This is a genomic window from Fodinibius roseus (assembly GCF_900129315.1).
Taxonomy (GTDB): Bacteria; Bacteroidota; Rhodothermia; order Balneolales; family Balneolaceae; genus Fodinibius; species Fodinibius roseus.
Map to the genome: position 1 here is coordinate 57,672 of NZ_FQUS01000009.1, position 57,671 is coordinate 115,342.

Genomic DNA, 57,671 nt, shown 5'->3' on the forward strand with positions numbered 1-57,671 from the left:
TAATGGAGCACATTGTTCTCATCGACGGATGTATCCACGTGTTTACCTATGTCAAGCTGCTCAAGAAAGCTGCGGACGGAAGCCTTCAGATCAAAGGCATCGTAGTGTTCAGGCTCTGTCTTCCAGTGTTCAACGGTCTTAAAGCCGGCTAATCCCAGAAGGATATTCGTCTCTTCCAGGATCCCCCGGTGGTAGGTGCCCTTCTCTGCCTGTTCAAAAACATTGCCGACTTCAAAAAAACGAACTTGTCGGGCCTTTCTGTTGAAATTATAGGCCGTCGCTTTCAAAAAACCGTAGAGCAGGGACGGTCGGAGGGTGGTCATATCGCTGGAGATGGGGTTTAGCGTATGAATCATATCGTCGAGCTTCCCCAGCCACCCGGCCTCCTCTTCAGGCATCAGCGAATTGGAGTATATTTCCCGGAAGCGCAACCCTTTTGCCGTTTCCTTTGATTTGGAGAGCATTTTCTCCCATTCTGTAATGGGTTCGGGGGAAATAAATTTGCCATGCCCGGGGGACGGAATGTTATTGTAATCGTACAGCCGTCCCACTTCTTCAATGAGATCGACTTCGCGCTCCAGGTCGGGACGGAAGGTCGGTATGCGGTAGCGGAGCACAGATTCATTTTTTTCCAGAAGCCCGAACTCCAGTCCATCCAGAAGGCCGGCAATCTCATCGGTCGAAAAGTCGGTCCCCAGCAGTCGATTGACGTAGGATTTGCGAAGGGACAATGAGTGGGCTTCCGTTCTGACCGGGTGGACATCCGTACAGCCGTCAACTACGGTTCCGCCGGCGACCTCTGCAATAAGCCGGGCGGTACGCTCCGCGGCTATACGCTGCAATTGTGGGTCCACACCCCGCTCAAAACGGTAGGAGGCATCGGTCTGGAGTACTTGCTCCTTGGCCGTCTTGCGAATAGAGGCGGGATCAAAGTAAGCGCTCTCAATCAGGATGTTCCGGGTTTGGTCGCTGACTTCCGAATCGACGCCGCCCATAACGCCTGCAATGGCCACCGGCCCCTCGCCGTCACAAATGAAGAGTGTGCCCGCCGGGCAGTTTCGTTGTACATGATCGAGTGTTTCGAATGTAATTTCTTCTTCAAAATCCTTCACAACAATTTTGTCTCCCTTAAGAGTGTCGGCATCGAAAGCGTGCAGCGGCTGACCCAGTTCAAACATGACATAGTTGGTGATATCCACGATATTGTTGACGGGACGAACGCCCAGGGCTTTAAGGCGATGTTGCAGCCAGGAGGGGGAGTCATCGATGGATATATTCCGGACCATCTTGCCGGCGTAGCGGTGACATTTTTCCGGCGCTTCAATTTCGATGTCAATCTCTTTGAGCGGCTCTGTCTCCGCAAAAGTGGTCTCGAAGGGCCGGGATAGCTCAAGGGAAAGGGCCGCCGCCAGGTCACGTGCAACCCCGAGGTGACAGGTGGCGTCGGGACGATTGGGGGTGAGTTCGATATCGATAATGGTATCCCGGTAGAGGTCGAGGGCTTCATGCAGGGGAGTACCGGGCGCCAGCCGCTGATCCAGTACCATAATGCCGCTGTGATCGTCACCAAGGCCCAGTTCATCTTCGGCGCAGATCATGCCCCTGGATTCTTTACCCCTCAGCTTCACTTCCCGGATCGTAAAGGGTTCACCATCGTCGGTTTCAACCGGCAGTGAGGTGCCCACCGTCGCAACCGGCACTTTTTGTCCACCGGTCACATTATCCGCACCACAGATGATCTGCACGGTTTCATTACCGGTATCGACCTTACAAATGCGGAGACGGTCGGCATTGGGATGGTCATTCACTTCCAGTACTTCACCCACGAGAACGCCTTCCAGTCTGTTGCCGTAAGCGGCGACTTCCTCCACTTCGAGACCGATCAGCGTAAGCTTTTCAGCTGTTTCCTGCGGTGATAGATCCAGGTCTATAAATTCAGTGAGCCAGTTGTATGAAATTTTCATGTAGCTACAGGTCAGTTTAAGCGGTCATTTGGGACGAGGGCGAGGTTTCTTCGTGCAAGTTTTCCTCGTTAAAAGGTCTCGCCCTGGTCGGAATGACAGTTAAAATAGCATTGGGTTAATGAAATTGTTCTAAAAAACGGACGTCGTTGTCGTAAAAGATGCGAATATCATCAATCTGATGGCGGAGCAGAGCAATACGCTCCACCCCCATCCCCCAGGCAAAACCGGTGTATTTTTCAGGATCGATATCAACCGCCTTCAACACATTGGGGTCGACCATGCCCGAGCCCAGGATTTCAAGCCAGCGGCCGCTCCCGTTGGTTTCCCACCAGATATCCATCTCAAGGCTCGGTTCGGTAAAAGGGAAGAACCCGGGACGCAAGCGGTATTTGACATCGCTTCCGAACATGAGCTGTGCAAAACTGATGAGTGTTTCTTTAAGTTCGGCAACACTCACATCCGTATCAATGTACAAAGCCTCGACCTGGTGGAAGAGGAAATATGATTTGGGAGAAACCGCCTCATTTCGATAGACTCGTCCGGGCATGATCGTTCGAATAGGCGGTTCCTTATCCTGCATAAGGCGGATTTGAACCGGGGAGGTGTGCGTGCGAAGGACCAGGTCCTCGGTTTCCGGATCGTCGCTTTTCCGGATGAAAAAAGTATCCTGTTCATCGCGTGCCGGGTGGTTGGGAGGGAAGTTGAGCGCGGTGAAGTTATGAAAATCATCTTCCACCTCCGGTCCGTCTGCGATAGAAAAGCCGAGCCGATAAAATATCTCTTTCATCTCCTCGAGCGTCTGTGTCAGCGGATGATAGGAGCCGGCAGCATAGGGAGGGGCAGGCAGTGAAAGGTCATCTTTGGCGCTTAGCGCAGCCGTCTCCTTACGCTGCAGGCGCTTTTTGTGTTCTTCGTATGTTTTTTCCGCAAGATTTTTAACTGCATTCATCGCCTTGCCCACTTTTGCTTTCTCTTCGTTGGGCACTTCGCGCATCCGGGAAAACATAGCCGGTACTTTGCCTTTGCGGGATAAAAATTCCAGACGGAAGGTCTCCAGCTCTTCTTCGTTGGTTATTGTAACATGGGCAATTTCTTCTTTCAGTGCTTCTATGTCATCCAGCATGAGAACTAAAAATGTATGATCGATCCTAAATTGTACGTTATATAAAACAGGTCCCGTAATTACATCGGCAGAGTACTATCGCCGGTCAGGCGGCGTATAAAGCAGGTAATGGAATCTATTTAATTCAGTAAAACCGTTCAATAAAAATAAAAAAGCCGATCCATCCTGTATACATAACTATAAAGGAGGACCGGCTTTAAATGGTACGGATGCCGTTAGTTGACCGCTTCTTCAACAATAGCGCTGAAAGCATCCGGATCAGTGACGGCAAGATCCGCCAGGACCTTCCGGTTGATCTCAATATTTTTCTTGTTAAGGGCCCCCATCAATCGTGAATAGGTCGTATCGTTCTGACGGGCAGCCGCATTAATGCGTGTGATCCAGAGCTTTCGGAATTCACGTTTACGAACTTTGCGGTCGCGATACTGGTACAGCATCCCTTTTTCTACCGCATTTTTCGCAAATTTATAAACATTACTGCGCTTGCCCCAGTAACCTTTCGCCTGGTCTAAAATTTTCCGGCGACGGCGACGGGAAGCCACCTTATTTCTTGAACGTGGCATTTGATCTAATGTTTAAGGATTAATGTAATTGTTAGAGAGCTTTGCAAAAACCGTTCTTTTGGCCAACAATTTGCATTTTTGCACATTCAACATCCCCTCACATATGCTATAATATATGGAAGGTGAATCTGCTCAGGCTTTGATATTGGTCAAAATTCCTTGTTTTTCGAAACCCTTTATGAATGAATATTCGTTGCTTATTTATAAGGAAGCATCTGCTCGACATCCTTTTTCTGCGTCTTGTCGACGGTGGTCGTCTTGCCGAGCTTTCGTTTTCTCTTACTTCTTTTTTTAGTGAGGATATGACTTTTGCCGGCTTTTTTTCGCTTAATTTTGCCTGAAGCAGTCTTTTTGAAGCGTTTTTTAGCCCCACTGTTCGATTTCATCTTTGGCATAACAAAACACCTGTATAAAGATTTCTTAAAATTAAAAGGCTTGAAAGATAGTGATTATAGTATACAGAATAAACTATAATGCAAACAAATTTATCCCTCACGGCGCGGTCTGCGGTTTCGGCTTACCTAAGAACCGCCCTTGCCGGTAGGGGCCAGCATCATAATCATTCGGCGGCCCTCCATGTTCGGCTTGGTCTCGATTTCGCTCACGTCGTTTAACTCTTCGGCCAGGTCCAACAGGAGCTCTTTGCCCCGGTCGGTATAGAGCATGTCGCGGCCTCGAAACTGAACCGTTGCTTTTACCTTGTCCCCATCTTCCAAAAAACCGCGGGCGTGCCGCGTCTTGAAATTGAGATCGTGGTCGTCCGTATTGGGACGAAAACGAAGCTCTTTAACCTGAACGGTATGTTGTTTCTTTTTGGCCTCTTTTTCTTTCTTTTTCTTTTTGTACATGTATTTCCCGAAGTCAAGCACTTTACATACCGGAGGCTCGGCATTGGGTGCTACTTCGACAAGGTCCATTCCATAGGATTCAGCTATTTCCAATGCACGGTCGATAGGGACAACTTCATGTTCCTTTTCAACCTTTTCAGGGTGTATAACCCTTACTTTGGATGCTCTGATTTCCTCATTAGCACTGGGACGGTCGTCATTGCCCCGTGGTCGTCGTCGTTTGCGTCTTGCGATAAGTAACCTCTACTGTTTTATTAAAATTTAATTAATGTGGCGGTAGCTCTTTGTTATTGATCTCAGCAGTGAGATTAGAAATAAATTCGGAAAAATCAAAAGTCCCGATGTCACCTTTTTTATGCCGGCGAACGGAAACGGTTCCGCTGGATTCTTCCTCACTGCCTACTATTAACATATATGGGATCTTGCTCGTTTCAGCATCGCGGATTTTTCCCCCGACCTGTTCACTTCGGGTATCCACCTCGACGCGAACATCCTTCTCTTTTAGTCGGGAGGCGCATTTAAAGGCATAGTCATTAAAGTCATCGGATATCGGTATGACCTGTACCTGCCTGGGGGCGAGCCATACCGGGAAATCCCCGGCAAAGTGTTCAATCAGGATGCTGGCAAAGCGTTCCATGGAGCCGAAAGGAGCCCGGTGGATGATGACGGGACGGTGCCGGTCGTTGTCGGAGCCCACATAAGTCAAGTCAAAGCGCTCAGGCATCACATAATCGACTTGTATGGTCCCCAGCTGCCATTTTCGTCCAATAGCATCCCGGATGATAAAATCAATCTTGGGTCCGTAGAAACTCGCCTCCCCGCGCCCGATGGTATAGTCAAGCTGTTCCTGATCGGCCACTTCTTTTATTTCCTGCTCGGCCCGGTCCCAGAATTCCGTTTTGCCGCCATATTTCTCTTCGTTGTCGTCGCGGAAGGAGAGACGGATATCCACCGGCATGTCAAAGGTACCGAAGACCAGCTCCGTAAGATCAATACAGCGCTTTATTTCATCTTTCAGCTGGTCGTGCGTGCAGTAGATGTGAGCGTCATCCTGGGTAAAGCCCCGTACCCTGGACATGCCGCTGAGTTCTCCGGATTGTTCAAAGCGATACACGGTACCGAATTCAGCCAGCCGCAGGGGAAGGTCGCGATAGCTGTGCAGGGTGTTGGAATAGATCCGGTGGTGGTGGGGACAGTTCATCGGTTTAAGCAGGTATTCTTCATCCTCCACCTGGATGGGATTGTACTGCGACTCCCGGTAATAGGGGTAATGTCCGGACGTACGGTAAAGCTCGAGGTTGCCAATATGAGGGGTGATGACTTCCCGGTAGCCTCTTTTCTTTTGCTCCTCGCGCAGGAAAGCTTCCAGTTCTCTCCGGATGATTGTCCCGTTGGGCAGCCATACGGGCAATCCCTGGCCGATCATTGAATCGATCATGTAGAGTTCAAGCTCTTTCCCCAGTTTCTTGTGGTCGCGCTTTTTGGCTTCCTCTACCTGTTTGATGTACTGGCTGAGCAATTTCTGTTTGGGAAAGGTAATGCCGTAAATACGAGTCAGCTGCTTGCTCTCAACATCCCCGCGCCAGTAGGCGCCGGCCAGGCTCGTCAATTTAACGGCTTTGATGCGGCCGGTATGCGGTATATGAGGCCCCCGGCAGAGATCCGTGAAGCCGCCCTGCCGGTAGAAGGTGATGGTACCATCTTCGAGGTCTTCTATCAGGTCTATTTTATATTCATTATCTCGTTTTTTATAGAAGTCGAGCGCTTCCTTCTTGGATACCGGTTTTCGTTCAAATTCATTCTTGTTCCGGGCCAGTTCAATAATTTTATCCTCAATTTCATCTAAATCATCCTGGCTTACGGTCTGATCACCGAAATCTATGTCGTAGTAAAAGCCGTTTTCTATTGGGGGGCCAATGCCGAATTTGGCCTGCGGGTACAATTCCTGCACCGCTTCGGCCAGTACGTGAGCGGAGGAATGCCAGAACGTATATTTCCCGTCCTCGCTGTCCCAGGTATTAATGGTAATAGCACCGCTTTCTTCAATAGGGCGGCTGAGGTCCACAATCTCATCATCCAGGGTAATGCTCAGCGCCTCCCGGGCGAGACCCATCGAAATGGATTCAGCAATTTCACGTCCGGTGATTCCTTTCGGAAATTTTTTTTCGGTTCCGTCCGGAAAGGTGATCGTAATTTGTTCAGGCATTCAGTAGTAAATATACTTTTGTAAAGATAGTTTTTGTAATTGGAGCTCCAAGAGTTTGCCGGACTTAGCAAAATCTATTGCGAGTTCGTCGGGTTTGGCTCTCCGCTCGTCCTCTAATTCAGACATACCCTTAAAGATATAAAAATTAAAAAAGAGGCACAGCCGTTTTTCTTTGTAAATTGACGCCGGGCGGTGTACCTGCACATCGGCTACTGCTCGCTATTCAACAGTTCTTCAATTTCATTCATTTTTTCTCCGAAGAGCGACCAGTTCCCATCCTGCATGGCATCGTTTGCTTCTTCCCAAAGCCCGCGGAGTTGGGAAAGTTCTGTGTTCGAAGCGTCGGCCGGTACATTCACCGGAGGAACAGCCGCTGCAGCGGTATCCGATGGGGCGGCGATTCGTTGGGACCGTTTGCCGTGCAGGGCCTCGATAGATTGCCAGAGGGTAGGCTGCATGGCAATTTTTTCGCCGGATGTGGCAATGACCCGCTGAAGTTGCGGGATATCGACGCCTTCGGCAATCAGGAACACGGGCTCCACATAAATAAATGAATCTTCGATGGGGATGATCATCAGGTTGCCGCGAATAACCCTCGACCCGCGCTGGTCCCACAACGCCAGCTGCCTGGATATTTCGGTATCCTGGTCGATGCGGGCTTCGATCTGGGCGGGACCCAGTATCAGGCGATCTTTGGGCAGCTCGAAAACCGAGACCTCTCCATAGTTGGGAAAGTCGGAGTTGGCGGCCATCCAGCCGATCATATTATCTCGGTTATTGGGGGTGAGGGGACTGATCAAGAGATATTGAAGCTCCTCCTGGCCGGGCAGTTTTGTGAGCACATAGTATGGCTCCATTTTAATCGACCGCCCGCCATAGGTTTCGTTGGGACGCGTCCAGAGATCTTCGTTATTGTAGAATACCTGCGGATCGGTCATATGATACTTGTTGTACTTGTCCATTTGGGCTTCGAACATATGAATGGGGTAACGCAGGTGGGAGCGGAGTCCGCCGGGCATTTCATCCAGCGATTGAAACATACCGGGAAAAATATCGCGGTAGACATCCAGCACAGGATCATCTTCGTCAGAGACATAGAAGTTGGTCGTCCCGTTATAGGCATCAACCACCACTTTTACGGAGTTGCGAATATAGTTGTATTCGTTGTTAAAGGGAGCAGAATAGGGATAGTCGGGCGAGGTCGTGTACGCATCCTGTATCCAGTACAACTTTCCTTCATTTAGCACCAGGTAGGGGTCGTCTGCCAGCCTGAGGAAGGGCGCTATGCGCTTCACCCGTTCTTCAATGCGTTTCCAGTAGAGAATTTTGCTGTCCTGGTTAATATAATCGGTCAATAAAATATTGATATCGCCAAACTGCCAGGAAAAGAGCAGTTGTTCGAACAAACTGTTGATGGATACCCCCGTGCTGCCCTGATAATTGGTATAGACGTTTTTGTCCCCCCGCGGGTAATCCAGCTCCCTGATATCCGTATCAACAATTTTGTAGTCGGAGTTATGTTCCCCGAAGTAGAGGGCGGGTTCTTCGACCTGAAGGTCAATTTCGCTTGTGGGGGGGATATCCTTGATAACCATGCGGGGGTCTCCCTGCGACCCTTCCTGGGCAACGGGACTCATAACCATCCCGTAGCCGTGGGTGTATTGAAGCCGGCGGTTCACCCATGTATCCGACTGTTCGGGCATCTCTTCGGACAGCTCCCGGGCTGCCACCATCATCTGCAGGTAGCCTTCATTGGTGTGATAGCGGTCGACATCCACGTTATAAAACTGGTAATAGAGGCGGATTTCCTGCAGCTGCCGGTAGGTCTGGATAAGCAGCCGGGGATCCCACAGGCGGATATTTTCAATCGTTTCTTCGTTTTTATCGATGGTTTCCCATGTCATTTCCTCGGCCGGCTGGGCACTGTAGGGCTGGACCTTCATTTTATCCAGGGCATAGGCCTTCCGGGTCTGCTCTATACTGTTTTCTATATAAGGCGTTTCCAGCTGGAGCTCGCTCGGGTTAACGGTAAAGCTTTGGACAAGGCCGGGCAAGACGTTGAGTCCTATTCCGCCAATGAGCAGCGTTGAAACAGCGGCTGTTAACAACCATTTCAGACGATTTTTATATAGCTGGTAAAATGAAAGCAGTGCGAGAATGAGACAGAGAATGCATACGATCCAGAGCACCGGCAGCTTTACATTGATATCTACGTAGTTGGCACCATAGACCGTCCCGCTGGCGTTGTAGAGCAGATTGTAGCGTTCCAGGTAGTATCCCCAGGAAAGCAACAGGAACCAGAGTCCCAGATTAAGTCCGATCTGTTTTTTGACCTTGTCCGGGAGGCTGATGTTATTTTTTGAGCGGATGGAGATGGCTCCGGAATAGACATACAGAATGATGGTAATGATGGTCACAAAGAAGACCAGGGAGGTCAGGCTGTTCTGTATGAGTTCGATAAACGGCAGCCGGAACATATAAAAACCGATATCATTCCCGAAAATGGGGTCCAGCTGGCCGAATACTTCGTCCCAGTGAAATTTGAGGTAGGTATCCCAGCGCATAAAAAAAGCCAGGGAAAAAAAGAGGCTGAAAACAGCCCCGATCCCTAAAAAAACAGTGCGAATCTTTTTGGTGCTGATCAGGTGGAGGTTTAACTGGGACAGGGGAGAGTTCCCGAAGTTCATGGTCGCGAACCGCTTGGCGAGCGCATTCATATTGGGCAATACATATGCCAAAGCTACGATCAGCGCTCCTATAAATAGCAGGACCTGGGTGGTTCGGATAGTCCAGAACACCTGTTCGTATCCCAGGTCGTCAAGCCAGAGCCATTCCACAATCCAGTCGGAGGATATGCCCAGAATGAGAAGGGCTCCGAAAATGAGGAAAATTATACTGAAAAAGGTTTTTGAAGAACTGAAATTGCGATTCATATATAATGATGATATCAGATATATTTAGGTATTGGCGTTTTGCCAATCGTACATTCGACTATAAGATAGCAAGCTTTTTACAGAATGCAGAATATAAGCATTTTTGATCAGGACTCCTGCCAGTTCCGGTGTTCTTATTCTTTCCGGGCGGCCTGGAAATGTAGTCTGCTTCTGATTTTAAGACTGTAGCGGGATTACGGTTTGTTTGCGTTTTATAAGAGGATTCCCTTTTTGCTTCGGAAGATATGGTAATTTTATTGAGGAGATGGAATCATGGTGATTTAGCTATACTGTTGTCACCTGAGAGCATCTGCTCTGTCGCAACCGGGCGCCTTTATGAATAGCCATATTGGTTTAAAGTACTATTTTTTAACTTTAGTGGTTAAAAATTGATTTTTTAAACTATTATAGTTATATATGGAAAAAATGAAAAAGCATGCAGCGATTGATCGTACTTATAGCGGACATTGAGTCCTCAAAAGAGATTAAAGAGGATCAGCGGGAGGCCTTGCAGGCGTCACTGCAGCAGGAGCTGGACCACTTGAATCAGGCGAAGTATGGGCCGGTTTCTCCCTATACCATCACGCTGGGCGACGAATTCCAGGCGGTATTTGAGGAGGCGGACAGGTTGTTTGTTCACCTCTTCCGGATTTTAGCAAAGCTGCATCCGGTAAGGGTGCGTTTTTCGCTGGGAGTGGGGAGCATTGCTACGCCCCTTAACAGGGAGCAGGCCATAGGCATGGATGGCCCGGCTTTTCACGAGGCCCGGAGAGGAATGGAACAATTGAAGAAGAGCGGATTTTTGTTTCGTCTGCATGTTGAAGAAGAGGATAATACTGCGTTAAAGCTTATCAATAACAGCCTGGAGCTTCTTTCGCATGAGGTACAGACGTGGAATCGAAACCGGCTCTCTATTTTCTATTTGACAAAAGAGGGATACGACTATAAAAAAATTGTCGACCAGCTGGATATTTCACCCCCGGCTTTTTACAAAAATAAGGAAGCGGGGGCACTGGATGTTGTCAGCCAGTTACTGGATAATATATCGGAACTCATAAACCAACAATTAGCGGGATGAATTACGCTATTTTTCTGAGCATACTGAATCTGGTACTATTAGCGCGCCTTCGGCTTATCTTCCGCGACGAGGGGGCAACAGCTAAAGACCTGGCGATCATAGGCATAGTTCCGTTAGTGGTGCTTCCTTTTGTACAGCTAAGCTGGGGATGGGGAATATTGGCCCTCCATCTGGCAAGCTATCCGTTTGTGATGAAACTTGCGGAGCATAGCAGGGATAAGTTGAATCGAAACAGGGCGCTTACGCTCCTGTATCACCTGATTATTACGGGCATTATCTGCAGTCCCCTGTTTGAGGTGAACGGGGGGGTTCTCGCTGAGAAGACGATAGGATTTTTAGGGTGGATGACCCTGCCGGAAGGGGACCTGGCGGTGGATACGGTGACCACTACGCAGGTGGTGTCAGCGGGCATGCTGCTGGTCATCAATGAGATGAATATCGTGCTTCGATATGTCCTGAAAATAATGGGAATTGAGTCGTTGGGTATGCAGGAAGACAAGGTACGCGATGAAGAATACAGCATGGGCCGGCTTATCGGTCTGCTGGAACGGATTTTTATTTTCATTTTTGTGTTACTGAATCAATACAGTGCCATTGGATTTATTCTGGCCGCCAAAGGAGTTACCCGGTTTAATAACTTTAAGGATGACCGGCCCTTTGCTGAATACGTTTTGATCGGGACACTGCTCTCTACGCTCCTGGCTTTGATCATAGGAGGGGGCGTTAAGATCCTGCTCTGACTTGGTATTTTATTTTCTCTGACCCGGTATTTTATTTTTCAGCCCGAATGTTATGACGTTGTCAGGGGGCAGGCGAGTTTGACACTATTAATTTTCCGATAAAAATATGGCTCTGAGCTATATAACTTTTATATTCAAACGCAGTTTTGATCAACATCATAACTTAACTTAACGCAAAAAAAACGACTCATGAATGACATAAGCAGACTGATTGCCAACTCAATACTTGTAGTCCTGTTGATGGGCGTAGCAGCGTGTGGCGGAAATGAAAGCGGGGAACAGGAAGAAGCGCAGCAGAACACAGAGACCAGCGCCGAACCAACGATAACAGCTGCGGCTCCCGAAACGAAGATGAATATTAATACCGCATCGGAAGAAAAGTTCAGAACCATTCCGAATGTAGGAGATAAGATGGTGCACGAATTTGAAGAGTACCGGCCTTATGTCAGTATTGAGCAGTTTCGCAAAGAGATTGGCAAATATGTTGATGAAGACCGGGTGGCTGCTTATGAACAGTATATATTTGTTCCGGTGGACGTGAATAACAGCGATGCCGCTACCCTGCAACAGCTGCCCGGAGTCAATGCTGAGATTGCAAAGGATCTTATTGACGGGCGGCCGTACGACTCCAATAACGCTTTCACTGAAGCCCTTGCCTCGCATGTCAGTGAGGAACAGCTTCAAACGGCTGAAAAGTACCTGAAATCACAATAGGCTGTGACTGTGAGTATTTCATCTGCGGAGCAGCAACTTCGTTCATTTTTGTTCGGAGTTGCCGCTTTTATATTTATTGGGACGGTTGCAGAGCTCTACCTTCTGGAACATTTCGAGGAAACCCGGCAATGGATCCCGATCATTTTATCAGTAGCAGGATCCACCCTGTGTACAGCGGCCTGGTGGAAACCCAATCGCACATTGTATTGGGGGATTCGCTGGTTAATGGGCCTCATCGCCCTGGCAAGTTTGTACGGTATGTACCTCCATTTTATGGGTAACTATGAATTTACCCTGGAGATTAACCCTTCCTTTTCTGCCACAGAGGCGATCTGGCCGGCCATCAAGGGGTCGTACCCGCTTCTTGCTCCGGGCATCCTTTTTTTGGGGGCTATTCTTGCCCTGGCGGCCACCTACAGGCACCCGGTTATGAAAAGACAGGAAATTCCCGGCGACTAATGGAATACCGGAAGGTGTTGGAGATCTGGGGCTATCCCGATTCCGGCTATCGTGAGATTCTTTGCAAAACCCTCCATGTAATAATCTAAGTTGGAGATATCGGATTGTAGAACCCTTCGCAAAACCGCTCTTTTGCCAATGTCGGCGTTATCGGCCGGGTGAAATCCTCATATATGAGGGATATGCTGCGGGGGCACCTTTTCCGGAGCCTTGACCTTGACCAAAATCCCTAATTTTTCAAAGGCTGCCTATACGGAAAAGCGGGATTGTTTTAAGCAAGCGTACATGCATGAAACAACATAATTGTGAAGAGCGCGGGCGCTTCTTATAACAGTTTGCAGGGCTTTTTTCTTTTACCGGGCTCACGTTAAAATATGTTTGTAATATTGGTTTTTGATTGAGTAATTGAGGATAGTCAATCAAATAACTATTAACCTTAGGCGAAGAATGAATTATAAAGGGATTTTGGAGAGTACGATCGGCATCCCGTTTTCGTCAGGCAATGCCATCCGGGTACTGAAAAACGGCAAAGAAATTTTTCCGGCCATGCTGGATGCTATCAGTGGGGCCCGGCACGAAATTGATTTCCTCACTTTTGTATACTGGAAGGGAGACATTGCCGGACGTTTTGCCCGGCTGCTTGGAAAAAAGGCAAAAGAAGGTGTGGGAGTGCGGGTTATTTTGGATTGTTTCGGTGCCGCTTTCATGCCCCGGGAGCTCGTTGAGCATATGGAGAAATGTGGGGTGGAGGTCGAATGGATTCGTCCTGTGAAACGATGGAAGATCTGGAAAAGTGATAATCGCACCCATCGCAAAGTATTGATATGCGACGGTAATATTGCCTTTACCGGCGGTGTGGGGATAGCGGAAGAGTGGGAGGGGGATGCCCGTAATCCCTCCGAGTGGCGAGAAACCCATTTCAGGGTCGAAGGTCCCGCCGTAAGGGGACTGCAATCCGCTTTTCTTGAAAATTGGATTGAGACAGGTCACCAGCTTCACGAGGGACTTCCCTGGCAGGAGGATGACGGAGAGGTCCGGCTCCCCGATGAACAATCGATAAAAGAGATCCCTATCCAGGTAGTGCGAACCTCCGCTTCGGTGCTCTGGAGTGATATTATGATTCTCTACCGTACTCTTGTAGGCATGGCCCAGGAAAGCATACGAATCACAACGGCCTATTTTAATCCCAATGAGGCGATGGTCACGCTGTTATGCGAAGCCGCCGAACGCGGCGTGGAGGTTCACATTATGATACCCGGCGAACATATCGATAAACGGGTGGCTAATATTGCCGGGGGGGACCGGTTCCAACCTTTACTCAAGGCGGGCGTCAACCTGTGGTTTTACCAAAAAACGATGCTTCACGCCAAATCCATTGTGATAGATGACTACGTTTCTTGCATAGGATCGGCGAATTTTAATCACCGTTCGATGTTGAAAGATGATGAAGTCAATATGATAGCTCTTAGCGCAGAACTGGCAGAATTGCTGGTTAATCACTTTCAGGAAGATTTAACCTATTGTGACAAAATTAAGCAAGACCAATGGGAACAGCGAAGCCTGATGCAGCGGGGACTGGAGGTAGTGAGTAAATTTTTTAAACAGCAAATTTAGGGTTATTCTCTGCTGAACAGTCACTTACTAAAAATACCCCTGAAAGGTTTATATCCATAATTACTACATATTTTTGACCCATAAACATTCATAATGAACCCCCTTGGCATGAGCAAAAAACTAACAAAACTATGTATTATCCTCGGCAGTATCGTTGCCGTATCAGGGATGCTTCCGCAACATGAGGCCTTCGCACAGGAGAAGGAAAGCAGAATTGATAGCCTTACTCTCAGCCTATGGCCCGAGGGAGCGCCGGAGGCGCAGGGAGACAGCGATCTCGACACGCCTACGCTTACGGTATATCTGCCGGAAAAAGCAGCTACATCCCAAACAGGAGTAGTGATATTCCCGGGGGGCGGTTATGCTCATTTGGCAATGGATCACGAAGGCCGGCAGGTGGCAGAATGGCTCAATAGTCTGGGGATAGCTGCGTTTGTGGTAAAATACCGGCTGGGTACCCGTTATCATCATCCATCCCAGCTGAAGGATGCCCAGCGGGCGATACGGTTGGTACGGGCCAATGCCGGGCGGTGGAATATCAGCACCAGTCATATTGGGGTGCTTGGTTTTTCGGCAGGGGGACACCTTGCCTCGACGGCGGGTACCCATTTTGAAGGGGATTATGGGAGTACCGGTACTGCAGGCGATCCCCTGGAGGAAATAGAACCCCGTCCCGATTTTATGATCCTGATTTATCCGGTAATTACCATGAAACCGGATTATACGCACCGGGGCTCGCGCAATCACCTGCTGGGAGAGAACCCCGACGAAGAGATGGTGCAGTTTCTCTCCAACGAAAGCCGGGTAACCGAAAATACGCCACCGGCATTCCTGGTGCACGGGTCCAACGACAGGTCTGTACCCGTACAAAACAGCCTGCAATTCTATGAAGCGCTTTTGAAACACGGCGTGCCTGCGGAGATGCACCTGTTTGAAGATGGTCCGCATGGTTTCGGCTTAGCGCCCGAAGATGAGGAGCTTTCGCAGTGGCCTGATCTATGTGAGCGTTGGATGAAGAGCCGGGGATTGTTGTCCGGCAAGCAGTAAAGAAAGTGCCTTCACTGTTGGTCAGCAACATCATTCACTTCGATCCAATAGCCGTCCGGATCCTGAAAATAAATTTGGCGGATCCCGTCAGGCCGGGTATTGAAGGTGTACGGCTTGCCGTAGGCACTGGCGTAGTAGATATCGTTTGCCTCTAAATTTTTCAAAAGGCTGTCCAGGTCGGAGGTTTTCAGTGCCAGGTGGATACGCTGGATCATATGGATCTTCGTGGTGTCTCCTTCAATAAGATGAAGTTCCATATGCGGCCCCATACTGAACCATCGGATGGTTTCTTTTTGAGTTTTATTTTCAATTTCCGGAAGTGAAAGTACCTCTCCGTAAAAAGCGGCACTGCTGTCCAGGTCCTCGACGGTAATGGAGTAGTGGTCGAAGGTGAGGCCGGGATTCTTTATGGCAGCCAGTGATACCATTGTGACAGAGAAGCAGAGAAGAAGTAACAGCATATCGCTAAAAGTTTATTTGGTTTCGTTCGGGTCCACCGAAGTGATCTATATTTATGTCAAAGTATAAATTGTTATCTATTGATATATAACAATTTATACGCTTCATCCATAAAATATATAGATATATAGAGTTGTTTTGTCCCGTTTGATGTAAATGATTCCGAGGCAGCGCCCTTGGGATCATAATACGGCTTTGCTTTGCATATTTTGATCGATTTTTTTCCAACCCCGGGAGCCGGAGAATCAGACTGCCCGTATATTTGGACTATGGGACCATTTTATGGAGTACGGGACGAATGGCTTCATTCCATTTTTCATACCCTTGCTTGTTGAGATGCAGCTGATCGTCAAGGAACAGGCTGTCGTCGGGTTTGCCATCGGCCTTTAATATGGGCGTGGCCAGGTCGACGTAATGCAGTTGTTCATAGCTGCTGTTATAATCTTTAACCAACTGGTTTAGCTTGCTCATTTCTGGCCAGTAATCCCACCGGCTGCTGCTCGGTTTTACCGGGATATATAGAAAATCAACACCGGGCTGATCGTTGAGAATCCGTTCTACCAGTTGCCGGTAATCATGGAATACCTGTTCAACCGGTTTGTCAGCGGCAATGTCGTTGTCGCCCTCATAGAATACAATGAGTGCTGGATCATATTTCCCGATGACGGCTTCATAATAATGTTGAACGTCGGACGTCTGTGACCCGCCGAATCCACGGTTGATAACGGGCAGGTCGGGGAAGGCAGCAGCCGTCTCCCAGAGCCGTATGCTGGAGCTTCCCACAAAAAGAATTGCATCAGAGGGAAAACTGTTTCGCTTGTCCCACGATTCAAATTGTTCTATCTGTTCTTCAAAACGCAGGGGATCCGGATCATCAACCGTATCGTGCTGGGCTGAAGCGGTAAAGCAGCTTACGCAAAGGATAAGTAAAAGTACGAGCAGGGATGGTCTGTGCGGCATTATGTTTGAGTAAAGTTATTGAAATTGCAGCCTAAGTTGTTGGAAATGATATCTGATTTACTGTTCTTTTCCAACTTTTGTTGTGGAACATCCTTTTGTTGCGCTACGCCCGGATTGGAATAGCGGGGCCGGAGTGAAGGCAGCGGATGGTACCAGCGACATTAAAAATGGTGACACCCTGCTTGGATGTCACCATCAAAAAATTCGTAGGTATCCAGAAAGTAATCAGGCGGTTTCCAGCAGTTCCTTGAGCGTTGTGCCGATCTCGGCGGGACTGTCAACCACGGTGACACCAGCATCACGGAGCGCTTTCTTCTTGTCGTCGGCTCCCCCTTGTCCCCCGGAAATAATGGCACCGGCGTGTCCCATACGCCGGCCGGGAGGGGCGGTACTGCCGGCAATAAAGGCGACGACCGGTTTACTGACATTGTCCTCAATATAGGCCGCGGCCTCTTCCTCCGCTGATCCGCCGATTTCACCGATAAGTACAATAGCTTCGGTATCGGGGTCATCCTGAAAAAGCTTGACGGCGTCGGTGTGCGTCGTCCCGATCACCGGATCGCCGCCGATTCCGATCGCGGTACTTTGTCCCATTCCGGCTTTCGTCAGCTGGTCGACGGCTTCATAGGTCAGCGTTCCGGAGCGGGAAATAAGTCCCACTGTGCCCGGCGTAAAAATATTTCCGGGCATAATGCCTATTTTGGCTTCGCCGGGCGTAATAACACCGGGACAGTTGGGCCCGATGAGCGTAGCCCCGTGGCTTTTTACAATTTGTTTGGCGGTGATCATATCCTTGACGGGAATGCCTTCCGTAATGCAGATAATGACCTCTATACCGGCGAAAGCGGCTTCAGAGATCGCATCTCCCGCAAAGGCCGGGGGGACAAATATGACGGAGGTGTTCGCCTGTTCTTTGGACACCGCATCGGCCACCGTATTATACACAGGCAGTTCGAGGTGTTTCTGTCCCCCTTTCCCGGGCGTTACGCCGGCGACCACATTGGTTCCGTATTCTATCATCTGTTCGGTGTGGAAGCCGCCTTCGCTCCCCGTAATTCCCTGTACGACTAAACGAGTATCATTACCAACAAGTACGCTCATGAACTTTTTTTGTTAAGTTAAACGGTTTGAATGAATCGGTCGAAATATACCCACAACATTATGAATTGGCAAAGAGGGACCGAGGATTAATTGATTTCGCTTATTAACCTGCAACCTGCATTTAATGGGTAATCCCCAATTCCACATTTTTAAATCCCAATTTCCAAAATACAGGGTGAAAATCATCGGAATAACTGTTATCATTTCGTTGCTATGGCAATAATGATTCCGGATGAAAAGAAAGAAGAGGTTCGCGGTGCGGCGGACATCGTGGAAGTGGTCGAAGACTACGTAAAGCTGAAACGATCGGGCCGCAGCTGGAAAGGACTGTGTCCCTTTCACGACGAGCGTACGGCGTCCTTTCACGTAACGCCGGACCTGGGTATTTATAAATGTTTCGGATGCGGGGCCTCCGGGGATGTGTTTAATTTTGTGATGGAGATGGAGGGCGTGGGATTCGTCGAGGCCATGCGCTCGCTGGCAGACCGCTACGGTGTGTCGCTGCCGGAAGAGGAAGACGCGGAATTTGACGAAGACCATCACCTCCGCGAAGGCATTTATCACGCGCTGAAATATGCGGGGGTCTTTTTTTATCGTCACCTTATGGAGACCGGAGAAGCACAGAAGGCGCGCGACTATCTCAAAAAAAGGGGCTATAATCGTACCATTATCAAGCGGTACGGACTCGGTTACGCGCCCGGCGGAGGAGACAAACTCTATCGCACCGCACTGGATTCCGGGTTGAACGAGGAGTACCTGCTGGAAGCGGGACTTATTAAGCCGAGTAATCGCGGGGATGGGTTTTATGATGCGTTCCGGGAACGCCTGATGTTTCCCATTTTCAATCCGTCCGGCAAAGTGATTGCTTATGCGGGACGCGTGCTGGGCAATGAGAAGACGGCGAAATATATCAATTCTCCGCAAACCCGGGTATACAATAAGAGCAAGGTGCTCTATGGTATTAACTTTGCCAAAAATGAGATTCGCAAATCGGATGAAGTGATCTTGGTGGAAGGATATACGGATGTCATTTCCCTCCAGCAATACGGCGTTAAAAATGTAGTGGCATCCAGCGGCACCTCGCTAACGCCCGATCAGATGAAGCTCCTGCACCGGTATGGTGAGACCATTACCATGATTTATGACTCTGATTCAGCCGGCCAGCGAGCCATGAAGCGCGGTATCAATATCGCACTGCGGGAGGGGATGGATGTCCGCCTGCTCGAGCTGCCGGAAGGGGAAGACCCGGACTCCTTTGTTCGGCAGTTTGGCAGGGATTCATTCCTGGAGATGAAGCAGGAGGAAGAGGAGGATTTTCTGGCCTACCAGATTCACAAGTCGAGGGACGAAGGACGGTGGGAGCGTCCCGCTGAAAAAAAGAAGGTGGTCAACGAGATCCTGGAAAGCATTGCACACATGCCCGACCCGGTTTCCAGGGAAACCTACGTGCAGCACCTGAACAGCAAAGCCAGGATAGGCGACCGGGCCCTTTTTGACGAGTTGGGCAAAATTCGCAAAGAACTGAAAGAAGAGCGGATCCGGGCCCGGAAACGCCGGCAGCGACGCCAGGAGCGGGAACAACGAGATTCAGCGGCTTCTTCCGAAGCCCCGGCTCCCCATTCGGTTGGTTTTCAAAAGCAGGTGGATGAGGCGGGCTCCAAAAAAACAACAACTCCTCCCCGGAAAAGGCCTAATTTTGAGAAGGAGTTGATTCGCCTGATGCTGATGTACGGACGTGATATGATTGATTATATCGGCTCCTACTGTTCGGGCAAGCATTTTGAGGACGAGCAGCTCCGTGACTTCTACGAGGATATCATTAAACGGTATAAAGCCGAAGAGGAGGTGAGCGTTGAAAAGTATGCAAGCCGCGAACATCCGTATCCGGAACTGGTCGGGGAAATTGTGCTGGAAAAGTATTCCGTGAGTGAACGTCATCACGAAAAGATAGGCGTACAGTATAAAAAAGATAAGAACCCCTATCGTACGGCCAAAGGGGCGCTAAAGGCATTGAAAGTACATTTTATTAACCGGTTGCAAACAGAACTCTATGAGCAATATAATGACGCTGAGGGAGAGGAGCGCAAAAAAGTAATGCGGCTTATGAAAGAAGCCGGGCGACGGCGTACACAGATACAGCAATCGCCGATCGACGAACTTTTTCCGGATCCCGATACCAATGCCGCAAAAAGTGTTTCCGAAAAAATATTCGAATACAAGATGAAGGATCCTGACGAGTGATAAATCGTGAGCCGGGGGGAACCGATTTGGTGTATCGCACCCCGTTCACAGGTTCTTTCTTTTGGTTATTTTTACGGTTTGAAAAGTTCTCAGTTAAATAAACAGCAAATGTAAATTATTAAAAGAGAATGTCAGATTACACTATTGAGTTAAATGTCGCCCGTAAAGCGGCCGATGCCGCTGCCGAAATTATCCGGGAATTCCAGTCGGCCAGCAGCTTTTCAGTCAGCTATAAAGGCAAAAATGATATTGTTACGGATGCGGATTTAAAATCGGAGCAGCAAATTTTGTCCATTATACAGAAGGAGTTCCCGGAAGATCGCATACTGGCCGAAGAGTCGTCCGAAGATATAACGCTTCCCGAAGGGCGAATATGGCTTATTGATCCCATTGACGGGACGACAAATTTTGCTCACGGTTTCCCGGTATACTGCGTCTCCATTGCGTTGTGGGAACACCGTCAGCCTAAAATGGGACTGGTACTGGAGGTTTCGCGCAACGAGCGTTTTTCAGCCCTGGCGGGTAGTGGAGCCTATTTAAACGGAAATCCTATTTCGGTATCCAGGCTGGAGGATTCCCAAAACGCTTTGGTCGGCACCGGATTTCCGTACAATGATCTGAGCCTGGTCGATAATTATCTGAAGTTTTTCCGTATGCTGATACACCAGATCCAGGGAGTGAGACGGGCTGGTGCTGCCGCCTATGATTTGTGTTGTGTGGCTTGCGGGCGGTTTGACGGATTCTATGAATATTCGCTGAATCCCTGGGATGTAGGCGCTGCCTCGCTTATTGTCAGGGAGGCGGGGGGAGAGGTATCCGATTGGGAAGGCGGGGACAACTGGCTGCTTGGCAAGCGAATTGTGGCCGGGAATCCTTCCATCCACCAATTCTTGCTGGAAGAAATTCAAAAGCAGTTTACGGAGGAAGAAGTGCTGGGGGAGAAGTGAAAAAAATATATAGGCGTCTACGAGACAGGCAGTCCACAACGGTTAATAAAATTCGCATGATGTACACCGTATTTATTTTTAAGTAACAGGATTTTAAATAAATACCTGTCACCGGTATTCAAAATAACAGTTTGCAAATTACAGGTAATGAAAAACAACACTAATCCTTGACAAGAGAAGGCTGGGTTCCACAGTAGATTTAACTGAACCCTTAACAGCGACCTTAAGCTACTATCTAAAAGGGTTGGTTTCGAAAAAAGCCTCAAAGGATTGCATGGGCAGGGGACCGTTATAGTATTTGAAGGGTTCCCCGTAGGTGGCGCCGATCAAATGTCCATAGTGCCGGGCACGGGCTTCGATGCCTTTGAAGAATTGAGTATTCGAAATATACGTTTCCGGTTCATCCTCCGACGTTTCTGCATTAAACTGGGTTTCAAAAGCCAGAATAGCTTCTATCTTTGTGTCAAAGGTTTCTGTGATATCAAAAACCATATCCGGTTCAAAAGGTCGATCCTGCATATAGTGAAGGATGTGCGACGGTCTCCAGCGCTCCTGCGGACGATCCTGCTCATCAACGGTTTTAATCTTGGCTAATCCGCTGTAAAAGAGTGCATCCAGCGCCAGCCTGGTACCCTGCCCGTGGTCCGGATGGCGGTCCGACGGTGCGCCCACCAGGCAGATATGGGGCTGGAATTCCCGGATCTTTTGAATGACCCTGAGCTGGTTGTCCCGGTCGTTCCGGATGTCCGTATCCGCAATACCGAGGTTTTTCCGTACCTTCAGTCCCACAATATCCGCTGCGGATGACGCTTCCTTCAGTCGTTCTTCAGGGGTGCCGCGGGTGCCCATTTCGCCCCGCGTGAAGTCAATGACCCCCACCTTCTTGCCCTGTTTGGCCAGTGCTGTGAGCGTGCCTCCGCAGCAGAGCTCGGTATCATCCGGGTGAGCCGCCAACGCTAAAATATCCAGTTTCATAGTTATGATATATATTTAATTGTATATGTTACAGATCATTTCTTTAATTACAGGAACCGGTCGGACTTAGCACAATCTATTGCAAGTCCATCGCCATTGGCCGGATTACGAGTTCTTTTTGTTAATCAGGCCCGCTATTCGACTCAAAAGACCACAAAATGGGACTCAAATCGCCTGACTCTCCCTGCCTCCTCTAAATCCGACAGACTCCCGTGCACGTAAAATGACATCAAATTGATTCAGATGCAACGATTTGCCCCGGTTTCCGTAAAACAACTTTTAGATCTGCAATAAATTCAAAGCATTTTGATAACGCGATTGCTAACCAGTACATGGGAAGGATTTAAGATTTCGCTGCGTGCGCTGTGGATCAATAAGACGCGCTCTATCCTTACCACCCTGTGCATTATTATCGGTATTGTCATGGTAACGCTCATGAATGCGGTGAGCAACGGCATGGATGCCGAGTTTGACAAGAGTATGGCGATGATGGGACAAAATGTGGTGTATGTGGAAAAGCAGCCGTGGGGCGGGGGACCCAATTACGAGTGGTGGAAGTACCGCAACCGACGGGAAATGAAGCTCCGTTATGTAGACCGGCTCCGGGAGTCGAGTCGACTGGCCTCGGATATTTCAGCCGTGGCCGCCCGAAGTACCACGCTCCGCTACGACGATAAAAGTTCTGATGATGTTTTTATGGCGGGCGCCACAGAAAAATATTTTGAAACCGCGGGACTGGATATCGCCACTGGACGGGTTTTTACCGCAGAAGAAGTACGCAGGGGAGTAAAAGTGGTCGTACTGGGAGCAACCCTGGTTGAAACATTTTTCGAACAGGAGGACCCGATCGGCAAGGATATCCGGGTGGGGGGACAGAGATTCCGGGTTATCGGGGTATTGGAGAAACAGGGCAAGTTCCTTGGACTCTCGGATATGGATCGGCGGGCCATCACTCCCATCACCGCCTATGGACAGATATTTACCCTGCGCAGCGGTATCCAGATTGCGGTGAAATTTCCGGACGAGATAAGTGCCGGGGAGGGAGAATATGAAATAGAAGGCATCATGCGGCGGATTCGCCAGCTGGAAGCCACCGAGCAAAATGATTTTTCCATTAACAAGCCGGAGGCGTTCCGGCAGCAGCTCGAATCCTTTAAGGCAGGACTCTACATGGTCGGCGGGGGACTGACTTTTCTCTCGCTGATCATCGGGGGCATCGGGGTAATGAATATTATGTTTGTGTCTGTCCGGGAGCGAACCAAGGAAATAGGTATCCGGAAGGCCGTGGGGGCCCGGTCCTGGGAAATTCTCTATCAATTCCTGATTGAAGCCATTCTGATGTGTCTGATGGGCGGCCTCGCCGGCTTAGGGTTAGCCTACCCGCTGAGCCTGCTGTTGAATCAGATTTTTATTGCTTCGATCGACCTCAGCGTTGTCTTCGGTGCCTTCCTGCTGTGCTCCCTGGTAGGTCTGGTATTTGGATTTATTCCGGCCTATAAAGCTGCTCATTCCGATCCCATAGAATCTCTCAGATACGAATAATATGCATATTAAGGAAACATTCATGCAGGCTTTCGATTCGCTATGGGCGAATAAATTGCGTTCTTCCTTAACGCTCCTGGCCCTTGTGGTAGGGGTCTTCTCAGTGATCGTATCCACTACAGCCGTGGCGGTACTGGACAACTTTTTTACGAATACGATGAGCGTGATGGGGGGCGATGTGATCAATGTGTCACGCAATCCATCGATACAGATCGGCGACGGGGGACGCAGTGATCGCAACCGGAAGGATATTTCATTTGCTACCATGGAAGAGCTGCAGGAGCGGCTTCGGCTGGCCGGGGATGTGAGTCCCGATGAGATGTTCGACCGGACAAAAGTTAGCTATGGTGATAAGGAGACCGATCCTACGGTTCAGGTCCGGGGGAGTAATGAGCACTATTTAAACAATAATGCGTATGAGTTACGGGACGGGAGGAATTTTATCCCGGAAGATATTCAATACGCCCGGAAGTATGCAATCATCGGTAGCGAAGTGCAGGCGGAACTTTTTGGAAATGAATACCCGATGGGTAAAGAGATCCGGATAAAGGGACAGCGGTATCGTATAATAGGACTGTTGGAGCAGAAAGGAAGCATCTTCGGACAGTCATTGGATGAATTTGTGCTCATTCCCTATACCACGGCGCTGATGGTATATGGAGGCAACCGGAATATTGATATACAAGTCAAAGCCCCCAAAATGGAACTGATTCAAGCTGCAATGGATGAGGTTACCGGCATTCTGCGGGTCATTCGGAATGTGGCGCCGGGAACGGAGAATGATTTTGAAATTGAAACAAACGATTCGCTTGCGGGTACGTTCGATCAGTTTACGTTCATCCTCTATGCGGTAGGTTTTGTGATCGGCGGAATCACCCTCTTCGGGGCCGGTATCGGGGTAATGAACATTATGCTGGTATCGGTAACCGAGCGTACAAGAGAGATCGGCATTCGAAAAGCAGTGGGAGCCACGCGAAAAGCGATTGTATCACAATTCCTGGCCGAGGCAATTTTTATTTGTCAGCTGGGCGGATTTATCGGTATTGCGCTGGGTATCCTGGCCGGCAACGGAATGGCTCTATGGATTGAAACAGATCCTGTCATTCCCGTCTGGGCGGTTCTGATGGGATTTTTCGGAATGTTTGTTATCGGTATGCTCTTTGGGGTATATCCTGCCTATAAAGCTGCACAGCTGGATCCCATCGACAGCCTGAGATATGAGTGAAAGCATTTAATAATACATCACTTTACTAAGAATTTCATTAAATTAAGGGTAGAAGAGCAAAGAAGAACCCGGAACCTAAATCTTGATTGTTATGAATGAAGAGATCCTCGAAAATCTAAACCGGCGTCTGGATGACGCCCTTGATCACGGGCGGCGCCTGGTAGAAAATGACGAGTTGCCCAAACAGGCGGAAGAACTTAAAAATCGAACAGAAACACTTATTCGCAAACATCCTATAAAAAGCGTGGCGGCAGGACTGTTTGCCGGCTATGTGTTAGGAAAAATATTAAGTTCCGGCGACTAATCATGAAATCAAACAAAACCACAGATCCGGTGGGACAGAGGCTTCGCAGTATCACGGCAGATCTCAAGCGGTATGCTGAAAAACGTATTGAGCTGGTCATGCTGGGTTTGGGAGAATCTTTTTCCAACTGGATAGCCATATCCGTCCAGCGTACGGCAGGAGCTGTTTTAATGCTTGTCGGCGTCTGTTTTTTATTTGTTGCTTTGGCCATCTACCTGGATGATTTGCTGAACACCCCGGGCCTGGGTTTTGCGATTGTTTCCGTTCCGCTATTTATTCTGGGTACATTATTTGTTTATTTAAAACCTGATCGATTATTTGAAGGGCTGCAGGAACTCTTTGAAAATGAAGTCATAGAGGCGATTGAACAGAATGGCAAAGATCAACCCGCGCAAATCGAGGCTCCTGAAACTGAACAATCACTGAATAAGGACGCATAAAATATTATGGCAAAGGATAAAAAAGATAAACTGGAACAGAAGAAGAAAGAACTGGAGGCAGAACTCACCCATATCCAGGATGAACTGGATGATTCGATCGATCGCGTTCGTAGCGAGGTATCGGATAAGCTGGATCCCAAGTCTTTTATCCGGGATCACCCGCTGCCGGTGGTGGGGGGAGCGGTGCTACTTGGTTTTTTGTTGGGACATAATGACCGCCATTCGCCCGGCTCATCTACCTCTTCCGCTTCGGATGGTAAGTTTACCAGTACGCTGGTGTATGAGTTAAAACGCCTGGCAACCAAGAAAGCGCTTTCCTATGTAACTGACTTTATGGAACAGAAAATTGATGAAAAAGCGGGCCGGCATTTCGGAAGCTCCAACGGTACCACAGAAGAACAGCAGTAGGGTTTGCCCAGTCTGAAAGGCTCCTTAGAGCGAGAAATAAAAAAATTCGATGAGAGCATTAATAATACGAGTTGAAGTTGGGGACAAGGCCCAGGGTCAAGGGGCACAGAAAGAAATAAAGATTTGGAATACTGGTTGACTGGAGGGCTTTGAAAACGAGGAATTCTATTCAAGGTCAGCGGAAAGTTGTAATCGTATCGGTCTGCCGGCGATTTCTCACGATAATGGTTTTTATTAGTTAATGAAAAAGCCCACCTTTTCTATTAAGCGGTCAAGATATTTTTGATTTTTTTACATAAAAAGATCTTTTCGCAGTGTAACTATTTTTATAATAGTTCGTGTAATTACAAGGAATAAAAACCAATTAATTTGCTATGAATATGCGTAAAGGGATTCTCTTACTCCTCATCGGCTTTAGCCTGTCGACTGCTTTGCAAGCTCAAAATACTCAAGATATCAGGAATATTTCCCTCGAGGATGCCATCGATATCGCTCTGGAAAACAACAGCCAGTTAAAAATAGCAGAGAACGATGTTGAACTTGCCGAAAACCAGATGCGCAGTGAAAAAGCTGATTATATTCCATCCCTGAACGCAACTTTATCAGGTAACAGAAGTATCGGCCGCAGTTTTAACCAGGATGTAGGCGAAATCGTTACGGAGACCACAAATTCCTTTTTCAGCAGAGCAAATGCCGATCTCCCGATTTTCAGCGGCTTTGAGAATTTACATTCACTCAGGAGCAGCAGGTACGACAAACAATCTATGGAAGAGAATCTCCAGCGCGTGCGTGAAAATGTCATTTTTAATACCGCCAGCAACTATCTGCAGTATATCTTGGATCAGCATTTTTTGGAAATTGATCGGGAGAATCTGGAGGCTTCCCGGCAAACACTACAGCAGGTACGTGCGCAGGTGGAGGTGGGATCACGTCCCCGGGTAGATCTCTACAACCAGGAAGCTACAGTGGCCAATAACGAGCTGTCAGTTGTCAATTCGGAAAATGCCGTACAGTCCAGCCGCCTGCAGTTAATCCAGACGCTCCAGATCGATCCCCGAAAAGACTATGAGTTTTCCACCCCGGAAATTAACGAACAGACGGTAGCAGCAGCCGATTATAATCTCGATCAGCTGGTAGACACGGCGCTCGAAAATCGGTCTGACCTGCAAAGGGAAGAACTGAATATTTTGTCGCTGGAACATCAGATGAAAGCGACACGTGGGAGCCTGTACCCGTCACTGAGCTTAAGTGCAAGCCTTCAGAGCCGGTACTCCGATGGAATTCAGCTCGATTTTCAGGACCAGTTTTTTGACCAGAATATCAACCGCTCTGTGGGACTATCCCTTAATATACCTATTTTCGGCAACCTGGACAGAAGAACCAATGTGCAGGCGCAGCAGATTAATTATAAAAATGCGCGCCTGGCTTTGCAGGAAACGCAGCTGCAGGTTGTACAAGAGGTAAACCAGGCCTATAACGACTATACCTCATATATTAAACAACTCGAATCATCGGAGAAAGCCCTCCAGGCTGCCGAGCGATCCTATTTGACTCAAAAAGAACGGTACGAAGTCGGCGCCGGTACGCTCATTGAATTAAGTGACGCCAATGCGCAGTATGTGGAGGCCCAGGCAAGCAGGGCACAGGCGCTGTTTCGCGTGATCTTTCAGCAAAAACTGCTTGATTATTACATAGGAAGGTTAGATGAAAATGTATCGTTTGGGTTATAAACCATGAGGTGACACTATGACTCGCAAAACGAAATCGCCCACTCGAAGACTGCTTTATATCAGTGCAGCCTTCATCACAGTGCTCATACTGGGTGGTTTTACAGCCCGTTATATGGGCTGGCTTGGCGGAGGGGAGGAGGCTTTCGAGGTTGAAACCGCGGAAGCCGCCCAAAGGAATATCACCCAGATTGTATCTGCTTCCGGTAAAATACAACCGGAGGTAGAAGTGGTGATGCGCCCGGAGGTATCCGGGGAAATTATTGAGCTGCCGGTCAAGGAAGGCGATTATGTAGCAAAAGGCGATCTGCTGGTTCGTATTAAACCGGATATTTACCAGGCCCGTATCGATGAAATAAATGCCTCTCTTTTGACCCAGAAAGCACGACGGGAGCAGGCAAGGGCCAGCCTGTTGGAGGCGGAGTCGGTGTATAAACAAAATAAGCAGCTGTTTGAGCGAGAGGCTATTTCGGAGACCGAATTTATTCAGTCACAATCAAACTATGAATCTCAACAGGCCAATTTCCAGGCAGCTAAGTACCAGGTACAAAGCATCCAGGCCCAGCTGGAACAGGCCGAAGAAGAGTTGCAAAAGACGATCATACGATCGCCACGGGAGGGAACAGTCAGTAAACTTGCGGTCGAAGTGGGGGAGCGCGTACTGGGGAATACGCAGTCGATCGGGACCGAAATGCTGCGCATTGCCATGATGGATCAGCTGGAAGTTCAGGTAGAGGTTAATGAAAATGATATTGTAAATGTAGCAGTTGATGACACGGCCAATATTATGGTCGACGCCTACCCGGACCGGACGTTCGAAGGCGTCGTGACGGAAATCGCCAACTCTGCAGAGGTCACCGCCGAGGGAACCAGCGAAGAGGTTACGAATTATGAAGTTAAAATAAGGATTACCACCCCACATAACCTCGAAATGGCCGGGAACGAGAGCATGGTGCAAATAACATCGGAAGAAGAAATGTCCGGGGATCATTTTACGCCTACCTTCAAGCCGGGGATGTCTGCCACCGTGGACGTTGAGACAGAAACAGCGCATGATGTGGTGGCTGTACCGATACAGGCGGTAACCGTCCGTGACTTTGCGGAGGAAGGAGAGGGACCTGCTGGCTCGCTGAAAGCAGATACTTCTTCCAGCGAACAGAGAACGATTATCCCCGATGAGGATTTGCGGAAAGTAGTCTTTGTCGTGGAAGGGGGGAAAGCCTACCGGCGTCGGGTGAAAACCGGCATCAGCGATAATACGCATATCCAGATTGTGTCGGGTATTGACGAGGAGGAGGATATCGTGATCGGCAGCTATCGGATTCTGTCCAGGGATCTGTCTGACGGGGACAATATCAACATAAATAATCGTAAATTTACCAGCAGGTAAGAATATCATGGCAGAACCACTTATTAAAATTCGGGACCTGATGAAGATTTATCAGATGGGAAACCAGGAAGTCAGGGCGCTCGACGGGGTATCTTTCGACGTCCAGGAAAATGAATATATTGCCATAATGGGTCCCTCGGGCTCCGGCAAATCAACGATGATGAACCTTATCGGCTGCCTCGATACGCCGACGCACGGAACGTATATATTAAACAACCAGGACGTGAGTGAACTGGAAGACGCTGAGCTTGCGGAAGTTCGCAACCGGGAGATCGGTTTTGTCTTCCAGACCTTTAACCTGTTACCCCGGACCGATTGCCTGTCAAACGTTGAGCTGCCTCTTATCTATTCCGGCATTAAAACAGCCGAACGCCACAAGCGGGCTGCTAAAACACTTGAACGGGTGGGACTCGGTGATCGTATGGACCATAAACCAAACGAGCTTTCCGGGGGACAGCGTCAGCGTGTTGCTATCGCCCGCGCGCTGGTGAACAATCCGTCTATCCTGCTGGCGGATGAACCGACCGGAAACCTGGACACCCAGACAGGGAAAGAAATCATGATGCTTTTTGAAGAACTCTACCGGATGGGCAATACCATTCTGTTGGTCACACACGAAGATGAGATTGCCGACCATGCCCGCCGGACTATACGCCTGCGCGACGGGAGGATAGAAAGTGATACGAAAGTAGAGAACCCGGCGCTTGAGCATCTGGATATTTCGATACCGGCCGCGGGCTAAATACGAGTCATGATCCGATTTTCCGAACTCTGATTCGGGATCAGTGAATATTTATTGGGGGTAAAAGGTTAGGTGTTTTTCATAGAATGAGCGTTAGGGTCGTTTATCCGGGAGGGAGATATTCAGGAAATGTCAAGCTCTATACGGGGCGTACCGTTTCTGAAATACAGCTCCAGCGGATGATCATAAACGCTGCTTAGTTTGTCTGAAGTGAGAACCTCCTTCTTCGGACCGGAAAAAGCAGCGCGTCCCTCTTTTAGCAAAATTACATTGGTAACTTCCGGGAAGACTTCCTCAAGGTGATGAGTAACGATGAGCACGGTCGTACCCTGCCGGGCAATATTGCGAATATGTTGCAGGCACCTTTCCCGTGCTACAAGATCAAGTGCTGTGGTGGGCTCATCCAGAACCAGCACTTCCGGTGAAGTAACCAGTGCCCGTGCGATGAGCACACGCCGCGCCTCGCCGGCGGACATCCGGTTGAACCTGCGGTCTTTCAGATGAGCCGCATCGATAGAGGCAAGGGTGCGGGACGCTTTATGTTTCATTGCATCGGTGATGCGATGATGTCCGAAGAGTTGCATACTCGAAAAGAAGCCGGTGAGCACCACTTCGCTGCCACTGAGCCGGCCGTGGTTCAGGTTATGCCTGATTTCGCTTTCCAGGTCGGAGGAGATGATACCGATACGTTTTCGCAGCTCGCTGACTATCCAGCGGTCTTTTCCAAAAACGCGGATAGGAGGCGTATCGCCTTCGGGAGCCAGCGGGTGCAACTGATGGGTCAGCAGCTGAATAAAGGTGGACTTGCCCGAGCCGTTGGGCCCCACTATAGCCGTATGCTCGCGCGGGTTGATAGTCATCGAAAATTGATCCATGACTTTTGTATCGTTGCGATAGGCCGTAACATCGTGAAACTGCAATACAGGGGGTTGCTGGTCCCGGTTATCCATATAATCAGTAACTATACTTATCTTTCGCTGGTTTGTTCATTTCCACTGTTTTAGGAGACAGTGGTTGTGGATTATAAAGGGTCTATTAAAAAAATCATCACATTCTAATTGCCGATTCTGCTGTTTATCATTTGCAGCAGCCGACGGAATCGATCATTATTGGGCTGCAGTTCCGTTAGCTTTTTTGCATGCGGACGGGCATCACGGTATTGCTCCTGCTGTATGTAAAGGGTACTGATGCCGTAATGATAATCCGGATTCTCCGGGTCCAGCGCTATCGCTTGCCGGTAAGCCTCTTCAGCCTGCTGTGGCCGCCCGAGTTGTTGCAGGCTGATGGCCCAGTTATAGCGTGTGCGAGCATTTTGCGGCATCAGTTCGGCTGCTTTTTTGAAATGGGGGACCGCTTCCGCAAGCTGCTTTTCCTCTGCCAACAGCAGGGCTAAAGAATAATAGACCGGACCATAATCCGGTTCCTGTTCGATTACTTTTTTCAAGAGCTTCTCAGCCTCTGCATTGTTCCCCCTGCGATTGTACAAGTACGCCAGGTTGATGCGGGCAGGATTGAAATAGGGATCCTTTTCCAGGGCTTTCCGGTAAGCCGCTATGGCCCGATCCGGCTGACCCTGTTTCTCGAAAAACTGTCCGCGGTTCATCTGTCCCTGTGGAAAATACTGGCTGACTTCGAGATATCGTTTATACTCTTCAAGGGCATCGTTGAAATGCTGCTTCATATTAAAGGATATATCTGCTGCTGAGAATTCAGCCAATCCTTCGGCTGCAGCGATCCGTACCGCTCGGAGGGAGTCGTCCAGAGCTTCCTGTAGCGCCGGATTTTTCAGGTTTTCCGGAAAAGATGCCAGCGCTCGCGCCGTACTGTTCCGTACGAGGGGGCTCTCGTCTTTCAGCGATCCTTCCAACAGCTCCAGGCTTTGACGGCTGGGAAACTGTCCGGCATACCAGACAGCGGTCGCACGAGCGATATCGGGCTGCAAAGTGTCGGCGATGAGCTCTTTTAGAGCCGGCAGAGCGTCCGCTCCCGTTTCATTGGCCTTTAGCAGTATTTCAGAGAAGTGATCCGGCCGCTCCGGACCGTACCACTCTTCTATAGCACGGGCAGCCCATTCCGGAGAGCGCTGGTCGTGACAATCATTACAGGCATTGGGGGTATCAAATTCGGCACTCAAATCCGGCCGGGGCACGCGGAAGCTGTGATCACGACGGAAATCCACTTCCATATAATAGCGTCCGGTCATGTGACAATTGATACACTGTGAGGCTTCGGTGTTTACCCGGTGTTTATAATGCTCAACCGTATTATAACGGGGCTCGTGACACTGCATGCAGAGCGTGTTGTCAGTGACATTCGCTTTCAGTTCCAGGCTGTGGGGATCATGGCAGTCGTTGCATTTTACGCCTTCTCCAAACATTTTACTTTGCAGGAAGGAACCGTACACATAGACCTCCTCTTTAATCTGTCCGTCTGCAAAGTATGATTCGGGATGGGGAAGGGTAGGATTATAATGGTCAAGAAAATTCCCCGTATGCGCATAATCATCGGTCATATCTTCCCTCAGGGCATGACACTGGGCACACTGGTCTATCTGCTCAGTCTGAGGCGTATTTTGGGTAAGCTCCAGGTCTTCACGGATGCGTTCTATGGTTGCCCCTTCCACCTCTTCAGACTGCACGAAATCCACGTGTTTTTTGCCGGGACCGTGGCAGGATTCGCAGCTCACATTGATGCTGGACCAGGTCGTATGAAAAGAATCCGCCTCGGCGATATAGTTTTGCTGCAGGTTGGTAGAGTGACAGTCGGCGCACATCGTATTCCAGTTCATAGCTCCGCCCGTCCAGTGCAGCCAATCGCCGTGTTGAATCTCTTCCTCCGGATTCATGGCAAACCACTCCTCTTTTTCCGTATCCCAGGCAATATTCAGGGCCTGTAGTTTCCCTTTGCCAAAATCAAGCAAATACTGCTGGAGGGGAGCCCATCCAAAGGTGTGTGTGACCTGATAGTGGACGGATCCCCCATCCGGTCCCGGGGCCTCAACCATAAACAGCGAATCTTCTCTGAAGAAACGATACGTTTCTTCCTGATGGGTAAAGGTCGTATTATCAAAATCACCCCGCACGGTTCGCTCCGAGGCCTCCTTCATGGCATAATCGTGATGCGATCCTTCCCAGGAAGCCATTTGGCTGCTGTGACAGGAGGCGCATGATTCATCCCCCACAAATTGACGATCGATCGTATGTTCTTTTGAGGAGGTATCGGGGGACTGATGGTCCGATTGGGTGCAGCTGAATATGATACCGGTTCCCAGAGAAATACCAATGATGAATAACAAAAGCAGGCTTCGGTTCATTGCTTGACAAGTAGGCTGGATAGTTGTTTCTCAAACGCAGGGTTAATATATAAAAAAAGAAAGTATGTTATATGACCGTGCTCACTCGTATGTTTTCAGCAGTTCAACAACCTCCGTATGATTGTTATTTCGGGCAAAATCGAGAGCGGTCTCTTCATCCTTGTCCGTAAGGGACGGGTCGGCTCCCTGTTCCAGCAGCACCTGCACAACATTGGCATTGCCCTCTGCAGCGGCAAACATCAGGGCAGACCAGCCGTCAACCCCGTCTGTGGCATCCGGGTCGGCTCCCTGTTCCAGCAGTAGCGCAACGGTATTGGGGAAGGGACCGCTGGCGGCGAATATAAGAGGGGTTCTGCCATCGGCATTTCGGTCATCAATACGGGCGCCCTCCTCCAGCAGAAGCTGGACGATATCCGTATGTCCATTGAAAGAGGCGAGCATAAGCGGGGTACGTCCCCCTTCGCCCGAGGCGTTCACGTCAACTCCCTGTTCAACCATCTGCCGGACGTCGCTCAATTGTCCCTGCAGAGCTGCATTCCTGAGATCTTGATCCGTGAACTGAGCAGCAGTCTCCTGCTGCCGGGGTTCCTGATTGCTGTCGGACTGGTTTTCCCCATTTCCGCAGGAGCTCAAAAAGAGCAAGCCCGTTATTAAAAGACCGGTGATTATAAAAAAATGAGTATGAGAAGAAAATGGGGCTGTACTACTTCGGGATGTCAGCATAACATGCACAGATAGTTTTTGCTGTTTCAGTTTTTTTGTTATCCAGTCCTTACTTAAAAAATATACCTTGATTCTACAACTATTTTTCTCAAGTTTTTTATTGCTCCGGCGGTTGAATCTTAATATCCTTGATATAATTTGCTTGGTCACGCTATATAATTCACTCGATCACGAAATAATATCCATATGAAAATTCTGTATGTTTTCCCTCATCCCGATGATGAATCTTTTGGTCCGGCTCCGGCTATGGCCGCCCAGCTTCGACAGGGAGAGGAGGTATACCTGCTGACGCTGACGAGGGGAGAAGCGACCAAGCAACGATTCCGGCTGGGGGTCGATAAAAAGGAAATGGGACAAATCCGCTTTCAGGAGATGCAATGCGTAAAAGAAGTGCTGGGGCTGAGCGGCATGGAGGTGTGTGATCTGCCCGACAGCGGGCTTAAAGAGCTGGACCCGAAACAGATTGAAACCATTATTGATGAGCATATAGAGGCCATTCAGCCGGATATTCTGGTTACTTATGCCGTGCATGGCATAAGCGGCTTTGAGGATCACCTCGTGAGTCACGCTGTAGTTAAAAGCGTTTACTGCGACAGGAAAAGAAAAGGAAAAAGCTGTCCCCGGCGGCTGGCCTTTTTTACCCATTATAATGAAATGGAGGGAGAAGGAACGTTCCGGTTAACTTCATCAAAAATGGAAGATATCGACTGCTGGATAGAAGCCAGTGATGAAGACTATCAGAAATTCTATGATGCGCTGGATTGTTACAAAACGTATCAGCAGGTTATTGAGAAGAGTAATGTTAAGAACGAAGTCGGTAAACGGGTACCGTTTGAAATCTTTCAGGAAAATTTTGATCCGCCGCTTCAGGATCTCGCCGAAGCATTGGATTCATAGAAGGCTTTGAATAACCGGGGACTTTTGTTCAACAGCAACCCCTGAGCGATTTCAAAAAGGCCGTGTTTACACAAAACATGAGGATGGTGAAATCGCGAAAATCCAGAGATTGGGCAAAACAACGGTTTTACAAAGGTTTCTCATAGTTAATTTATTATTTATCGGATGATGATATGAGCAAAAAATACCCTTTCTGGTTAAAGTGGACCACGATTCTATTAGGAATGGTCCTTCTCTTTATTGTACTCTCTTACGGTCAGTTTATTTTAATGCCGCTGGCTTTTGCCGGACTTATCGCCATGCTGCTGGAGCCGCTTTGCCAGCAGCTGGAGCGCGTAAAACTGAATCGCATGTTAGCGATTATTGTCAGTATGCTGCTGCTGTTCTTCATCCTGGGAGGAATTATCTCCCTGTTGTCGATGCAGCTCGTACAGTTTACCGATCGCCTGCCGGAGGCCAACCAGAAAATCCAGGCTGTAAGCAATGATCTGCGGCAGTTCATGGAGACAAAGTTTAATATATCGCCCAGCATGCAGCTGGAATATTTGGAACGGGGGCTGTCCGCTGTCGTTAATAAAAGCGGGCAGTATATGAGTACTGCACTTGGTGCAACGACCAGTGTATTCACGACGCTGGGATTGCTGCCCTTTTTTATTTTCTTTATGATGTATTACAAAGAGCGGTACCGCACCTTTCTATACAAGCTTTGGCAGGGTGAGGATGAGGTTGTCAATGAGGTTGTTGACGGCATACAGAGCGTAACCCAGAACTATATTATCGGGATGGCTGCGGTTATTACACTGCTGGCTATCCTGAATGCTATCGGCCTGTGGATCATAGGTATTGAACATGTGCTGTTTTTTGCCGTATTTGCCGCTATACTGGCTATTATTCCTTATATTGGCATTATTATCGGCAGCCTTCCCGCTGTTATATTTGCCCTGCTGTTTACCGACTCTCTTCTGAATCCACTGGGTGTAATCGCCGTTTTTGCGGTCGTCCAGTTTTTGGAAGGCAATTTTATTACCCCGAATATCGTAGGTTCCCGCGTCAGTATTAACCCCATGGTAGCATTGGTAGCCCTCTTGATAGGGGGTGAGCTCTGGGGTGTTTCGGGGATGATTCTGTTTGTGCCGATCGTTGGTATTTTAAAGCATATTTTTGACCGCATTGACGCCCTGAAACCTGTCGGATATCTCTTCGGCGATTCGGAGAGTGAATAATTTCGGGGGTGTTGCATTTTTGGTACATTTGAGTTCCCGTGCCTGAAGCAAAATCGACGCCTGGGGTGAAAAGAAGAACCGATTGGCTAAAGGTTACTTTTTCCTTCCCTTCCTGGTACCTGGATACCTTCAATGAGGAAACAAGTACCCGGACAACTCCAGGTCTGTTCATGCTACCGGGGAAAGCGGTCAGAGGGAGTATAAGCAAGCTGCAGTTCTCTCAGGCGCCTCCGGCTTTTCCAAATGGCCCTGAAGAAGGGACGATAAGGCACACTACTCATGATTTTCAAGTCTTCTGCGAGCGTTGAATCTTCGTTTAAAAAACGAAAAATGTCATCCATGGCATTATTTCTAAAAAGATGATAAAAGATATCCAGCGCCTCCCGGGGTTCGGTATGTAATATGTGCAACAACCAGAGATCATAGGCTCTGAAACGGAGTTTTGAAGGCGGGGAAACATGTGGGATACCTTCGGAAAGCAATCCTTCGATAATGTTCCGAACCTGATCCTGTATACGGATAAAGGTATAGCCGGTGGAGGGTTTGGTAAGCCCGCCCCGGGTACCGATATTCATACTGCGAGAGTTATACCAGGGGATAAAGGGACGATCCTGCATCGGAATAACGCCACGTTCCTCGCGCGAGACCAGATAATCAGTGCGTTGCAGACCAAACCGGTTATGCAGATAGAGGGCTATTTTTTCTTGATAGGCCTCGCTTCTGAGAAGCCGGTCGGAAAAAACAGTGTACTCCAACAGTCCGGATGTGGCATCCCAGGGCAACAGGTACATAAAAGCAACCCCTTCCGTGAAGGTCTCGTCAAAATCCATGAGCACACAGGCAGAAGGATCAAAGACTTCCCGGTTAGCCGTCAGTTCCCATCCCATAAAATGCTGTTTCAGCGGGTAACGGATATCAGCTTCCTCAAGCCCGGACGGTTTAAAACAGCTTTGAAAAATATACGAAGCCTGAAACACTTGGTCTGGAGTATGCAGTATGGCCGACTGTTCTGAAGGATGGACTGTTATATCCGTGACAGCATTTTCCAGGAGATCAAAGCGGTCATGTGCTTTTAAAGCTTGCAGGACTTTTTGCTGAAAATCGATGCTCCTCAGTCCATAGTAGAGGTATTCGTCGACCCGTTGCGAAAAGTGCTCTTCCGGGGTTCTGACTTCGACCGTTGACCATCTCTTGTGAATGACGTCTGAAAAGGGGGGTATACCGGCGTGCCAAAAGCACCAGGTCTTGTCATTTTTGGGCGTCAGGTCGGCGTCGACAATCAGCACATTTTTATCCGCCAGCGGTGACTGAAGCATTCCCCAGGCGAGGGAAAGTCCCGCCGCCCCCGCTCCCGCGATAATATAATCGTATTCCTGGTCCACTTCAGCCTATTCCTCTGGTTGATATTCATTCGGTCCGCCAATCGGTCAGACTTAGCAAAATCTACTGCGAGTCAGCCAAACTTGGCCAGAATCATATTCATATTCGTTAAAAAGGCGCCACTATTCGGTTCAAAAAATCTCCACCTGAATCGTCTGGCTCTTGTAACAATCCGACAGAATCCGGGATAGAAATTACAAAAAGCGATCCTGAAATGTTAGCAATGCCGCTTTGGCTTCTCTTGACTCAGTATTGTTAATCTTAGAAGGAGTGCCCGATACCAAAGCTAAAGTATAGTTTCTTGTTATTAAACCAGCCCTCCTGCAGGTCATGGACCCGAAATGCAAAGTCAAACCGTACAATAATATACTCCCAGTCTATACGGAAGCCCGCTCCTGATCCCACGGCAATCTGCTTATAAAACTGATCGTACTTAAATTTTCCCTGATCCAAAAGCCGTTGTTGATTTTCTATGGTTTGCTGAGAGCTTTCAGAAGATGATGGAAATGTTGTGCGGGGGCCATACCAGATATTGCCGGCATCCGCAAACCACGCCGCAATCCAGTTAGAGGAGAGAAAATTACTGATAAAGCGCTGCCGGACCTCCGTCTGGGCAAGCAGCTTGATTTCGCCGCCGCTTATGGTAACCTCATCCAGCGGAATGCTTCCCGGACCCAGACTGTAAATATTCCACCCGCGAATATCATTGGTACCCCCGGCATAGAAACGCTGGTTCAGGGGCAGGGAACTGCTTTGGCCATAGGGGGTAGCCAGTCCCAGGAATCCCCGGTAGGAAAAGACTCCGTTATTTGAGATTGGAATATAGCGCCGGTAATCAACGGTTCCTTTCAAAAACCTGCTGTAAGCGAGACTGTTTCGGCTCGAAGGGATAATGGGAGGGAGATTACCTTCCAGCGTATCGGGCGTAACAAAAAACCGGTCAGCCAGATAGGGGATATTTCCTCCAATAGCTGCAGAATACTCGCTAAAATATCCATAATTGCGTTTAATTAGGTCTGTTCGCTTACTTTGAAAGGTATAGCGCAAAATGGATGAAACCTGGGGACGGAAGTCTTCCAGGATCCGCTGGTACTCAAAGGAATCCTCACCAAATTCCTCCTGCAGGGACTGGCGGAACTGGGAAGAGGGCGTTGTGTCGAGCAGGTCCAGTTCGATCAGGTCGAGATAGCTCGAAAACCGGTTGCTGTGTTCCACTTCGTACCGCAGATTGAAACGGATATCCGAGTTAATATCAAATAGAAGCTGATCGGATTGGGTGAAAGACAGTCCGTAACGGGTTCGTGCATTGGAAAAAGAAACCCTGTCGTCCAGAAAGGCGAAAGGGAAGTTAAGCCGCGGCAGGGTATATTCGATACGGGCATCAAAATTTTGGAAAAAGCCTCCATCGACGGATTGGGAAGAAGAGTCGGGCGAGATGTCTCGAATGGTCTCCGAATTCACGTATTCAAAGCTGCCATTGAGACTCAGCTGCAGATTTTCTGCCCTGCCAAACAGGTTATTGTTCGTATACGTAAGTCCCGCTCCCGAACCATAACCGTAGCGTCGCATTCCAAAAACGTTTACATTCACCGAATGCTTGGGAAGGGAACGTAGCGAAAACATGACGGGCAGCTCCTCATCGGAATAGTCGGGCAGGGATCCATCTTCACTCAATCCGAACTGCTGTATGGTCAACATCCCCAGGTTTTGGAACTCATTTACCGTTCGGATGTAGAGCGACTGATCGAACGCCTCGCCCGGCTTAAAGAGTACCTGGTCGGTAAGCAGGCTGAATTTCGTTTGTGCCGAGGGATCCTTTCGAAGGTACATCCTCTTGTCGCCTGAGGTGAGGCCCGGACGCTGGACAGTGTCTTGCTCGGTGTACCCCTCAGATCCGCCCGGTCCCGCCAGACTGATACTCAGATCCCCGAAGGTGTATTTGTGTCCCGGATTAATCGTGAAAAGCGCATCCATTTGATGCCGGTTTTCCGGGTCACGTTTCATCAACACCGATATGGAATCGTTTTGAACGGCGGCATAGCCGTTGTTTTTAAGAAAAGTGATGAGGCGGCTTCGTTCCTCCGTCAGGGCATTTTCAGAATAGCGGCGGTGGTGGGCATACGTAGTGTCATTGATTCGTTCCCGGGTCAGGGGACTGTCTTCATAAAATTCAGGGACCCGTGTGGTATCCCCAAAAGCGGGCATACCCGTATATGATACCGTATTGATGGTAGAAGGAGCTCCTTCGTCGATCAGGAAAGAAACCTCCACACGATTATCTTTGAATTCAACGATATTGGTATCCACCCTGGCTTCGAGAAAACCTATGGTTTGGTAGTATCGTTGAATTCGTTCTATATCGTTAGCTACCGTTTCGCGGTTCAGAAAAGTGGGAGGCTCGCCAAATTTATTAGTTAGCTGCCAGATAAAATACCAGGGTGTAAAGCGGGGAATTCCTAAAAATTCACGGTTTGTTTGCGTACGGATTAATGCTTCGAGGGTGTTGTCATTGACGTTATCATTCCCGACAAACCGGATAACGCGGACAACATGATCGGTGGTATCACTGTCCGCCTCGCTATTTTGAGCTATTGCCGTGCCTCTTGCCGCAAGGAATAGTGATACGCCGAATATCCCTGAGAATAAATAGAGGAAAAGTCTGCTTACCGCATTATTCTTATTCAAGAGAATATGGAACATTAAAGATTCATAAAAAACGGCTGCACGAACCCATCATGCAACCGTTTTTATTAAGTGTTAGATCTTGTACTGATAAAAGGATTTTTAAACGTCGTCGTAGTCAAATCCTTCATCCTGTTCATTGTGAAAAAAATCTTCTTTCCCGATATAATCGGGCCAGATATCTTCCATGTCTTCATATACAACATCTTCACCTTCTTCAATTTCTTCCAAATCGTACAGGTTATCGAGCACCTGTTGGGGCGCGCCATTACGCTCTGCCCACTCGATGAGCTCTTCTCTGGTTGCAGGGAAGGGGGCATCATCTAATGTTGCGGCTAATTCTACTGTCCAAATCATAAATACTATTGCTTTTTTAAAATTTCTTAGAATTTCTTAGAACCTTAACAAAGGTCTTACCTATTAAATTCAACTCATTTTTATCGAAAATGCAATTTTTTTTTCGAACTATAACTGAAAGATCTACAAAATAATTCTTATCTTACCTTTTCTTAACCAAGTAAACTAATAAACTAAATACAACGAGGAATATTATATGGGAAGTTTCGGCGGAATGGAAATACTTATCGTCCTGATGGTTATTTTACTTTTCTTTGGAGCTAAACGCATTCCCGAATTAGCACGTGGCATCGGCCAGGGAATGAATGAGTTCCGCAAGGCCTCCGACCAGATCAAGCAAGAGCTTGAACAAGGGGAAAAGGAAGGTCTGAAGTCAGATTCCAAGACAAAGGCTAAGACCAAAACCAAGGCTAACACAAACAAGGAAAGCGAAGAAAGTAAAGTTAACTAAACTATAGAATATCGTTGAGTTTTTCAGATTTTAGCCGGATCCGTACTTCTTTGGAAACCGGAGAACTATCCGTTACCGACATTGTACAGAACTATATTCATAATATCGAGCAGCGCAATGACGAGATCAATGCCGTCGTAAGCCTTGATAAGGATGCTGCTCTTCAGAGAGCCGGTGCAGTCCAGGATCGAATGGATGAGGGTACGGCCGGTAAACTGGCGGGTATGGTTGTGGGAATTAAAGATCTGATCTGCGAAAAGGGCAAACAGGCCACCTGTGCATCGAATATCCTGGCGAACTTTGAAAGTGTCTATGATGCCACCGTAATAGAACGGTTAAGAGATGAAGATGCTATTTTATTGGGACGCTTGAACATGGATGAGTTTGCCATGGGATCCTCGACTGAGAATACTATTTATGAACCCACCCATAATCCGGTGGATATTACCAAAGTTCCGGGCGGATCATCCGGCGGAAGCGCAGCTGCGGTAGCCGCTGATTTTTGTACGGCCTCCCTGGGGACAGACACAGGAGGGTCCATTCGCCAGCCGGCCTCTTATTGCGGAGTGGTAGGCCTGAAACCAACATACGGGCGGGTATCGCGGCATGGATTGATTGCCTTTGCGTCCTCCTTCGATTGCATTGGCCCCCTGACCCATACGGTAAAAGATGCAGCTATCCTGCTTGAGACGCTGGCGGGCTTTGACGAGAATGACAATACCTCCTCCAGCCGGGCCGTACCCAACTACCGGCAGTTTACAGAATCCCCGGATGCCAATATCCGGATAGGCGTACCGGAGGAATATTTCGGGGAGGGACTGGATGATGAAATTCGGGAAGGCATCCGCTCCCAGCTGGCTGAATTGGAGGAGTCGGGGGCTGAGCTGGTACCCATTCACCTGCCGCACATGAAATACGGCATCGCCACTTATTATATTTTGGCTACGGCGGAGGCGTCCAGTAATCTCGCACGATACGACGGCGTTCGTTATGGTCACCGTGCGGATATCAAGGAAGTGGAGGCTGACCTGAAGAAAGAGGAAGAAGCCCTTAAAGAACAGATTAAGCTTGCTGAAGGCGAGGAAAAAGTAAAACTTGGGGCTCAACTTGAGGATATGGACTCCCCGCTCATCCGGCTTTATAAAAAGAGTCGCACTGAAGGATTCGGTACCGAGGTTAAGCGCCGGATCATGCTGGGAACGTACGTACTGAGTGCCGGTTATTATGATGCCTATTACGGGAAGGCCCAAAAAGTGCGCCGCCTAATAAAACGGGACTTTACCAAAGCTTTTGAGGAGGTCGATGTTATTGTCTCACCAACCGCTCCTACAACGGCTTTTGATATAGGGGCGAATATTGAGAATCCCGTGCAGATGTATCTTAATGATATCTATACCATTTCAGCCAATTTAGCCGGGATATGCGGCATTAATATTCCCGCTGGGACCCACTCCAATGGCATGCCGTACGGCATGCAGTTTATGGCCGATACCTTCGAAGAGGGGAAACTGTTCAATGCCGCACGCCTGGTGGAGCAGCTCAGTGAATGAATCGCCTTACAGATTGGGTTGGTTAGGTTAAATGGTGTGTTCGGTGTTGAGCATACATAATGAACCTGCCGGATCCTATGGATGCAAGCCGTTCCTTTTTCACTCACAGGGTTTTATTTTAGGTATGAATGTTAAATCGAACGACAAAACCGATATTAGCAACCATGAAGAACAGACTTGCCAATAAATGGGGAATTATCACCGGGGCGACATCCGGCATAGGAAAAGCCACCGCCTATGCGTTTGGGGCCTCGGAATGCAACCTTGTACTAACAGGACGCCGGCAAGAGCGTTTGAAGGAGGTTGCCGGGGAATTGCAGTCGGATTATGCCATCGAAGTTGAGACGGCAGCGTTTGATATCAGGGACACCGGGGCCTGCCGGGAACTGGTGGAAGGGCTTTCTCATCCTGTTGATATCCTGGTGAATAACGCCGGACTGGCGAAAGGCGTGGACGGCGTGGACGAGGCTGACCTTGACGACTGGAATCAGATGATTGATACCAATATCAAGGGCCTGATGACCATGACCCGGCTCATTGCTCCTAAAATGAGGGAGAGAGACCGGGGACATATTATTAATGTGGGGTCAATTGCGGGACATGAGAGCTATACGGGGGGATCTATTTACTGTGCGACGAAACATGCTGTCAAGGCTTTTACTGAAGCTACAAAGAAGGACCTGCACGATACAAACATACGAGTCAGTATGGTCTCTCCCGGGTTGGTGGAAACCGAGTTCAGTGAGGTTCGATATGACGGCGATAAAGATAAAGCGGATCAGGTGTATGAAGGCATCCGGCCCCTGGTTGCCGGGGATATTGCCGAGGTTATTCATTTTACGGCCAATCGTCCCCCGCATGTGAATATTATGGATACCATTATTTTTACTGTTGACCAGTCTTCCGCGACCATGGTACACCGGGGTGATGATTAACCGTATCCTGTACCTGCCTTTATTAGTAATCCTTTTTTCTGGATGCGATGGCCCCGACGAGCGGCAACAGCGCCTGAACTTTGAAAAAAAAGGGAGGGAGGTGCCGGCCTTTTCCGCCGACAGTGCTTACCGGTTCGTTAAGGAACAGGTTAACGTTGGTCCGCGCAATCCCGGTTCAGAGGGACACCGGCAGACCAGGAAATATCTCCTGCGCAAGTTTCAATCCTATGCGGGGGCGAAGCGTGTTTTTTCACAGGAGTTTACAGCGGAAGGGTATAACGGCGACACGCTGCAGCTTACCAATATTATTGCCGCTTTTAATCCCCGGCAAGCCGACCGTATTATGCTTTGCGCACACTGGGATACGCGTCCCCGTGCCGACAAGGATTCCGTCAACACTGCCCGGCCGATCCCCGGTGCGGATGACGGGGCCAGCGGAGCAGGGGTTCTTTTGGAGCTGGCCCGCCTTTTCCGGGATAACCCGCCGCCCATCGGGGTGGATCTCATCCTTTTTGACGGGGAGGATTACGGCCGGGAGGGCGATACCGGTCACTACTTCCTCGGTTCCCGCCACTGGTCCCAAAACCCGCCGGTCCGGGGTTATGCTCCCCGGTTTGGCATCCTGCTGGATATGGTGGGGGGAGAGGGGGCGCTGTTTCCCAAGGAGCAGTACTCCATGGAATATGCGCCCGCCCTGGTCAATGAGTTATGGTCCATTGCCGAAGAGGAAGGATATGGTGCTATGTTTGTAAACCGCGAAGGGAATGCCATCTCGGACGATCATGTTGTTATCAACCGCATACTGGGGATTCCGACCATCGATGTTATCCGCCACAGTCCCGACCGTCCGGGCATGGGATTTGCTCCCTATTGGCATACGCACAACGATAACCTGGCGATCATCGATAAAAAAACACTGGAAGCTGTGGGAGAAATTTTGACGGAATTGGTGTATAACAGATTATAGAAGGGGGAAGCGTGCCCGTATTATGACATATATTAAGCTTGAGATAGCTCTTCCTGATGAATACCATGAGCCGCTTATCGCGGAACTTTCGGAGATGGGTTTCGACGGTTTTGAACAGCGGGACCATCAGGTTATTACCTATATTGAAAAAGGGAATTTAGCGATCGCGGATCGAGAGCAGATCGAACAGCTGCTGGCGGGTTTCCCCGGCCATTGCTTTATCGAAAAGGAGGAAGTGGTGGAGGATCAAAACTGGAATGAGCAGTGGGAGCAGACCGTAGGGGCCCGGGAGATCGGCCGCTTTTTTGTGAAACCCACCTGGTCGACAGATCCGGTGCCCGGGGACAAAATCCTGCTTGAAATTGATCCCAAAATGTCCTTCGGCACGGGTTATCATGAGACGACCCGTCTGATCCTAAAGCTCCTGCCGGGGATGGTCCGCCGGGATGATACCGTCATCGATGCCGGCACAGGTACGGCTATTTTATCCATTGCCGCCGTCAAGCTCGGAGCGTCGCGCGTGCTGGCCTTCGACACTGATGAGTGGAGCATTAAAAATGCGCGAGAGAATATTCTGCTCAACGGAGTGGATACCCGGATTACGGTTGTAAAAGGTTCGACGGAGGTCGTTCCCGCAACGATGAAGGCCGATCTTCTGCTGGCAAATATACAGCGGAATGTAATCCTGGAACTGCTTCCCGATTTTATTAAATCTCTCAAGAAAGGCGGAAATATGGTATTATCCGGCCTGGTAGAAAGCGACCGGGCCGACATCAGAAGGCGGTTGTCCCAGGACGCCCGGGTGATCGATATCCAACAAGAAAATGAATGGATTGCCATTCATGCACAGGCCAAAAAATGATGAAATCAGCTATTGACATAGGAACGAATACGGTACTTTTATTAGTCGCAGAAAAAGAACAGGGAGATATCCGGGTGATAGAGGAGCAGCAGCGGGTTCCGAGGCTGGGACGGAATGTGGATGAGCAGCGCAATCTTCCGGATGAAGCGATGGGACGTGTGATTGATATATTAAAAGAATATCAGCATATAATTGACCGAAAATACCCGGACGCCGGCCCGCCGGTTGTGACGGCTACCAGTGCGGTGCGCGACGCTAATAACCGGGACGAGTTTATCGACCGGGTTGAGGAACAAACCGGCCTCCGGGTAACCATCCTGAGCGGACTGGAAGAAGCAGCCTGCACGTTTTTGGGGGCCCAAAGTGTGCTTCCCGGTGTACCCCGGGACCAGCTGAAGATCGTGCTCGATATCGGTGGTGGCAGCACTGAAATAGCCCTGGGCAAAGAGGCGGAAATTATGGATCGCTATTCGTTCGACATGGGATGCGTGCGGTTTACCGAACGGTATCTGAAAGACATCCCTGCCACTCCCGGACAAATCAATGACTGCAAAAAAGCGATACGAGAGGTACTGGCAGAGTATCCTTACGATTTAGAAGATGACATCCGCTTGGTGGGCGTGTCGGGTACCGTTACTTCTCTTGTTTACATAGACCGGGATTTGACAGCATACGACAACGATGGCATTAATGGCTGCCGGTTATCTGCCGGTGCGATCCGGGACTATATTTCTATTTTCCGTTCAGCTACTCCCGATGAACTTACGAGGCGTTATCCGGTTGTAATGGAGGGAAGAGCTGATATTTTTTTGGCCGGACTATTAATCCTCGAAGGCGTAATGGATCTGTATGGATTCGGCTCACTCATTGCGTCCACGGGCGGCATTCGTCACGGAGCGGTTCTTCTCGAAGGATCACTGAATAAAAAAAGCCCCTGAATAATTAATATCAGGGGCCTTGTTTTTTCGTCTGTTGTCAGATATATCTTATGTTTATATACCGAATCGCAAACCGGCAGAGATGCCTAACTGATCAGTGCTGCCAAGAACATATTTCAGCTCAGTATAGATGTCGGCGAAGTCCATTGCGAACTCAGCACCACCCCCGATATTCAGACCCACTTCGGAATCCGATGCAGAGCCAAGTGAACCCATGTCATACGACAAGGTAGCATAGTTCAGGCCGGCTAAGCCGTAAACCCTGGTTCCTTCTTCCGCATAGAAATGGTAGTGGCCGTTTGCGTTAATTTCCCACCAGTCAATGACATCAGGGAAGAAGTAGGTAAAATCTGCAGCCCCGCTTATTTCAGGAGTAAAGGCATATTTAGCACCTATCTGAACTCCTATGGCCTCAGCTTCCGTACCATATGCTATTCCCCCACCGATTTTAACGTCGGAAGACTCCTGCGCGTAACTTGTGGTATTGAAAGCCAACGCTAAACCGAAAAGCAGACAACTTGTAAGTATTATTTTTTTCATTATTCTATGTGATTAATTTACTTTAATGATTATTTGTTTAAAAATTACCTCGCCTGTAAGACCCTTTCAGCGACAAACTCTTACAGGTTTCCGATTTCACTTTTATATACGCACCCGGAGGGAAAATCAGATCATTTTTAACAAAAAAAATTAGAATGGGAATAAAGCGACACTTTCAGTAAGTTTTAGGCTGATAGAAATAGCAATAAATAGTTTCCGCCCGGTTAAGGCATGTCAGATACCAAAGGGAGTCATACAAAAGTATCGCAGTCCTCACGCGAAAATGCTTCGGAGAGTAGTCTCGAAGATGACGTCTTGGTAAAAGAGGCGATGGGGGGTAATGAGCGCTCATATAAAAAGCTGGTCAACAAATATCAGCGTGCGTTGCATTTCCACATCCGCAAGATGGTAAAGGACCATGAGCAGATTGAAGATCTGGTTCAGGAGACGTTTGTCAAGGCTTTTGATAACCTGAGCAGATATAATACCGATTACGCTTTTTCGACATGGCTGTATCGCATCGCAACCAATCATACGATAGATTACCTGCGTAAAAAAAAGCTGCAGACGCTCTCCATTGACGAGCCGGTGAAAACCAAGAGTGGCGAAATGGAGATGCAGCTGCCGGACGAATCGGCCCGGACGGACCGGGACATTATACGCAAGCAGCGCCGGCATATGGTGCGGGAGGCGATAAAGGGACTACCTGAGAAATACAGGAGAGTCATTCAGCTCCGGCATATGGAAGAGAAGAGTTACCAGGAAATTTCAGAAGTGCTGGACAAGCCGCTTGGGACGGTCAAAGCCCATATTTTCCGGGCAAGGGAGATGCTGTACAAGGAACTGAAGGATAAGCGGGATCGGTTTTAACCCGCATTAATTAAGGGATTACTATTATACAGATCTTAACAGCCTGACAATAAGCTAAACTTTTGTAAGAATCTCAAGGTACCGTAATAGATGAAAGCTGCTAAATTGGCCGCTGTGGTGGACTGCTAAATGGTTGTCAACGTCATGAATAACGTATCGCACCCGGAGTTTGCTTTCATACAGTCCCTTGCCTGACGAGAAATACGGTAAGCCATCCGCAGAAAAGGGAAGGCATTAAGATCCGGGATTATCTATTCAAATTTTCTGCCACAGCCGCCACGTTATCTTTATATTTCTCAAATTTAGCCCGTCGCATGGCACTGCCTTCAAATAGAGCGTCGTATTGCTCGTTATCGAGTTCTTTCCAGAAATTAATATCATGATCCAGGATTTTGTCGCGGGGGTAGAGGTCTTCCATCTGCGTATAGCCGGCGTCGCGGTTCCAGGGACAGACATCCTGGCAGATATCGCAGCCGTACATCCACTCGCCAAGGCGGTCACGGTATTCTTCTGGAATCCGCTCTTTCAGCTCAATGGTGTGGTAGGAGATGCATTTACTTCCGTCGACCCGGTACGGCTCATGAATGGCGTTGGTGGGACAGGCGTCGATGCAGCGGGTACAGCTCCCGCAGTGGTCCGTAACCTGTGTACTGTACAGAAATTCAGCGTCAATAATCATCTCACCGATAAAGCAGAAAGATCCGGTATCCCTGTTAAGAAGATTTGAGTTTTTTCCGATCCAGCCCAGTCCGCCCCGCACCGCCCAGGCCTTGTCCAATACCGGGGCCGAATCGACAAACACCCGGCCATTGAGTCCCCCGAGCAGCTCTTCGGTAAAGGCGAAGAGTTTTTTCAGTTTCTTTTTATAGACTTTGTGGTAATCCCGTCCCTGTGCGTATTTGGCGATTTTAGGCTGTCCAACTTGTTGTTGCTGGCGTTCGTGATCGGGGTGGAAGTAACTGCCGATGACCGAAACAACCGATTTCGAGCCGGGCACGAGCTTGGTGGGATCCACGCGTTTGTCAAAATGATTTTCCATCCAGCTCATCGAGCCGTGGCGTCCCTGGTTTAGCCACTCTTCAAGCCGCCGTTCTTCGGTCTCCAGTCGCCCCGCTTTGGCAAAACCACAGGCATCGAAACCGAGTCGGAGGGCCTCTTCACGTACTCGTTTTGTGCGTTTAGCGAGATTCATTTTTTTGACCAGCCATATTCGTTTATTGGGAATTGGTTAACCTATATGCGTATGCTATGTGCCCGGGATTGGATAATAAAAAGGAAAAACAGAGGGTAAAGGTTTGAATACCCCCCGGGCCGGCAGTTAATTTCTGCCGAGTTTCTGGGGGTCGACCTCCGATATGTTGCCGTTTTCGAGCCGGAGGGTTCGGTATGGATACTGCTTAACCGTATCATAGTCGTGGGTGACCATCAGCACCGCCATGCCCCGATTATTTATTTTCTCTAACAGTTCCATAATGGAAGCGGAGGCTTTGGGATCAAGGTTACCGGTCGGCTCATCGGCCAGCATGATGCGGGGCTCATTGGCCAGCGACCGGGCGATAACTACGCGCTGCTGCTCACCGCCGGAAAGATCCTCCGGCATGCTTTTGCGCTTGTGGCTCAGGCCAACCATGCCCAGCACTTCGAGCACACGCTGCTTAATATAGCTTTTTTTGGTGCCGGTAACTTTTAAGGAGAAGGCTACATTTTCGTAGACTGTTCGATCCGGCAGAAGCTGAAAATCCTGAAATACGATGCCCAGTCTGCGCCGCAGGTAGGGAATCTCTTTCCTTGAAATGGAGGTAACATCGAAGTCAGCTACCCGCACCGAGCCGGCATCGGGAATAAGATCGCGATAGATGAGGCGCAGGAAAGAGCTCTTGCCGGCACCCGTTTCACCGATAAGGTACATAAACTCACCGTTGGCAAGCGAAAAATTGATCTCATTGAGGACAGGTCGATAATCGTAAGTGACCGAAACATCGGTAAATTCTATAACTGACTGCTGGGTCATTGCAATACCATTGTTATTCTTAAACTTTCATCATCTGCTTCTTCAAATTCGAAGTCGCTGTATTTTGCACATATGTTATACGCTGTTTTATCGATAATATCAAGCATTTGCTGCAGGGAATATATTTTTTGACGGTGGACTTCCACAAATTCGTCCAGAACGGTGGACCGGTCGGACGTCAATTGCTGTATCCGGAACGTATTGGTGTGGATCTGCTCTTCTGCATCGTACGTACTGGTCCTGAAGAACCGGTAATTATTGTCGGTGACTCCCTCTTCATTGTGAAGATAGTTGATCGCCTCCTTCGAATTGCTCGGAGTTGTGAAGTCAAAAATGAGAAGGCCGTGGGACGTGAGAAGCTTTTGGCACTGGTTTAGAAACCGGGTAATCTGACGGGGTTCATGCAGGTAATTGATGCTGTCAAACACGCAGAATACGACATCATAGGTTCGGTTCTGTGGAATATCCAGAAAATCCATGACCGAAAACTCCACCGAACACATTCGTTTCCGGTTCTTCTCACGTGCGCGGGCAATCATATCTGGAGACTTGTCGGTGCCCCAAATGTCATAGCATTCAAGCTCATCCAGAGACAGGGCAAGGGATCCGGTGCCGCAGGCCAGCTCCATAACTGTATTGGGATCCGGGTGGTGGTCGAGCATGAGCGCATCGATATAGTCAGCCCAGAGGTCGTAATCCACTTCATCCATAACGGCGTCGTATATTTCGGCTAACTTGGTATAGGCCGGTTTTCTGACTGGCGACGAATTCATACTGATTCCTTTTTTCTATTGGCTGAAAGCTGCACTGCCAGCTGAAAAGCGTGTTTAAAAGAAGAAGGGTCTGCGTTGCCCTTACCGGCAATATCAAAGGCGGTTCCGTGATCGGGAGAGGTCCGCACGATAGGAAGTCCCGCCGTGAAATTAACGCCGGCTCCAAAGGAGAGGGCCTTGAAGGGAATGAGTCCCTGGTCGTGATACATCGCTAAAACACCGTCGCAGTTCTTATATGTTCGATTGCCAAAAAAGCCGTCAGCCGGATGAGGCCCGGAAGCTTCAATACCGGTATCTCGAATCTTTTGAAGGGCGGGCGTTATGATTTCCATTTCTTCTTTGCCGATAATTCCTCCATCCCCGGCATGGGGATTAAGTCCCAATACGGCTATCCGGGGACGTGCGATGCCAAAGTCTTCTTTTAAGCTCTGATGCATGGTTCGGGCATGACTGATAATCGCATGTTCCGTCACCGCCCCCGGCACCTCCGCCACAGGAATGTGAACACTGACCAGCCCGACGCGCAGGCTGTCGTTGACCAGCATCATCAAAAAGTCATCTGTCCCGGTATGTTCGGCCAGGAATTCCGTATGTCCCGGTATGTAATAGCCCGCCCGGTTTACCGCTTCCTTGGAGATAGGGGCTGTCACCAGGGCATCGGCTTCGCCGGTGGTACAGAGGGTAAGACCGGTTTCAACAGCTTGCATGGCACAGCGTCCGGCTTGCCGGCTGAGCGTCCCCGGTGCTATGGAGACGGTCTCATCATCATAGCATTCCAGGACATTGACGGTACCGGATTGTGCTTCATCTGTCGACTCAATAGTGTGGCAGGGGAGAGTTATATTGAATTTTGAACGATAATAGTCAACGACTTGCCGTGAAGAGAGGATGGTAGCGGTATTATTTCCGAGATCGACCTCCCTGAGCGTCTTCAGAATAATCTCCGGTCCGATGCCGTTGAAATCTCCGCTGCTGATGACGATATGTTGTGCCATAAAATAATTTGTACTGCTTGCAGTTATTCAGAAACCAATCTGAAATCGCCAAAACCGGACGTTGCCCTGAATATAAATTCCCGGTTGGGATAGCTCCATATTTCAACCGTCGAACCGTTGGGTGGAAATTTGCGCTCGATATTTTGCGGGGGACCAAATTTAATATAAATTTCTCCCTGGTCGCTCTCGTAGCCAATCCTGTTGCTGGTAGAAAAATTTTGATAAGCGTAGTCAATGCGCCGGTAGTATTCGGCCATCAGCTCATTGTATTCGGTATCGGGCGTAGGATCTTTCTTTTTCCAAAATGCTCTGAATTTGCGTTCCCGTTCGTCCTGTGATCCTTCGGAAAGAGAATCAAGGGTTTCTTCATCGACAATATACCGCAGCATGTCGATGGCCATATCCAGGCTGAGCAGGCTCCGGGGCATATCAATCCACATCGAACGATAGGTCGTCCTGGAAACCGTTGTATCATTTTGATCCCGGATTGTCAGCTGATAAGAGGCATTCGGAAACGTGCTGTTGGGAACCTCAATCAAGGCATAGGTAAAGCCATCCGCTTCCCGGGCCAGCCGAAGCCTGTTTTCGTTTTCGCCGCTTGAAACCAGCTGCGGTCTCAGATTCGCCTGTATTTTACTGTTATCAAGCTTTTCAACAAAAACTTCTTTCCCTTTACTGGTATCTTTACCGGAAATGTTGAGTTCTCTTATGTTTACGGTATAGGAATCGCTCGGATCGTAGCCCGGGATATAAGCCAGTGCACGAAAGTCACTGCCATATTTCACATTGTCCCCCATACTCATTAATGTCAGCTGCTTTTCCCCCCGCTGATCCGTATACAGCTCTTCACCCAGTATCACATTCCCCACTTCCATGTCTCGGTAGGAATCAAGGCGCACCGTGCGCGTTCTCGAATTTCGGGGATCACTGCGCTCACCGCGCTTCATTTGCAAGACATAGGTATATATGCCGGGCTTCAGTTCCATCCCGATATGTCCGTGCAGGAACATTGATTCGGTCTGCGTTTGTTCATAGGTTTCAGCATATGCCGTATCTTCCCAAAAAGAACGTTCCGCCGGCTCAAGACGCTCGACCGAAATATCGCTGTCTCTTTTTTTGAGTTGTGCCTCACTGGAGTTAAAGACTTCCATACTTAGATTTACCGGACTGAAAAAAGCTTTTTTATTATTGTTTTTTGCAGCACCGTCTTGTTTCAGCTTTTTAAACGGGAGGTAGCGATACGAGAAGCTGTAAACCGAGGCAAAGGTAACGGTTTCATCTGTGTTGCCGGGCAATACCAGGAAGTCAAAAAATTGAGAAGGGCGTTGATCGGCCAGGCTTAACTTCTGATATTTGGCACTGCGTTGCGCTTGCAGTTCAGGTGCTAAACATAATACCAACCCAACCACCAGTGCGACCGTCGTAAGATAATTTATCTGTTTCACAGCATTTTTTTGTTTATTAAAACAGCCTTTGAACTCGTTTCCCTCCAAGGTAATAAACTTAGACGGAAATAACCCAATAAGCCCTTTCGAGATTGCTAAAAATCGTTATTTTGGAAACGTTAAACAGCACCCAATATTATTCACCCCTTTATGAATCCATCTGATTCTAAACAGTCCCACGCGGACGGCGTAAAAGCGCTGATTAAAGAGATCAATAAACAGGAAGCCGTAATAAAGAAGGGCGGGGGAGAGAAACGGATCAAAAAGCAGCATGACAAAGGAAAGCTGACGGCACGCGAGCGGATAGATCTCCTCCTGGATGAAGATTGCCGGTTTCATGAACTGGGGTTGTGGGCCGGTTATGAAATGTATGAAGAGGAGGGAGGGTGTCCCGCCGGCGGCGTTGTGACCGGTATTGGCCGTGTATCGGGACGCGATTGCGTGATTGTTGCCAATGATGCCACGGTGAAGGCCGGGGCCTGGTTCCCGATCACTGCTAAAAAGAACCTGCGAGCCCAGGAAATTGCGATTGAAAACCATCTTCCGATTCTTTATCTCGTAGATTCCGCGGGCGTATACCTGCCCATGCAGGATAAAATTTTTCCCGACAAAGATCATTTCGGACGTATTTTCCGAAACAATGCTGTTATCAGTGCCCGGGGCATCCCCCAGATTGCCGCTATTATGGGCAGCTGTGTGGCCGGGGGGGCCTACCTGCCGATTATGAGTGATGAGGCGCTGATTGTAGACGGTACCGGCAGCGTCTTCCTGGCCGGCAGCTATCTGGTCAAGGCGGCTATTGGCGAAGAAGTGGACAATGAGACGCTGGGCGGCGCAACGACGCATACGGAAATCAGCGGGGTTACTGATTATAAAATGAAGGATGATGAGGAATGTCTCCATACCGTCCGCGATCTGGTGGATAAACTTGGGCCTTTTGATACCGCGGGATTCAACCGCAAAGAACCGGTGGCTCCCTCCCGCGATGTGACCGAAATACTGGATGCATTCCCGGACGACCGCACCAAACCCTATGATATGACCAACGTACTGGAGTGTATCGTGGATAAGGGGTCCTTTACCGAATTTAAGAAGGGGTACGGGCAGACACTTATTACAGGCTATGCGCGGGTGGATGGCTGGAGTGTGGGCCTCGTGGCCAATCAGCGTAAAATTACCAGGACAAAACAGGGAGAGATGCAGGTTGGCGGGGTTATCTACTCCGACTCGGCCGACAAAGCGGCCCGTTTTATCATGAATTGCAACCAAAAAAAGATTCCGATTGTTTTTTTGCAGGATGTTACCGGCTTCATGATTGGCAAGCGAAGCGAACACGGGGGCATTATCAAGGATGGGGCCAAGATGGTCAATGCGGTCTCCAACAGCACCGTGCCCAAGATTACGATTGTCGTGGGCAACAGCTACGGGGCCGGGAACTACGCGATGTGCGGGCGGGCGTATGATCCGCGGTTTATGTATGCCTGGCCTTCAGCACGGATTGCGGTAATGGGCGGCTCCCAGGCCGCCAAAGTGTTGACGCAGATCCGGGTATCCTCCCTCGAAAAACAGGGAGAAGAGATCACCGAAGAGGAGGAGCAGGAGATTATGAAAGAGATCAGTGAGCGATATGAGCACCAGACGGATGTGCGTTATGCCGCTGCCCGGATGTGGGTGGATCGCATCATTAATCCCATTAAGACCCGCGATCATATTTCCCGCGCGATCCGGTACGCCAACCATAACCCGGATATGGACGAATTTAAGACGGGTGTGATACAGGTTTGACAGCAATTATTATGAAAACTACTTTAGTATTCTGCAATTTGTCTCTGATAGTTAATGTAAAAAGTCTTCGAAAAACCAGGAATTTTGTTCAAGGTCAAAGCCAGGGGGGCAGTCGCTGTATATCGTCCATATGCGGGGATACCAATTGACTGATAACGCTGACATGGGCCGGAAAAACGGTTTTGTAAAGCCTTCTGTAATAATCTTATTTTCAAATCATTCATGAAATCAGTACGAATATTTACTTTTTGTTTCCTCTTTTTGATGGCGGCGTCACTGCAGGGGTGGTCTCAGCCAGCGGAGGCTTTTGAGAATGTCATTATTCATACGGCAGATGGCGAGGTCGTCGACGGGGGTACGATCGTATGGAGGGACGGTATCATCCGTTCGGTGGGTCCGGAGGAAGAGGTGACCATTCCCTTTGATGCCTATGTGAGAGACGGGGGCGACAGCCTGCATGTCTACCCGGGCTTTATTGACGGGATGGCCTTGTGGGGGAGTCCCGATACCGATGGCCCGGGCGGCACTCCTGACGAGCCCGGCAATCCGGGATATAAGCGGGCGGGTATTCAGCCCCAGCGGTATCCCTCGGAGCATCTTAAGGCCAATGACCAGGCGCTGGAAAAAGCAGCTGAAATGGGTTTTACGACGGCTGCATTGGGACTCAAGGGACAGATGCTTCCAGGGCAGGTCGATCTCTTTTTCATCAGGGGCAAGCAAACCCCGGATAACCTGCTGGAGGAGGGAGTGGGCGTGCTGGCGCAGTTTAAGGAAGCAAAGGGCCCGGCCTATCCCTCTACGACGATGGGCCTGATGGCTCAGTTTCGGCAGCTGTTTTATGATGCGGAAGCCCTGCATCGGCAGCAGGAGTATTTCGCCTCGGTTTCATCCAGCTATCCCGCCCCGCAAAAGGAGAAGGAACTGGAAGCCCTATACCCGGTGATGAAGCAGAAGCAGCCGTTCTTTTTTGTTGCGGATTCCAAAGAGAATATAGAGCGAGTGTTATGGCTGCAGGATGAACTCGGGTTTGATATGGTCCTTGTCTCCGGTAAAGAAGCCTATACGAAGGCGCAGGAACTGCGCCGGCGGGAGATCCCGGTGTTGGCCGGTATTGATCTTCCGGAAAAGCCGGACTGGATGTCAACCGATGATGATGGTAAGGATGAAAAGGACAGGGACACGCAACCAGCGGAGGTGACCGAAGAGATGCAACACTTCCGGGAACGGCAGCAACAGGCGTACAAAGAGCGTATAAACAATATCAATACCCTGAGGGAGTCTGGGGTCAGGGTCGGATACAGCTCAAACGGATTCAATACCTCCGCTATACGAAAGAACTTGCTTATCCTGAAGGAGGAATCAGGTATGAATGAGTCGCAGCTATTAAATATACTTACCCAGTCGACTGCGGATATCCTGGGCTATGGTCAGCGGCTCGGTGATTTGGAAGAGGGACGTTTGGCCAATTTTACGGTCTTTGACAACCCCTTTACCGAAGAGAAGGCCAAAGGACTTTTTTCCGTATCCAACGGGGAAGTCACAGAGCTTGATTCAGAATCTTCTAATTAGCTCTTGAGTGTAGAGTAGAATTAAAATAGATGAAGATGATAATTATATGAAGAAGATTGTACTACTGTTTTTCGCACTTTTGTTGAGTCCGGCCGGTTACGCGCAGGAAAAGGGATCGGTACTCATCAGCGGGGGGACACTCATAACGATCACCGACGGGAATAAAGAAAATACCGATCTGCTTATAGAAGACGGGGTAATCACCGAAATCGGCCGGGATCTTTCGGCCCCGGACGGGGTGGAGACCATTGATGCCTCCGGCAAGTATGTGATGCCGGGCATTGTTGACGCGCACTCCCATATTGCGGCCGTGGACGTCAACGAGTGGACGCATCCGGTGACGGCTGAAGTCACCATGGAGGAGTCGATCGATCCCAATGACATCAATATGTACTGGGCGCTGGCCGGCGGGGTTACGAGCATTCACCTGATGCACGGATCGGCAAATGTGATCGGGGGACAAAATGAAACGCTGAAACTGCGATACGGGGGAGATATGGACGAGCTGCGGTTTGAAGGCGCTCCCCGAACGATCAAGTTTGCGTTGGGTGAGAATCCCACGCGGGTACACGGACAGCGGTTTAATGTACAGCCCCGCACCCGGATGGGGGTTGAGCAGATTGTTCGCGATCATTTTGATGCCGCCTTCGACTATCAGCGTAATCGCCGTGAATACCTGGAAGCCAGGGAGGCGTACGAAGAGGGAGCGCGCGGGGAGGCCCCGGTACCGGTAGCCAAAAATGCGCGTATGGAAGTACTGGTTGATATCCTGGAAGGGGATATCCGGGTGCATTGTCATTCGTACCGGGCCGATGAAATTATGATGCTCATGCGGGTATTCGACGATTACGGTATTGAAAATTACACCTTCCAGCATGCCAACGAAGCATTTAAGGTTGCTCCCGAACTCCGCAAAAACGGCGCTTATACCTCCGTCTTTTCGGATTGGTGGGCGTATAAGTTTGAAGTGTATTATTCAACAGCATTCAATGCTTCTATCCTCAATGCCAATGGCGTCATCAACAGCATCAATTCCGACAGCGGAGAGCTTATTCGTCACCTGAATCACGAAGCCGCCAAGACGGTTCATTACGGCGGTACGTCGAAACAGGATGCCCTCAGAATGATTACGATTAACCCCGCCATGCAGCTCGGGATCGATGACAAGGTGGGGAGTATCGAGGAAGGAAAGCACGGTGACATAGCTATCTGGAGCGGTCACCCGCTGAGTATCTACAGCATGGCAGAAGCGACATTTGTAGACGGGAAAAAATATTTTGACCGGGACAAGGATGCGGACGATATGAGGCTGGAGGTTAACCCGGAAGAGGATTTTGAGCATGCAGGCCGGCGCTGGTATGAAGAGCATGGCCGCCGCGGGGGGACCTGTTTGCGGGGCGCCGAAGTCCGTTTTAACGAACAGGGAATGCATTTTCGACACCAAACGAGGTAAGCAATATCAGAAAAGATTTAATATGATGAGAACGTTTTTGAAATTCTTTATTTCAGGATTCCTGCTGGTTGTTATTGTGGTAACGGCGGGAGTCGCACAATTTACCGAGAAGGCTGAGTTCGGCAAGTTTGCTATTACCAATGCGACCATACACACGGTATCGGACGGTGTTATTGAACATGGCGTGGTGCTTATTAACGGG

Annotated in this window: 52 protein-coding genes (2 of these 52 cut by a window edge); 29 read left to right on the forward strand and 23 right to left on the reverse strand. The window is 49.1% G+C overall.

What is annotated here, in order from left to right; all coding sequences use genetic code 11:
* The 7 genes from pheT to BUB16_RS09880 form a co-directional block, all read right to left on the reverse strand.
* A protein-coding gene (gene pheT / locus BUB16_RS09845) for a phenylalanine--tRNA ligase subunit beta (RefSeq protein WP_073063095.1) crosses the window boundary here: on the reverse strand, nucleotides 1–1,964 show its 5' portion. Its footprint begins 445 nt before the window's first position; only the first 1,964 of its 2,409 coding nucleotides appear in the window; the start codon lies at nucleotides 1,962–1,964; the stop codon falls past the left edge of the window.
* Between the two features lie 115 nt (nucleotides 1,965–2,079).
* Nucleotides 2,080–3,087 carry a phenylalanine--tRNA ligase subunit alpha gene (pheS, locus tag BUB16_RS09850; RefSeq protein WP_073063097.1) on the reverse strand — a complete coding sequence of 336 codons (1,008 nt, stop codon included), beginning with the start codon at nucleotides 3,085–3,087 and terminating at the stop codon, nucleotides 2,080–2,082.
* Nucleotides 3,088–3,302: 215 nt separating this feature from the next.
* Nucleotides 3,303–3,650 (reverse strand): 50S ribosomal protein L20, encoded by a 348-nt coding sequence (gene rplT / locus BUB16_RS09855; RefSeq protein WP_073063100.1) that lies wholly within the window; start codon nucleotides 3,648–3,650, stop codon nucleotides 3,303–3,305.
* 197 nt (nucleotides 3,651–3,847) lie between these two features.
* Complete coding sequence (gene rpmI, locus BUB16_RS09860; RefSeq protein ID WP_073063102.1) at nucleotides 3,848–4,045, reverse strand: 50S ribosomal protein L35; 198 nt, start codon at nucleotides 4,043–4,045, stop codon at nucleotides 3,848–3,850.
* Nucleotides 4,046–4,171: 126 nt separating this feature from the next.
* On the reverse strand, nucleotides 4,172–4,732 hold the full coding sequence (gene infC, locus BUB16_RS09865; RefSeq protein WP_073063105.1) for a translation initiation factor IF-3: 561 nt from the start codon (nucleotides 4,730–4,732) through the stop codon (nucleotides 4,172–4,174).
* Between the two features lie 31 nt (nucleotides 4,733–4,763).
* Nucleotides 4,764–6,704: a threonine--tRNA ligase gene (thrS, locus tag BUB16_RS09870; RefSeq protein ID WP_073063108.1), complete on the reverse strand. Its 1,941-nt coding sequence runs from the start codon at nucleotides 6,702–6,704 to the stop codon at nucleotides 4,764–4,766.
* Nucleotides 6,705–6,913: 209 nt separating this feature from the next.
* The gene (locus BUB16_RS09880) at nucleotides 6,914–9,637 is read right to left on the reverse strand and encodes a UPF0182 family membrane protein (protein WP_073063113.1); all 2,724 of its coding nucleotides are present in this window, start codon (nucleotides 9,635–9,637) and stop codon (nucleotides 6,914–6,916) included.
* Nucleotides 9,638–10,073: 436 nt separating this feature from the next.
* Between BUB16_RS09880 and BUB16_RS09885 the strand changes: the two genes are divergently transcribed.
* From BUB16_RS09885 to BUB16_RS09910, 6 genes are all read left to right on the forward strand, one after another.
* Nucleotides 10,074–10,715 (forward strand): SatD family protein, encoded by a 642-nt coding sequence (locus BUB16_RS09885; protein ID WP_073063116.1) that lies wholly within the window; start codon nucleotides 10,074–10,076, stop codon nucleotides 10,713–10,715.
* A complete protein-coding gene (locus tag BUB16_RS09890; protein WP_073063118.1) occupies nucleotides 10,712–11,455 on the forward strand; it encodes a hypothetical protein in 744 nt (247 codons plus the stop codon). The genes BUB16_RS09885 and BUB16_RS09890 overlap by 4 nt, the downstream gene beginning before the upstream one ends.
* 189 nt (nucleotides 11,456–11,644) lie before the next feature.
* Nucleotides 11,645–12,169, forward strand: coding sequence for a helix-hairpin-helix domain-containing protein (locus BUB16_RS09895; RefSeq protein WP_073063120.1), 525 nt, complete (start codon nucleotides 11,645–11,647; stop codon nucleotides 12,167–12,169).
* Between the two features lie 9 nt (nucleotides 12,170–12,178).
* Nucleotides 12,179–12,628, forward strand: coding sequence for a hypothetical protein (locus tag BUB16_RS09900; RefSeq protein ID WP_139240259.1), 450 nt, complete (start codon nucleotides 12,179–12,181; stop codon nucleotides 12,626–12,628).
* 447 nt (nucleotides 12,629–13,075) lie between these two features.
* Nucleotides 13,076–14,242 carry a phospholipase D-like domain-containing protein gene (locus BUB16_RS09905; protein ID WP_073063127.1) on the forward strand — a complete coding sequence of 389 codons (1,167 nt, stop codon included), beginning with the start codon at nucleotides 13,076–13,078 and terminating at the stop codon, nucleotides 14,240–14,242.
* 108 nt (nucleotides 14,243–14,350) lie between these two features.
* Nucleotides 14,351–15,289: an alpha/beta hydrolase gene (locus tag BUB16_RS09910; protein ID WP_073063441.1), complete on the forward strand. Its 939-nt coding sequence runs from the start codon at nucleotides 14,351–14,353 to the stop codon at nucleotides 15,287–15,289.
* Between the two features lie 11 nt (nucleotides 15,290–15,300).
* On the opposite strand, the gene BUB16_RS09915 is transcribed toward BUB16_RS09910, so the two are convergent.
* The 3 genes from BUB16_RS09915 to sucD form a co-directional block, all read right to left on the reverse strand.
* Nucleotides 15,301–15,750 carry a VOC family protein gene (locus BUB16_RS09915; protein ID WP_084088177.1) on the reverse strand — a complete coding sequence of 150 codons (450 nt, stop codon included), beginning with the start codon at nucleotides 15,748–15,750 and terminating at the stop codon, nucleotides 15,301–15,303.
* Between the two features lie 265 nt (nucleotides 15,751–16,015).
* Nucleotides 16,016–16,708: a GDSL-type esterase/lipase family protein gene (locus tag BUB16_RS09920; protein WP_073063130.1), complete on the reverse strand. Its 693-nt coding sequence runs from the start codon at nucleotides 16,706–16,708 to the stop codon at nucleotides 16,016–16,018.
* A gap of 225 nt (nucleotides 16,709–16,933) precedes the next feature.
* Nucleotides 16,934–17,809 (reverse strand): succinate--CoA ligase subunit alpha, encoded by an 876-nt coding sequence (sucD, locus tag BUB16_RS09925; RefSeq protein WP_073063133.1) that lies wholly within the window; start codon nucleotides 17,807–17,809, stop codon nucleotides 16,934–16,936.
* A 213-nt stretch (nucleotides 17,810–18,022) separates the two neighbouring features.
* Between sucD and dnaG the strand changes: the two genes are divergently transcribed.
* Together dnaG and BUB16_RS09935 are read left to right on the forward strand one after the other, a co-directional pair.
* The gene (gene dnaG, locus BUB16_RS09930; RefSeq protein WP_244545673.1) at nucleotides 18,023–20,050 is read left to right on the forward strand and encodes a DNA primase; all 2,028 of its coding nucleotides are present in this window, start codon (nucleotides 18,023–18,025) and stop codon (nucleotides 20,048–20,050) included.
* A gap of 128 nt (nucleotides 20,051–20,178) precedes the next feature.
* Nucleotides 20,179–20,997 (forward strand): inositol monophosphatase family protein, encoded by an 819-nt coding sequence (locus BUB16_RS09935; protein ID WP_073063138.1) that lies wholly within the window; start codon nucleotides 20,179–20,181, stop codon nucleotides 20,995–20,997.
* A gap of 231 nt (nucleotides 20,998–21,228) precedes the next feature.
* On the opposite strand, the gene bshB1 is transcribed toward BUB16_RS09935, so the two are convergent.
* Complete coding sequence (bshB1, locus tag BUB16_RS09940; RefSeq protein WP_073063141.1) at nucleotides 21,229–21,972, reverse strand: bacillithiol biosynthesis deacetylase BshB1; 744 nt, start codon at nucleotides 21,970–21,972, stop codon at nucleotides 21,229–21,231.
* Nucleotides 21,973–22,278: 306 nt separating this feature from the next.
* Between bshB1 and BUB16_RS09945 the strand changes: the two genes are divergently transcribed.
* The 8 genes from BUB16_RS09945 (at nucleotide 22,279) to BUB16_RS09980 (ending at nucleotide 29,750) form a co-directional block, all read left to right on the forward strand.
* Nucleotides 22,279–23,514, forward strand: coding sequence for an ABC transporter permease (locus tag BUB16_RS09945; protein WP_139240260.1), 1,236 nt, complete (start codon nucleotides 22,279–22,281; stop codon nucleotides 23,512–23,514).
* Nucleotide 23,515: 1 nt separating this feature from the next.
* The gene (locus tag BUB16_RS09950; protein ID WP_073063144.1) at nucleotides 23,516–24,739 is read left to right on the forward strand and encodes an ABC transporter permease; all 1,224 of its coding nucleotides are present in this window, start codon (nucleotides 23,516–23,518) and stop codon (nucleotides 24,737–24,739) included.
* A 91-nt stretch (nucleotides 24,740–24,830) separates the two neighbouring features.
* Nucleotides 24,831–25,043 (forward strand): hypothetical protein, encoded by a 213-nt coding sequence (locus BUB16_RS09955; RefSeq protein ID WP_073063147.1) that lies wholly within the window; start codon nucleotides 24,831–24,833, stop codon nucleotides 25,041–25,043.
* A gap of 2 nt (nucleotides 25,044–25,045) precedes the next feature.
* Entirely contained in the window at nucleotides 25,046–25,483 is a 438-nt protein-coding gene (locus BUB16_RS09960; RefSeq protein ID WP_073063149.1) for a phage holin family protein, read from the forward strand.
* A 6-nt stretch (nucleotides 25,484–25,489) separates the two neighbouring features.
* Entirely contained in the window at nucleotides 25,490–25,891 is a 402-nt protein-coding gene (locus BUB16_RS09965; RefSeq protein WP_073063151.1) for a hypothetical protein, read from the forward strand.
* 374 nt (nucleotides 25,892–26,265) lie between these two features.
* The gene (locus BUB16_RS09970; RefSeq protein WP_244545674.1) at nucleotides 26,266–27,621 is read left to right on the forward strand and encodes a TolC family protein; all 1,356 of its coding nucleotides are present in this window, start codon (nucleotides 26,266–26,268) and stop codon (nucleotides 27,619–27,621) included.
* A 16-nt stretch (nucleotides 27,622–27,637) separates the two neighbouring features.
* On the forward strand, nucleotides 27,638–29,008 hold the full coding sequence (locus BUB16_RS09975) for an efflux RND transporter periplasmic adaptor subunit (protein ID WP_073063152.1): 1,371 nt from the start codon (nucleotides 27,638–27,640) through the stop codon (nucleotides 29,006–29,008).
* 7 nt (nucleotides 29,009–29,015) lie between these two features.
* Entirely contained in the window at nucleotides 29,016–29,750 is a 735-nt protein-coding gene (locus BUB16_RS09980; RefSeq protein ID WP_073063154.1) for an ABC transporter ATP-binding protein, read from the forward strand.
* Nucleotides 29,751–29,872: 122 nt separating this feature from the next.
* On the opposite strand, the gene BUB16_RS09985 is transcribed toward BUB16_RS09980, so the two are convergent.
* From BUB16_RS09985 to BUB16_RS09995, 3 genes are all read right to left on the reverse strand, one after another.
* Nucleotides 29,873–30,700, reverse strand: a complete 828-nt coding sequence (locus tag BUB16_RS09985; protein ID WP_084088178.1) for an ABC transporter ATP-binding protein — start codon at nucleotides 30,698–30,700, stop codon at nucleotides 29,873–29,875.
* Between the two features lie 104 nt (nucleotides 30,701–30,804).
* Nucleotides 30,805–33,045, reverse strand: a complete 2,241-nt coding sequence (locus tag BUB16_RS09990; protein WP_170864353.1) for a tetratricopeptide repeat protein — start codon at nucleotides 33,043–33,045, stop codon at nucleotides 30,805–30,807.
* Between the two features lie 99 nt (nucleotides 33,046–33,144).
* The gene (locus BUB16_RS09995) at nucleotides 33,145–33,696 is read right to left on the reverse strand and encodes an ankyrin repeat domain-containing protein (RefSeq protein WP_073063158.1); all 552 of its coding nucleotides are present in this window, start codon (nucleotides 33,694–33,696) and stop codon (nucleotides 33,145–33,147) included.
* Between the two features lie 276 nt (nucleotides 33,697–33,972).
* Here BUB16_RS09995 and BUB16_RS10000 point away from each other — a divergent pair, with 276 nt between their 5' ends.
* Both BUB16_RS10000 and BUB16_RS10005 read left to right on the forward strand, forming a co-directional pair.
* Nucleotides 33,973–34,683: a PIG-L family deacetylase gene (locus tag BUB16_RS10000; protein ID WP_073063160.1), complete on the forward strand. Its 711-nt coding sequence runs from the start codon at nucleotides 33,973–33,975 to the stop codon at nucleotides 34,681–34,683.
* A gap of 173 nt (nucleotides 34,684–34,856) precedes the next feature.
* A complete protein-coding gene (locus tag BUB16_RS10005; RefSeq protein ID WP_073063162.1) occupies nucleotides 34,857–35,906 on the forward strand; it encodes an AI-2E family transporter in 1,050 nt (349 codons plus the stop codon).
* Between the two features lie 173 nt (nucleotides 35,907–36,079).
* Here BUB16_RS10005 and BUB16_RS10010 read toward each other — a convergent pair whose 3' ends face one another.
* The 3 genes from BUB16_RS10010 to BUB16_RS10020 all read right to left on the reverse strand — a co-directional run bounded on the left by BUB16_RS10010 (nucleotide 36,080) and on the right by BUB16_RS10020 (nucleotide 40,325).
* Nucleotides 36,080–37,288, reverse strand: a complete 1,209-nt coding sequence (locus BUB16_RS10010) for a lycopene cyclase family protein (protein WP_073063165.1) — start codon at nucleotides 37,286–37,288, stop codon at nucleotides 36,080–36,082.
* A 259-nt stretch (nucleotides 37,289–37,547) separates the two neighbouring features.
* The gene (locus BUB16_RS10015; RefSeq protein ID WP_244545675.1) at nucleotides 37,548–39,971 is read right to left on the reverse strand and encodes a BamA/TamA family outer membrane protein; all 2,424 of its coding nucleotides are present in this window, start codon (nucleotides 39,969–39,971) and stop codon (nucleotides 37,548–37,550) included.
* Between the two features lie 99 nt (nucleotides 39,972–40,070).
* Nucleotides 40,071–40,325, reverse strand: coding sequence for a DUF2795 domain-containing protein (locus tag BUB16_RS10020; RefSeq protein WP_073063167.1), 255 nt, complete (start codon nucleotides 40,323–40,325; stop codon nucleotides 40,071–40,073).
* Between the two features lie 196 nt (nucleotides 40,326–40,521).
* On the opposite strand from BUB16_RS10020, the gene BUB16_RS10025 reads away from it, so the two are divergent.
* From BUB16_RS10025 to BUB16_RS10050, 6 genes are all read left to right on the forward strand, one after another.
* Entirely contained in the window at nucleotides 40,522–40,776 is a 255-nt protein-coding gene (locus BUB16_RS10025; protein WP_073063170.1) for a Sec-independent protein translocase subunit TatA/TatB, read from the forward strand.
* Nucleotides 40,777–40,790: 14 nt separating this feature from the next.
* On the forward strand, nucleotides 40,791–42,326 hold the full coding sequence (locus tag BUB16_RS10030; protein ID WP_073063173.1) for an amidase family protein: 1,536 nt from the start codon (nucleotides 40,791–40,793) through the stop codon (nucleotides 42,324–42,326).
* A gap of 164 nt (nucleotides 42,327–42,490) precedes the next feature.
* Nucleotides 42,491–43,261, forward strand: coding sequence for an SDR family NAD(P)-dependent oxidoreductase (locus BUB16_RS10035; RefSeq protein ID WP_084088181.1), 771 nt, complete (start codon nucleotides 42,491–42,493; stop codon nucleotides 43,259–43,261).
* Nucleotides 43,254–44,228 (forward strand): M28 family peptidase, encoded by a 975-nt coding sequence (locus BUB16_RS10040; RefSeq protein WP_073063177.1) that lies wholly within the window; start codon nucleotides 43,254–43,256, stop codon nucleotides 44,226–44,228. Before BUB16_RS10035 ends, BUB16_RS10040 begins: the two co-directional genes overlap by 8 nt.
* A 22-nt stretch (nucleotides 44,229–44,250) precedes the next feature.
* Complete coding sequence (prmA, locus tag BUB16_RS10045) at nucleotides 44,251–45,090, forward strand: 50S ribosomal protein L11 methyltransferase (protein WP_073063179.1); 840 nt, start codon at nucleotides 44,251–44,253, stop codon at nucleotides 45,088–45,090.
* Nucleotides 45,087–46,028, forward strand: a complete 942-nt coding sequence (locus BUB16_RS10050) for a Ppx/GppA phosphatase family protein (RefSeq protein WP_170864354.1) — start codon at nucleotides 45,087–45,089, stop codon at nucleotides 46,026–46,028. The genes prmA and BUB16_RS10050 overlap by 4 nt, the downstream gene beginning before the upstream one ends.
* 54 nt (nucleotides 46,029–46,082) lie before the next feature.
* Here BUB16_RS10050 and BUB16_RS10055 read toward each other — a convergent pair whose 3' ends face one another.
* Entirely contained in the window at nucleotides 46,083–46,568 is a 486-nt protein-coding gene (locus BUB16_RS10055) for an outer membrane protein (RefSeq protein ID WP_084088183.1), read from the reverse strand.
* A 231-nt stretch (nucleotides 46,569–46,799) separates the two neighbouring features.
* Between BUB16_RS10055 and BUB16_RS10060 the strand changes: the two genes are divergently transcribed.
* Complete coding sequence (locus BUB16_RS10060) at nucleotides 46,800–47,438, forward strand: RNA polymerase sigma factor (RefSeq protein WP_073063183.1); 639 nt, start codon at nucleotides 46,800–46,802, stop codon at nucleotides 47,436–47,438.
* Nucleotides 47,439–47,685: 247 nt separating this feature from the next.
* On the opposite strand, the gene queG is transcribed toward BUB16_RS10060, so the two are convergent.
* The 5 genes from queG to BUB16_RS10085 form a co-directional block, all read right to left on the reverse strand.
* Nucleotides 47,686–48,630: a tRNA epoxyqueuosine(34) reductase QueG gene (queG, locus tag BUB16_RS10065; protein WP_073063185.1), complete on the reverse strand. Its 945-nt coding sequence runs from the start codon at nucleotides 48,628–48,630 to the stop codon at nucleotides 47,686–47,688.
* A 126-nt stretch (nucleotides 48,631–48,756) separates the two neighbouring features.
* Nucleotides 48,757–49,449 carry a cell division ATP-binding protein FtsE gene (gene ftsE / locus BUB16_RS10070; RefSeq protein WP_084088184.1) on the reverse strand — a complete coding sequence of 231 codons (693 nt, stop codon included), beginning with the start codon at nucleotides 49,447–49,449 and terminating at the stop codon, nucleotides 48,757–48,759.
* Nucleotides 49,446–50,222: a class I SAM-dependent DNA methyltransferase gene (locus tag BUB16_RS10075; RefSeq protein ID WP_073063190.1), complete on the reverse strand. Its 777-nt coding sequence runs from the start codon at nucleotides 50,220–50,222 to the stop codon at nucleotides 49,446–49,448. Before BUB16_RS10075 ends, ftsE begins: the two co-directional genes overlap by 4 nt.
* Nucleotides 50,219–51,217 carry a 4-hydroxythreonine-4-phosphate dehydrogenase PdxA gene (gene pdxA / locus BUB16_RS10080; RefSeq protein WP_073063194.1) on the reverse strand — a complete coding sequence of 333 codons (999 nt, stop codon included), beginning with the start codon at nucleotides 51,215–51,217 and terminating at the stop codon, nucleotides 50,219–50,221. Before pdxA ends, BUB16_RS10075 begins: the two co-directional genes overlap by 4 nt.
* A gap of 23 nt (nucleotides 51,218–51,240) precedes the next feature.
* Nucleotides 51,241–52,662 (reverse strand): GWxTD domain-containing protein, encoded by a 1,422-nt coding sequence (locus BUB16_RS10085; RefSeq protein ID WP_139240262.1) that lies wholly within the window; start codon nucleotides 52,660–52,662, stop codon nucleotides 51,241–51,243.
* 150 nt (nucleotides 52,663–52,812) lie between these two features.
* Between BUB16_RS10085 and BUB16_RS10090 the strand changes: the two genes are divergently transcribed.
* The 4 genes from BUB16_RS10090 to BUB16_RS10105 all read left to right on the forward strand — a co-directional run.
* The gene (locus BUB16_RS10090) at nucleotides 52,813–54,447 is read left to right on the forward strand and encodes an acyl-CoA carboxylase subunit beta (protein WP_073063201.1); all 1,635 of its coding nucleotides are present in this window, start codon (nucleotides 52,813–52,815) and stop codon (nucleotides 54,445–54,447) included.
* 222 nt (nucleotides 54,448–54,669) lie between these two features.
* Nucleotides 54,670–56,016, forward strand: a complete 1,347-nt coding sequence (locus BUB16_RS10095) for an amidohydrolase family protein (RefSeq protein WP_139240263.1) — start codon at nucleotides 54,670–54,672, stop codon at nucleotides 56,014–56,016.
* A 46-nt stretch (nucleotides 56,017–56,062) separates the two neighbouring features.
* Complete coding sequence (locus BUB16_RS10100; protein WP_073063207.1) at nucleotides 56,063–57,469, forward strand: amidohydrolase family protein; 1,407 nt, start codon at nucleotides 56,063–56,065, stop codon at nucleotides 57,467–57,469.
* Nucleotides 57,470–57,491: 22 nt separating this feature from the next.
* On the forward strand, nucleotides 57,492–57,671 hold the 5' portion of the coding sequence (locus BUB16_RS10105) for an amidohydrolase family protein (RefSeq protein WP_170864355.1). 1,143 nt of this gene lie beyond the right edge of the window; the window shows 180 of its 1,323 coding nt (coding positions 1–180); the start codon lies at nucleotides 57,492–57,494; the stop codon falls past the right edge of the window.

Coding starts and splice junctions, on each gene's coding strand:
- pheS (WP_073063097.1), bottom strand. CDS start 3,087: ATGCTGGATGACATAGAAGCACTGAAAGAAGAAATTGCCCATGTTACA.
- rplT (WP_073063100.1), bottom strand. CDS start 3,650: ATGCCACGTTCAAGAAATAAGGTGGCTTCCCGTCGCCGTCGCCGGAAA.
- rpmI (WP_073063102.1), bottom strand. CDS start 4,045: ATGCCAAAGATGAAATCGAACAGTGGGGCTAAAAAACGCTTCAAAAAG.
- thrS (WP_073063108.1), bottom strand. CDS start 6,704: ATGCCTGAACAAATTACGATCACCTTTCCGGACGGAACCGAAAAAAAA.
- BUB16_RS09880 (WP_073063113.1), bottom strand. CDS start 9,637: ATGAATCGCAATTTCAGTTCTTCAAAAACCTTTTTCAGTATAATTTTC.
- BUB16_RS09885 (WP_073063116.1), top strand. CDS start 10,074: ATGCAGCGATTGATCGTACTTATAGCGGACATTGAGTCCTCAAAAGAG.
- BUB16_RS09890 (WP_073063118.1), top strand. CDS start 10,712: ATGAATTACGCTATTTTTCTGAGCATACTGAATCTGGTACTATTAGCG.
- BUB16_RS09895 (WP_073063120.1), top strand. CDS start 11,645: ATGAATGACATAAGCAGACTGATTGCCAACTCAATACTTGTAGTCCTG.
- BUB16_RS09905 (WP_073063127.1), top strand. CDS start 13,076: ATGAATTATAAAGGGATTTTGGAGAGTACGATCGGCATCCCGTTTTCG.
- BUB16_RS09910 (WP_073063441.1), top strand. CDS start 14,351: ATGAGCAAAAAACTAACAAAACTATGTATTATCCTCGGCAGTATCGTT.
- BUB16_RS09915 (WP_084088177.1), bottom strand. CDS start 15,750: ATGCTGTTACTTCTTCTCTGCTTCTCTGTCACAATGGTATCACTGGCT.
- BUB16_RS09920 (WP_073063130.1), bottom strand. CDS start 16,708: ATGCCGCACAGACCATCCCTGCTCGTACTTTTACTTATCCTTTGCGTA.
- sucD (WP_073063133.1), bottom strand. CDS start 17,809: ATGAGCGTACTTGTTGGTAATGATACTCGTTTAGTCGTACAGGGAATT.
- dnaG (WP_244545673.1), top strand. CDS start 18,023: ATGGCAATAATGATTCCGGATGAAAAGAAAGAAGAGGTTCGCGGTGCG.
- BUB16_RS09935 (WP_073063138.1), top strand. CDS start 20,179: ATGTCAGATTACACTATTGAGTTAAATGTCGCCCGTAAAGCGGCCGAT.
- bshB1 (WP_073063141.1), bottom strand. CDS start 21,972: ATGAAACTGGATATTTTAGCGTTGGCGGCTCACCCGGATGATACCGAG.
- BUB16_RS09950 (WP_073063144.1), top strand. CDS start 23,516: ATGCATATTAAGGAAACATTCATGCAGGCTTTCGATTCGCTATGGGCG.
- BUB16_RS09955 (WP_073063147.1), top strand. CDS start 24,831: ATGAATGAAGAGATCCTCGAAAATCTAAACCGGCGTCTGGATGACGCC.
- BUB16_RS09960 (WP_073063149.1), top strand. CDS start 25,046: ATGAAATCAAACAAAACCACAGATCCGGTGGGACAGAGGCTTCGCAGT.
- BUB16_RS09965 (WP_073063151.1), top strand. CDS start 25,490: ATGGCAAAGGATAAAAAAGATAAACTGGAACAGAAGAAGAAAGAACTG.
- BUB16_RS09970 (WP_244545674.1), top strand. CDS start 26,266: ATGAATATGCGTAAAGGGATTCTCTTACTCCTCATCGGCTTTAGCCTG.
- BUB16_RS09975 (WP_073063152.1), top strand. CDS start 27,638: ATGACTCGCAAAACGAAATCGCCCACTCGAAGACTGCTTTATATCAGT.
- BUB16_RS09980 (WP_073063154.1), top strand. CDS start 29,016: ATGGCAGAACCACTTATTAAAATTCGGGACCTGATGAAGATTTATCAG.
- BUB16_RS09985 (WP_084088178.1), bottom strand. CDS start 30,700: ATGGATAACCGGGACCAGCAACCCCCTGTATTGCAGTTTCACGATGTT.
- BUB16_RS10000 (WP_073063160.1), top strand. CDS start 33,973: ATGAAAATTCTGTATGTTTTCCCTCATCCCGATGATGAATCTTTTGGT.
- BUB16_RS10005 (WP_073063162.1), top strand. CDS start 34,857: ATGAGCAAAAAATACCCTTTCTGGTTAAAGTGGACCACGATTCTATTA.
- BUB16_RS10020 (WP_073063167.1), bottom strand. CDS start 40,325: ATGATTTGGACAGTAGAATTAGCCGCAACATTAGATGATGCCCCCTTC.
- BUB16_RS10025 (WP_073063170.1), top strand. CDS start 40,522: ATGGGAAGTTTCGGCGGAATGGAAATACTTATCGTCCTGATGGTTATT.
- BUB16_RS10035 (WP_084088181.1), top strand. CDS start 42,491: ATGAAGAACAGACTTGCCAATAAATGGGGAATTATCACCGGGGCGACA.
- BUB16_RS10040 (WP_073063177.1), top strand. CDS start 43,254: ATGATTAACCGTATCCTGTACCTGCCTTTATTAGTAATCCTTTTTTCT.
- prmA (WP_073063179.1), top strand. CDS start 44,251: ATGACATATATTAAGCTTGAGATAGCTCTTCCTGATGAATACCATGAG.
- BUB16_RS10050 (WP_170864354.1), top strand. CDS start 45,087: ATGATGAAATCAGCTATTGACATAGGAACGAATACGGTACTTTTATTA.
- BUB16_RS10055 (WP_084088183.1), bottom strand. CDS start 46,568: ATGAAAAAAATAATACTTACAAGTTGTCTGCTTTTCGGTTTAGCGTTG.
- BUB16_RS10060 (WP_073063183.1), top strand. CDS start 46,800: ATGTCAGATACCAAAGGGAGTCATACAAAAGTATCGCAGTCCTCACGC.
- queG (WP_073063185.1), bottom strand. CDS start 48,630: ATGAATCTCGCTAAACGCACAAAACGAGTACGTGAAGAGGCCCTCCGA.
- ftsE (WP_084088184.1), bottom strand. CDS start 49,449: ATGACCCAGCAGTCAGTTATAGAATTTACCGATGTTTCGGTCACTTAC.
- BUB16_RS10075 (WP_073063190.1), bottom strand. CDS start 50,222: ATGAATTCGTCGCCAGTCAGAAAACCGGCCTATACCAAGTTAGCCGAA.
- pdxA (WP_073063194.1), bottom strand. CDS start 51,217: ATGGCACAACATATCGTCATCAGCAGCGGAGATTTCAACGGCATCGGA.
- BUB16_RS10090 (WP_073063201.1), top strand. CDS start 52,813: ATGAATCCATCTGATTCTAAACAGTCCCACGCGGACGGCGTAAAAGCG.
- BUB16_RS10095 (WP_139240263.1), top strand. CDS start 54,670: ATGAAATCAGTACGAATATTTACTTTTTGTTTCCTCTTTTTGATGGCG.
- BUB16_RS10100 (WP_073063207.1), top strand. CDS start 56,063: ATGAAGAAGATTGTACTACTGTTTTTCGCACTTTTGTTGAGTCCGGCC.